This window comes from Escherichia sp. KTE96 (genome assembly GCF_000408525.1).
In the GTDB taxonomy this organism is placed as follows: domain Bacteria; phylum Pseudomonadota; class Gammaproteobacteria; order Enterobacterales; family Enterobacteriaceae; genus Escherichia; species Escherichia marmotae.
The window spans coordinates 2092277-2149947 of sequence record NZ_KE137149.1 but is presented as its reverse complement, the minus strand read 5'-3'; the positions used below and the strand labels follow the sequence as shown (position 1 = coordinate 2149947).

Sequence of the window (57671 nt, the reverse complement as noted above, 5' to 3'; positions counted from 1 at the left end):
CCGGTATCAATATGCACAAAGTTACTACGTGGGTAATATCCTACACCACCTGCGCGCATAGATAACGCGGCTTTGCGAATATTGCTTAACGCGACGCCTTCAATATGGAAATCCATCGCCTGGCCTTTGGTGTGATAGCTTTTCTTCGCTACTCCACGGCTGTGTGCGCGTAATTCATTATTGGTGTCGATAGAACGGTAACCAGAAATTAACTGTACCGGCTTGCGAGTACCTAACAGGCCTTGCAGGCGATACAACTGGTCGAATAATCCTGGATCGATGGACTTTATTTTGTTCGCGCGGAAATCGCGGAAAAAATGGTTTAGTTTTGCCAATTCTTCCTGAATATAGCCTCTGCCATCGAAAAACTCCGCTTTAATTGACTCTCCAGTATGGAGATTGTTGAGTGTCAAAATACGCGGGCGTGGGGTGGAGAGTGTCGCAAACGCAGGGGTCGGCAAGATGGCAGCACCAAGTGCAACGCCACCAAGCGCCAGTAGTTTGCGGCGATTAGCGTCGAATTTGTCCATGGTAATCAAGTCTACAGGTCAATGTTATCGTTTATATGCACTTCTGGCGCACAAGAGTGCACCTTAACCGCCCATAAAGCTAACGTCAAGGTGACTCAACCCCAGCAGTGATGGGGGCTACAAGGAATAGCCCCCAATCATGCCAATTATTACGACAACTGATTTCCCCGAACTACTTCATTTACCTGATTAATTGTTCCGCTTTCGATACAATTTGCGAGCTGGATCGCGCAGGCAGATCATAATTGTAAATATCTGTACGATATTGAGTACGCCCATCTGCGCCGACAAATGCTGTCAGGTAGTAGAGATTAACCGGGATAGACTGACGGATATTGACGTAACGGGTATCTCCCTGCTTCAGAGCATCGGAAATACGCTTGTCATTCCAGCCTGCATCCTGCAACAGCATGTTTGCCAGATCGGATGCCTTATTCACCCTCACACAGCCAGAGCTCAACGCACGCGTATCACGCTTGAACAGATTGTGATTAGGCGTGTCATGTAAGTAGATAGCGTCTGAACTCGGCATATTAAATTTATACCGTCCTAGCGAATTTCGTGGGCCTGGAGCTTGCTGAAAGCGGAACGGTAAATTCGACGCGGTAATCGTCGACCAGTCAACCTGCCACGGGTCAATTGCTTCTTTGCTGTTCCAGCCACGCATCACCGTATAGCCATGGCTTTCCAGATAGCCCGGATCATTACGCACTTTCGGCAGAATATCTTTGCGTGCCAGCGTCGGCGGTACGTTCCACGGCGGATTCACTACCACATTGTTTAAGGCACTGCTCATCATTGGTGTTTTGCGGTCAGGACGGCCGACAATCACCCGCGAGTCCAGCACCTGATTACCGTTCTGGTAATAGACCAAAGAATAGGCCGGTATATTGACCATGATGCCGGTAGAAAGCTCCGCAGGCAGCAAACGTAAACGCTGGATGTTGAGCGCCAACACACCTGCACGCTGTGCAGGTGTCACATTGAGCCAATCACGTGTGGCTGGACCAATAGCACCATCTGCCCCCAATCCTTGCCATGCCTGAAAACGTTTAACCGCTTCAACAAGCTCATTATCGTAGGCGGCACGTACAGTTGGCTTAGGTTTACTAAGAAACTTTGTTTGCTTTTCCGCAGTTTCGACGGCAACGGCAGATGGGCTAACGACTGCATCAGCGGGTGTTTCATCGCCAGGCAGCGTAATTTTCGGCCCACCATCGAGCATACCTGTGCGCTGCAATATTTCGCGCAGTGCTGGTACGTCATTACTCCACTGGCCAGGACGCAACGTTGCTTTACCGGTCAGTTGTGGCCACGGTTTGGTATCACTGAGCAAGGTCAGTAAAGATTCATGCATCGCGGCATATTGCGGATGCTGCGGTGCCAGTCCTGCAACAAACGTTGGCAATTGGCCATTATTTAGCGCCACCTGCCATTGGTTAATGACCGAGAGCGGTGGTGTTGAGAGTGCATAAGGTTTACTGCTGTATAGCCAGCGCGTGCCTTTGACCGGAATGTTAGCAACGAAATGAAGGTAACCCAGCATTGCATCCGACAACACTACGTCACGTGCCAGACCGTTAACGCCTGGGTCAGTCAGTAACTCTACCCATTTATTAAACTGCGGCTGAAAACCGGCAATCGCCACTTCCGCCAGTTGCTGCTGGAAAGCTTTAACCGCATCACGGTTTTCCCACATCGGCTGCATATCACGTGCGGCATACAGCAGTTGAAGCTGGTTAAGATAAACCGGCTTATAACCTGCGGGTAATTGAGATTCGATTTGTGTGCGAGCGTTTTCCGCCGCACCCTCTGGTAGCGGTTGGATCCCCGCCATAATTGCCGTCGCTTGCGCTTGCGGCAGTACATCTCCCTGTTCGCTGACAGCCACCGGGCTGTCGCCAGGGATTACTTCAGGCTCATCAGCCTGCACACTGAACAGTGGAGCGAATGTTACGGCCAGACAAAAACTTATTGCCGAAAGCCGACGACCACACATCATGTTAAGCAACATCCCTTGCCCCCTGTTTTTATCATACTTTGAATAGCCAGGCTGCTTTTCTCTACTTGCCTGTACAACGCCAATACTCACGAAAGTATGACGAGCAAGCCTGTTACTTATCAGGCTTACCTTCAGTATATAAACGTCGATACGTTTTTACACAACCTAATGTAAAGAAGTTTAAAGAAAAGCGCACCGTAATGCGGCATTTTTTTAGTGCAGAAACGGAGTTTTCGAAAAAAAAGGCGACATCGCTGCCGCCTTAATCTTAACTTGCCTGGGAAGACGCTTCGTCAGTTCCTGGAAGCGTTTCAGGAAGCTGCGGCGCAAAGCCACGCAAACCAACCACATGTACGTGTTCGGTATTCTGGAATACCTTACGCACCAGTTTGTAGGTGGTGCCTTTTTCCGGACTAATATTTTCTGGTGCCGCGATGATGAGCTGCATTTGCAAACGCTCACACAATTCAAACAACGTGGCGATAGAACGGGCATCCAGGCGCGCTGCTTCATCGAGGAACAGCAGACGACAAGGAGAAATATCTTTACCGCGCAGACGACGGGATTCATCTTCCCAGCTCTGTACCACCATCACCAGAATCGACATCCCTGTACCGATGGCCTCACCCGTTGACAACGCGCCTGACTCCGCACGCAGCCATCCATCGGAACCACGGTTAACTTCAACTTCCATCTCCAGGTAGTTGCGATAATCCAACAGCTCTTCACCAATGGTCTGCGGCGTGCGCTGCCCCATATCAATTTGCGGGTTAAGGCGCTGATACAGTTTCGCCAGCGCTTCCGAGAAGGTCAGACGGTTGCTGTTAAACAAATCCTGATGTTGTTCATGCTGTTCAGAAAGCACATCCAGCAACATGGCGTGCGTTTCACGCACATTCACGTTCAGACGTACGCTGTTCACCTGGCCGAACGACACGTTCTGCAAGCCCTGGTTAAGCATACGGATACGGTTCTGTTCGCGCTGAATGGTTTTGCGAATAATGTTCGACACACTGCGGGAACTGATCGCCAGTTTCTGCTCACGGGAGGTTAATTCTTCGGTCAGACGGCTAAGTTCGATCTCCATCTGCTCGATAGCTTCTACCGGATCATCGGTACGAATAATATCCTGGCGGATTCGTTCGCGCAGATGCTGGTAAACCGCCACGAAGAACTGGATTTTACGTTCCGGACGTTTTGGATCTTCCGACATACGCAGCACGTCGCGTAGATGTTCGTTATCCGCTACCGCCAGACGCAGCGCACCTAACGCCTTATCCGACATGGAACGCAAATCATCAGCAGAAAGATAAGCCAGCTCACGACGGTGCAAGCGGCGTTCGACGCCGTTGTCTTTCACCATGCGCATTACCGCGCACCAGCCCGCTTTGGCGGTCACCACCTGCTCGCGCATCTCGTGATAATCACGCTCCAGCTTGCGCAGTTTACGGGTCAGGTTGTCCATCTCCGCTTCGCAGAAGGTGAGCGCTTTTTCCAGTTGGTTGCGACGGGAACGGTTATTACTGAGTTGCGCATGTAGCTCGTCACGGCGAATACGCGCGCGCTCTTCTGCGCCGCTATCGGCACGCACACCGATATCCTGCAATTCGCGTTGCAGATCGTTAAGCAGTTCTTTTTTAGTGTCGTAAGAACTTTTCAGCGATGCCAGCACCTGATTGTACTGGTTCAACTGTGTAGCATGACCACGCAGTGCTTCACGAGCACGGGTACGCTCTGCTTCCGCATGTTCCAGACGTTCACGCAATTTTTCGTTGAGATCGCTGTTACCACTGAGCATTTCTGCCGAGTCGGAGTAGCTAAAGTGTGCGCGACGCTGCACCACTTCCGTCAGGGCAAATGCCTGCTGACGGGCATCGCGCTGCATCTGCTGGGAGTATGCGTAATCTTCTTTTAACTGTTCAAACTGTTCCGGATCGCTTTGCAACACTGAAACGATCGGCTCCAGTTTCGCCAGTTGATTACCGAACTGCTGAACAAAACGCGCCGCTTCCTGGGCTTCATCCAGACGTTCGCGGATTTCATCGACGCGATCTGCCAGCGTATCGTCAGCCAACAGGTTAAGGCGCGGCAGGATGCGGTTAAGCGCTGTCACGCCCTCTTTCGCCTGCTCAAACTGAATGCGTTGCTGCTGGTTATCATTTTCATGATTACTCAACGCCCGCTCCAGTTCGACGCGGCGGCTGTTCAGTTGACGGATTTCAGCTTCCGGATCGGACTCAAATGCCACCGCCAGATGGCTGCCGATAAAGCGACTGAAAGCCTGATGCAGGCGCTGAGTTTTCTGTACATCAAAGGAGAGCGTGGCGAAGCGTTCGGAAAGCACTTCACGTTCGGCATGAAGGCTTTCAATACGGCTTTCGCGCGCCGCACGACCAAACAACGGCACTTCAGGGAAGCGCGAATAACGCCACTGACGGTCGGCAATTTTCACCACCACCGCTTTTTCCAGTTCATCAACGCTGAACACGCTGTCATCGAATGACTGCGGATCACCTTCGATCAGATAGAGATCTTCCGGGCAATCGGTTAAACCTTCCAGTTGTTCGGCAATCTGCGACAGATCGGGCACTACGATGGCGTGACGAGAGGGGCCATACAGCGCCGAGAAGTACGGCGCGTCTTCCAGGCTAACGTCGTCATAAATTTCTGACAACAGCACGCCGCCAAAACGTTCCGCCAGCGCATTCAGGCGCTGATCTTCAGAGCCCCCCGGCTGACTTAAACGCTCGATCTCTTCGTCAACGGCGTTTTTGCGCGCGCCCACTTCGTCACGTTCAACAATCGCCTCGCGCTCGCGCTCCAGCAACTGTTGCATGTATTCAGTGACGTCCTGACTGGAGGTGAACTCTTCACCGCACTGCTCGCTCAACTGATTGAGGCTGTTTTGCGCAGCCAACCAAACCGGCGCACGCTGCATCAGACTCTGAATGCGTGATTGCAGTTGTTCCTGTTCCTGACGCAGCGCCATGCGCTCTTCACGGGCATTAGACACGCTGTCAGAAAGGGAGGCAATGCGTGCTTCCAGTTCCTGATGCAGGGCTTCCAGTTCATCGATATCAAAGTTCTTGCCCTGGCGTTTGCAGAAATCCGCCAGCAGGCGCTCGGCTTCCTGTTGCTCACGCAGGCGCTGTTCCAGTTCGCTTAAGCGCATCCGCAGCGGCTGAACCTGTTCTGCAAGGTGACGTTGTTCGACCCCTTCGCGCAGCAGTTCACGAGCAACATCCCACGCTTCGTTACGCGCCAGCGGACCGTTAATGGCTGCGACTAACTGATAAGCCTGCTCAAACTGGCTATGCGCGGTTTGTGCCATGCTCATTTTCTGCTCAAGAGAGAGCATTTTTTCGGTGGCTTCCAGCTCTTTCGCCTGGAAGGTTTCCAGCCACTCGGCGGCGCTGTCGGCAGTTAAGTCCGGCAAATGACACAGTTCTTTAGCGCGGTTAAGTGCAGTAATCGCCTGGTTGTACTGGATCGCGCGCGTTTGCTGGACGTCCAGTGCCTGCTGGTAGTCAGCAAGCTGGTTTTTCAGCTCGTCCACTTCCAGTTCGGCGGCTTCCGCGCGCGCTTCATTCTCTTCCTGACGTTCGATGGCCTCTGCCACCACTTCGTTTTGCTCTTCGAGACGGATCTGCAATTCATCGAGATCCGCTTCGTAACGTTCGATCTTTTCCTGCTGACGCAGTGCGGTTTGCACGAGGTTCAGGTGATCGCTGGCTGCCTGATAATCTGCTTCCAGATCGCCTTCCGCACCGTTGTGCTCTGCCAGTTCACGCGCCATATCGACGTGTTTGTACTGCTCCGCCGCCAGTTGCTGACGAGAAGTGTGTAGCTCACGACGAAACTCTAGTGCCTTATCCAGATGAACGCGACGTTCGTTGGCGTGACGCATATAGTCCGCCGCCACATAGTTGGTGGCTTCACTGATCAAATGCTTAAACAGGTCGCGATCGGACTGCGTTACACGAATCGCTTCCAGCGTCATGCGGTTTTCACGCAGCGCTGCTTCCATATCCTGGAACGCTTTACGCACGCCGCTGTTTTCTGGCAGCAGATAGTCACGCAGAGAACGGGTAATGGCACTGGAAATACCGCCGTACAGTGAGGCTTCGATCAGACGATAGAATTTACTACGATCAGACGCCGAGCGCAGACGACGCGCAATGATGCCCAGATCGAACATCAGTGAATGGTAATCGGTGATGGAATTGAACTGCTTAAACTGCACGCCTTCCATCGCTTCGAGCTTCTCTTTCAGCTCATTAAGCGGCAGCACGCGCGCCTGGCGTTCGTTCAGGGTTTCTGTCACCAGTTGCGTCGGCAGCACCGACATCGGTAGCCCCTGAATCGCAAACGGTTTGATATCCACTTTACGATCGCGCCCGGCAACCTGTTGCAGACGCACACCGACCACCACGCGCTGATGGCGCGAGTTGATGGTGTCGAGCATCGAATAACAGACGCCCGCTTTTAGCTTACCGTGCAAACCTTTATCGCGCGAACCACTGGTGGCCCCGGCTTCCGTGGTGTTACGGAAGTGCAGCAGGGTCAGGTCAGGAATAAGCGCCGTAACAAACGCCGCCATAGTGGTGGATTTACCTGCACCGTTACCGCCGGAAAGCGTTGTGACCAGCTCATCGAGGTCAAAGGTACGGGCAAAAAAGCCGTTCCAGTTAATCAGCGTCAGTGAGCGAAATTTACCGCGTTCAATCATTATTCTTCCTCTCCGCTATCTGGCTGATTCTCTTCGGTTTCGTCGTTGAGTTGCAGGTGATTTTCCAGCGGCATTGCTTCACCATCGCGAATCAGGCGACGTTGGGCTTCGCGCGGATCGTCACCAGCACGCACATCCGCACCAAAACGGAACACCGATTCTGTAATGCGGAACTTGCTGCTGTCGTGGCCCATAAACCACACCATGCCCAAACGACGCAGACGATTTAGCGAAGAACGTACTTTTTCCTGCAACTTCTGGCGGTCAACGTCTGAACCGGTAGAACGGTTGTTTACCAGTTTCAGCAGTTTCGCTTCGTCAGCCAGGGTGAGCAGTTCGTCATACAGTTCCTGCTGAGTAAAGATCCCCTCGTTCGCCAGCCGTTCCGGGCTGAGATAGAGATAACAGAGGATTTTCCCAACCATCATATCCAGTTCGGACAACACGGAACGAGGGATCAACGTGGTGGAACGTGGACGCAAATAGAAGAAACCTTCCGGCGCGCGAATAAGCTCAACGTTATAACGCGCGTAAAACTCTTCCAGGTATTCCTGAAAATCCATCAGGAATGCATGGTTGTCCAGTTCGTCAAGACCGATATGGCGACCTGAACGTAAGGCGCTATCCAGCGCCGGAAATAACGGATTCGCCAGCGCTTGCGCCAGCTTAACCGGCATCACTTGTTCAATATTTGTCGATGACATGCGCCTGTACCTTGGCTCCGTAATCATTAATCGGCTGCCATTTCGCTGGCAGTCCGGTGAAGTCTGCTTGCGCTACGCCGAGGCGTACCGCCTGATCAATAACAATGCGCGCAACATCAAAGTGACGCGCACGCGGATACTGCGCCAGATATTCGCGTACCACCAGACCAAGATCCAGCGGCACTTGTCTGGTTTTATAAACGGCGAGCTGCTCTTCGATGATTGCCGCCAGTTGTTCGCGGATCTCGTTAAACTCTTCGTACTCTAAATCTGGCGGAAGTTCCCCGGTCACTTCTTCGTCACGCAGTGCCATCTCTTCGTCACGCATATCCAGCAGACGATCGGCATTGGCGTAAGTCAGCGCCCACGGGTCATCAAAATAGGTTTGTACCGACTGACGTAATCGCTGGGCAAAGACACGGTTTTTATCCATATCGATCGCGGTACGGATAAATTTATGTACGTGGCGGTCATAACCGATCCATAAATCGATGGATTGCTGACCCCAACTGATAATACGGTCGAGTTTGCTTTGCAGGTCGTACACCAGACGATCGACAAAATGCAGATCGTCATGGGTCATGGTCGCATCCTGGATGCGCAACAGGTTAGCCTGTAATTTGTCGCCCGCCGCTTCCAGCGTATCTTGCAATTCACGCAGCGTACCAGAGGTTTCCGAAAGCAACATTTCACAGCTTGAGATCGCCGCCCGCCAGTCTTTATTCAGTAACTGGGCGATATCGTCTTTCACCTGTTGCTGCTGTTCGTCCATCAGACGTTGCGTCAGGTCGATACTGTCGAAAATTTCTGCTACCGAGTATTTCAGCGGCGCATAGACGTTACGGTGCCAGTGAAACTCATCGCCGCCCTCTTCTGCCGCATCCGCCGCACGCTTCAGTTCGCCTGCTACGATCGACAATTGCATAGAAAGACGCAGCGTAGAAAACTCGCGCTGACGGATGTAGTAATCAGTAATGCCGATGCCGAGCGGCGTCAGACGGTAAATGGCGTTCCCTTCCGCCTGTTCGCTTGTAAAGCGGTTCAGCAGACGTTGACGCACCATATCGTTGATCGCGTTGTTGGCGCGCACGCCGATGGTTTCGCTGGTTTGCTCAAACGCATCACTCACGTGGCGGAATGCATCCACCAGCTCACCTTCACTCATCTCGCCGTCCAGACGCTCGCCGTTCAGCGTGGCCACCGCCAGCAGAAAAGAGAGACGGTCTACCGGCAGCGAGATGGAGAAGTCATTTTTTCTGGCCCAGGCAACCAGTTCGGGGACTGTCTGGGAAAATTCACTCATACTTTATCCTTGCTCTGCGGTTTGCGCGCGGTGACATGAATATAACGCCCCAGGCTAATGTAAGGTTCCTGACGGCAATAACGCGTTTCTAATTCAAGTAATGCTTCGTAGCAATCGCGCTGTTGGTGCTTTTCACGCAGATAATCATGAAACACGCGAACGCCGGTCTTGCCGGTAATTTGCCAGCCAGCTTCTTCCAGCCACTGATATACCTGCGCCGGATCGCGCGGAGAGTCTGGCGAAAGCGTCCGTTTTTTCTTTTTCGGCATTCCCGCCTGCACGTAATCAAAATTCCCTGCAACCATGTTGTGCATCAGCAAACCGTGCGCATTGTAGAACATTAACGACAACATGCCTCCTGGGCGCAACACTGACCACAGAGTCTGTAACACGCTACGGGGGTCAGCGACCCACTCCAGCACCGCATGGAACAATATCAGATCAACGGGCGTTTCCAAATGCGAAGCAACATCCTGAGCAGCGCAATGTATAAATTGCATGTTGCCACTCACACCTTTTGCTTCTGCCGCCTGCTTTGCGCGGTCGATCATCTGCGCAGAAAGATCGCATAAAATGACCTGATGCCCACGCCCGGCCATTTTGATCGCCGTCTGCCCTTCACCACCGCCAGCATCCAGCACTCGCAATTTTTGCGAGCCTATTTCCGCCAGCACACGATCGAGATCCTGCCACAGAATAGCCTGTCGAAGCTGTCCTTTGGTGGTGCCGTAAATGTTACGGGAAAACTTTTCCGCAATATCATCAAAATTGCGATCCTGCATTGCTTTCTCCACCGGTTGGCTAAGACGTTTTCTGATAAAGGCGCTATTTTGTCACAGCCGAGGCGAGAATGAACCCGTCTGGTGTAATATCACTGCCGATCCCTCGCTATATGGTTAAAAAAGGAACCAGAAAGGATGCTTTTTACACTGAAAAAAGTGATTGGCGGTATGCTGCTGCCACTTCCGCTGATGTTGCTGATTATTGGTGCTGGCCTGGTGCTGCTGTGGTTTAGTCGTTTTCAAAAAACCGGGAAGATATTTATTAGCGTAGGATGGCTGGCACTTTTGTTATTAAGTTTGCAACCGGTAGCAGATCGTCTGCTGCGCCCCATCGAAAGCACCTATCCGACATGGAACAATGTACAAAAAGTGGACTATATAGTGGTGCTGGGCGGCGGCTATACCTGGAACCCGCAGTGGGCGCCAAGTTCAAATTTAATCAATAACAGTCTGCCACGCCTGAATGAAGGCGTGCGTTTGTGGCGTGAAAATCCGGGATCAAAGTTAATCTTCACGGGTGGTGTGGCAAAAACCAATACGGTGAGTACAGCAGAAGTGGGGGCCAGAGTGGCGCAATCGCTGGGTGTCCCACGCGAGCAGATTATTACGCTGGATTTACCGAAAGATACCGAAGAAGAAGCCACAGCAGTGAAACAGGCAATTGGTGACGCCCCTTTCCTGTTGGTGACCTCTGCGTCTCATTTGCCGCGCGCGATGATCTTTTTTCAACATGCAGGGTTAAATCCGCTACCTGCCCCCGCCAATCAACTGGCAATCGATTCACCGCTTAACCCGTGGGAACGGGCAATCCCGTCTCCGGTCTGGTTGATGCATAGCGATCGGGCCGGTTATGAAACGCTTGGCCGCATCTGGCAGTGGTTAAAAGGTTCATCAGGCGAGCCACGGCAAGAGTGATTTTGATGCCAGATCGAAGTTGCTCCGACTAAACCGTCCGGTATTGACCAGTTGCGCAACTTCATCCCATAACACATATAGCCAACGTCGCCAGATGAACGACTCCGCCACTGGCGCGCGTTGCAGGTAACTCCAGAGTAAATCTTCTGCCAGCGTATTATCCATTAGTCGGAACAGTTCATACTCTCGCGGTGCCCAAAGCATTAATCCCGGCCCGACCATCGCCAGTAGTTGATCGCTGCGCGAATCTTTCAACATGCTACGCAAACAGAAATTGCCGTGAATCAGCACACAATTGTCGTTAAATCCTTCAAATAATGCTGGAAGACATTCGCGGGTGCGGAACAGAATCCGCTTATCCTGCATGGTTAAACCGGTGTTATTGAACTGATTGAGCGTGGTCCATAACACTTCAATATGTTGCCGATACCAGGAGGGCCAGAAATTTTCCTGGGTATTATCCACTGCGCCAACGCAACCGCGACTGTCCTGTCGGTGCCAGGCCAACAGAGCTTCAACAATTTGCTCTTTCAGATGCTCCCAACGTTCCGGTGTACGTGCAGGTGCTTCCACAGAAACACCACGCATCCGCTCCAGTAACAGGACATCGGGGCCTGGGTGTTCTTCATGTGTCATCACACCATAAATAGTTGGCATACGGATAGTCCCGCTGCGCGCCAGCATGGTGGTTTTCCATGCCAACTGTCGTGCTTGCCCTGGCGTACTAAAGCTTCTTGCCAACAGCGGCATTGGGTTTCCCTGGCTGTCATACAAAGCCCACAACGCCGTATTCGCTTTTTCATTGACACACTCAATACGACTGAGTTTTTCACCCAGTAAATGGCTTAATTCGGCACGCAGCTGTTCCATTCAGATTACCCTCATAAAAGCTACTGCCTTCATAATGAGCGCCAATGTAAAAGATGTCACCTGAATGAGATCAATTGTTGAAAAGAAAAATGAGGAAAATCGTAACGGTACGACACTCCCCCGAAAATCGGGTGGAGTGTCGTGAAATTAACTTAGCGCATTTCAGCGCGAACGCGCTCGAGATCTTCAGGGGTATCCACACCTGTACCAGGAACTTCCCGGGCGACAGCAACATGGATTTTTTCGCCGTACCACAGTACGCGAAGCTGCTCTAACATTTCGATGTGTTCTAACGGGCTTGGCTGCCAGTTAACATAACGGCGGATAAAACCTGCACGGTAGCCATAAATACCGAGATGCCGCAGGAAATTATCACCAACGGTTTCCAGACTTTTTGCAAAATGGTCACGATCCCACGGAATGGTGGCACGTGAAAAGTAAAGCGCATAACCTTCAGCATCAAGAACCACTTTAACCGCATTCGGATTAAAGACTTCTTCCGCATTGTGGATAGGTACAGCCAGGGTAGCCATTCCCACTTCACGCTGGGCGAGATTATCGGCAACCTGACGAATGATTGTTGCAGGGATCATGGGTTCATCCCCCTGCACATTAACAATCACCGTATCGTCACTGAACGCGCATTTTTCGACAACTTCCGCCAGACGCTCAGTGCCTGATTGATGATCGGCGCGCGTCATGCATACTTCACCACCCGCAGCTTCAACGACGCGGGCGACATCATCATGATCGGTTGCCACGATGATGCGATCGGCACCTGATTCGCGGGCGCGCTCAAGGACATGAACGATCATGGGCTTGCCGTTAATATCGACCAGCGGTTTACCGGGCAGACGCGTAGAAGCGTAGCGCGCGGGAATAATGACCACAAAACTCATGATTTACTCTCATCGGCAGTCAGTACACGGGCTTCCGTTTCCAGCAGAACTGGAATGCCATCGCGCAGCGGGAAAGCCAGGTTATCCAGTTTGCAAATCAGTTCTTGTTTTTCCTGGTTATACCAAAGTTTGCCGTTGCAAACCGGGCAGGCAACGATTTCAAGCAGACGATGATCCATAGTTCCTCCAGATGGATCGGGTTATGAATGCATAAATCTTATCATAATCATTTATGCGTAGGGGGCTATTTCCCAGCCAGTGCGGCAATCGGTAAAAAGATCGGGTGGGCAGCGCCCTAATGTCACTCGCGTCGCCTGCTGCCAGCTAGCAAAATCGGTAATCGCCTGGCGTAACCCTTTTTGAAGAGAAGCTGTCGGTTTGATGCCATCCTGTAACCAGAGGGAGATAACTTCAAGAATGCCCGCCTGGCGATGTATTTTGGCATCCATTCGCCCGACTAATTGCCCACGATGTAGTAACGGCAGAACGAAATAGCCATACTGGCGTTTCGGCGCTGGCGTGTAGCATTCCAGCCGGTAGCTAAAATCAAAAAGTTGCTCTGCACGTTTACGATCCCAGACGACAGGGTCAAAAGGTGACAGTACAGTGCTATGCGTCGCGGTTAGTTTCCCCGCGAGAGCTGTTTCGAGAAGAGGCAACAAGTCAGCATGCAGCCAGAGTTGTCCTAATCTCTCCACATTTATGGGGATAATTTGTTGCTGTTCAGCACATAGATCACGCCAGGCCGACAGTGCAGGACGTTTCAAACGATAATAATCCGCCAGCCACTGTTCGCGGAATATTCCCAGGCAACGCGCGCTGTTATCCAGCATGGCGATTTCTGCTTCTGTTTGCGAAACGAGATCACGCTCATCATCCCAGTGAGGCATGACGCGATGGGTTAGATCATAAACTCGCTGGAAGTTGCGCCGTTCAACTACCATGACTTTTCCGGCAGTAAATAAGCCTTCCAGATGCCGTTTATGGGGCTTCCACTCCCACCAACCGCTTGCCCCTTTTCGGGGATGTTCGAAATCGGCTGAACGTACCGGTCCGTTATCTTGTATGTGCTGAATTAACTGTTCAATTTCTGCTACATGTTCCTGCATCCAGGCGTCTTTGTATTTCCAGCCCATTTTTTCAGGTGCCAGCATTCGGTGGCGAATAAGACGAAAATCGCTACGCGGCATAAAGCAGGCTTCATGCGCCCAGTACTCCATTAATTCGCCACGTGTCAGTGACTCATCCAGCCACTGCGGAGAATAATTACCAAGGCGACTAAAAAGTACCAGATAAGGGCTGCGGGCAACGATATTGATAGTGTCTATTTGTAGCAGGGAGATACGGGAGATAGTTGACAGGATATCTTCTGGCGACGCACGACGGCGGGATTTGTTTAACAGGCCTTGCGCGGCAAGGTGAAGATTACGCGCATCGGCAAGGGAAATATACGGCAGCGTCATCATGGCTCCATCTATTGAACGCTGCCGCGGCGGAATTAGTTGCCAGAAGCCAGCGAGGAAAGTTGCGCGAGCAGTTTCTCTGGTTCATCGCCCGAAAGCTGTGCGTCAACGGGCAAATACCACCAATTTTCTTCTGCAAAGGCCCGGCATTTCACCGCATCTTTTTCAGTCATGATCAGCGTTTGCCCGGCACTTAACAGTGCGCTGACATCCGCATGATTCAAAGACTGATGATCGGCCAGCGGAACACATTTTTCTGGTTGAACACCGCACATCTTCAGAGTGGCAAAAAAGCGCGGCGGGTGACCAATCCCCGCCATTGCTACCACATGTTCAAGTTGTGCAACATCACAACGCGTACCAGTACGCAAATTCACAGCCTGACCCGGCAGCAGATGCATTGGGATTTCACCATTGTGCGGTACACCGCCGTTGACGATTACCGCATCAACCGATTTTAAGCGCCCCGCTCGCTCACGCATTGGCCCCGCGGGCAACCACCAGCCATTACCAAAGCGACGCACACCATCGATGACGACAATTTCTACATCTCGCGCCAGGCGATAATGCTGTAGACCGTCGTCAGTCACGATGAGTTGTACATCAGGATGCTGCGCCAGAATCACTTTTACTGCATCAGAACGTTCGGGAGAAACCGCAACAGGCGCACCAGTGCGCTGATAAATAAGCACCGGTTCATCACCCGCCTGTGCCGTGGTGGTATCTGCCGACAGTAACAACGGATACGACTCGGCCTTACCGCCATACCCCCTTGACACCACACCAACGCGAACACCGCGTTTTTGCAGTTGTTCCACCAGCCAGACAACGACCGGGGTTTTTCCATTGCCACCTGCGGTGAGGTTACCGACCACCACAACTGGCACTGGCGCGCGCCATGCGCGTTTCAATTTTAATTTGTAGCAAAGACGGATTGCACCACTCACCAGGCCATACAGCCAGGAGAGTGGCAGCAACAGCCGCCACAAAGGCGATTCACCAGACCAGATTTTTTCAATCATTGGCCAAACTGCATTTTGTGAAGTTGCGCGTAGACACCACGGTGTTCAAGCAAATCGTTGTGCGTACCGCGTTCCACAATGACCCCGTCCTCGACGACCACAATTTCGTCTGCCTTTTCAATGGTAGACAAACGGTGGGCTATCACCAGTGAAGTACGGTTTTTCTGCAACTCATCCAGCGCCGCCTGAATTGCACGTTCAGATTCAGTATCCAGTGCCGAGGTGGCTTCGTCCAGAATCAGAATCGGGCTGTCACGCAACAAAGCACGAGCAATAGCAATACGCTGACGCTGACCGCCAGAAAGCAGTACACCGTTTTCGCCAATTACCGTATCGAGACCGTTATCCATCTTATTGATAAAGTCCATGGCATAAGCCATACGCGCCGCTTCTTCAATTTGCTCACGGCTGTACTGGTCAGTACGTGCGTAAGCAATGTTGTTGGCAACCGTATCGTTAAACAGATGGACATTCTGCGACACCAGCGCAACCTGATTACGCAATGACGCCAGGGTATACTCGCGTAGATCGTGACCATCCATCAGGATCTCGCCTTCATCGATATCGTAGAAGCGAGTGATTAAACTCGCGATGGTCGATTTACCCGAACCAGAACGTCCAACCAGAGCAACTGTTTTCCCTGCCGGGATTTTCAGGTTGATGTTACGCAAAGCGGGAACTTCACGCCCTGGATAGGTGAAGGTAACATTACGGAATTCCACATCGCCGGTAGCACGCTCAATCTCACGCTTACCTTCGTCTTTCTCCTGTTCACTATCCAGAATGGTGAACAGCGTCTGACAGGCCGCCATACCACGTTGGAACTGGGCGTTAACGTTGGTCAGCGATTTCAGCGGACGCATCAGTGCAATCATTGAAGAGAAAACAACGGTAATCGTACCGGCTGTCAGGCTATCCATCACACTTGGGAAGCTCGCCGCATACAGAACAAACGCCAGCGCCAAAGAAGCGATCAATTGAATGATCGGGTCAGAGATGGACGAGGCGGACACCATCTTCATCCCCTGCAAACGCATTTTGTTGCTGACCTTATCAAAACGCTTCGTTTCCACTTCCTGGCCACCAAAAATCAGCACTTCTTTGTGGCCTTTCAGCATCTGTTCCGCACTGGTGGTCACCTGCCCCATCGTGTTTTGCATGTTTTTACTGATGCTGCGAAAACGCTTCGATACGATACGAATTGCAATCGAGACAATGGGTGCCAGCACAATCAAAATGATCGATAACTGCCAACTGTAATAGAACATCATGGCGAACAAACCAATGATGGACGCACCTTCACGTACAACAGTAATCAGTGCGCCGGAAGATGACGAAGCAACCTGTTCAGAATCGTAAGTAATACGTGAAAGCAGAGTCCCGGTTGACTGTTTATCAAAAAATGAAACCGGCATTCCCATCATATGACCAAACAGGCGACGACGCATGGTCATTACCACTTTGCCAGATACCCAGGAGATACAGTAGCTGGAGATATAACTGGTGATACCACGTAAAATCATCAGCCCAATAACCACCAGCGGCATCCACATCAGCACGGAGCGATCTGTTTTACCAAAGCCATCATCAAGAAGTGGCTTAAGGAGCGATAACATGAAGGTATCGCTGGCCGCGTTGAGGATTAACGCTATGCCCGCCACGATCAGACCCGCTTTAAAAGGCGCAATGGTTGGCCACAGTCGGCGGAATGTCTGCCACGTAGAGAGATCTTTGTCGTTATGCATTCAAAAAACCAGCATTTGTTGAAATAGCCGCATATTCTACCCGTTATCCACTGGCACGCCAAACCACTGATGATACCAACGAGGTAAAATTTGCTCCCTTAGGCTGCGTACCAGCCAACCTTGCGCTGAAAAATCGACGGTTATTTGCCCCTGATGAGGGGTGTCAACCCATTGATATCCCTGAAGTTGATAGCGTCTTTTAACTTTACTGGAGGGTAGTCGCCACGCGTTATAGCGCGATGCCGATGCCAGTGCCACTTTTCCATTCACACGCTGAATTAATGGCAATGATGATGAGGTATTACTACCGTGATGGGGCACCTGAAGTAATGTCGCCTGCACATGCTGCCAGTAACGACTTAGCATTTTTTGTTCAGCTAGTGCTTCAATATCACCAGTTAAAAGAATGCTATACATTCCGTCATCAACCTTAACCACACAGGAATGGTTATTTCCTTTATCGTTGCTACCTTGTAAAGGCCAGTGCACACTAAAACGTAATCCTTGCCACTGCCACGCTTCGCCACGCACACAGGGCTGATGATGCTCCCCATTTAAAGGGCTTCTGACCCATAACGTCGGCCAGGTACGTAATATCGAGTCCAGTCCTCCCCGATGATCCAGATGTTCATGGCTAAGAATGACGCCTTCCGGTTCAAGGTTATGCCAGCGTAGCCAGGGGATGATAATTTGTTGCCCGCTGTCGCCCTCCGGCCAGGCAAGTCCCGTATCATAGAGAATCGCTTTGCCATTTCTCGCAATCACCATTGCCAGTCCCTGGCCGACATCAAGCATATACACCTGCCACTCGTCGGGCTGTGGTTTTTGCCACAGCGGCCAGCACATCATAATGCCTCCAGCCACACACACCACTGGCAGTGTTCGCCATACGTTTAGTCGCCATACTATCAACAATAACCAGGGAGAAAATGATAGCCATTGCCAACGTTCAGCAATGTTGATCCATCCTTCCGGCAAACTCTTTAACCCCCAGAAAAGTAAAGCCAAAGACCTGTCGGCAAGCAACCATAAACCTTGCTCCACAATTAATGGTCCGCTTAAATGCACGATCATCGCGGCAAGCGTCAACGGAACAGTAATAAATGTCACTAAAGGAATGGCAAATAGATTTGCTATAAACGAGGTCAGGCTAATGCCATGAAATATGACGATTTGTACAGGCATTAACAGGAGCGTTATTCCCAGTTGCAGATGGATGAGAGAAACCATCGCACGCACTGCAGGTGGCAGCGACCATACCGGACAGGGAAACCACTGATACCAAAAAATAAGCGCCGCCACCGCGGCGGCAGAGAGCCACAAGCTTTGCGAGAGAATGGCAACAGGGTCCATCAGCAATATTACTGCAAGGCAGCATATCCACACATCCCAGCCACTCCATTGTCGACCACTTAACTTAAGCATTCCCCACGTTGCAAGCGCCACTACGGTACGCAATGCGGGAGGTTGCATACCAGTCAACCATGCATAAAAAGCAGCACAGCAAATTCCGCCAATTAATGGTATCTGCCAATGGATCCAACGCCCAGGAAGGAAAATTTGCCCACTGCGAATAAGCCCTGCCGCCAGTAATGCCACAAAAGCAATGTGTAATCCCGATATCGCCATTAAATGCGCTGTACCGGTATTGCGCATAATATTTTTGATTTCTCTGGGTACAGATAACCGTTCACCCATACCTAAACCAAGAATGACCGTTTTCCACGGATAGGGTTGCAGAGACGTTTGTAAAGAGGCCAGATATTGCGCTCGCAGACTACAACTCGCTTCAATGACGCTTGCCTGCAGAAAGCGCCCGGTGAGCGGCTGATGCTGGGCAATGGCATAACGCTGGCTGTCAAAGCCGCCATCATTAAGCTGGCCGTGAACCGCACGAACGTTGAGTTTCATTGACCATTGTTGTCCGGCACAAACTGCTTGCGGCAGATATTCGCCATACAGCACGATGCCTGGCGCAGGGAAAAGACGTCGGCCTTGTAAGTGGGTAATTTGAGCGTAATGAGTGGTCATGCCATCAGTGGCAGTAATCTCGACGATTGCATCCTGCGTCGCACCAGCTAAGGCTTCTCCTACCCACATAACTTGCTTCGCCGCCAGTACGCCCCAAAGAAAAAACAGCAATATCAGCGTGAAATAACGAACAGCTTTAACAGGAATAAATGCCAGTACGCAGGCGAAAGTTGTAAGAACTGCAGTGGCTAACGTCCCGGGTAGTTGCGGTAATACCAGCAGTGGAAAAATCCCACAAATTACGCATACGCTGATCGTCGTTACTTTCATGCACCCCTCCCTGTTTTGGAAAGTGTGCAACTTTGTTCGGCAGTTGTCTGGTGGGTGTTTTGCTTTGCCCGAGGCGCGTTCAGAAGAATTTAACAGGAAGATGAAAACTGTACACAACTCTGCGAGACATCTTCCAGATTCAGATTACAGAAATGAAAAAAGCACCCGACAGGTGCTTTTTTCGCGTTCAAGTTTGTGTAAAAACTCAACCGTAAATATTGGCGCGATCGCGCAGTTCTTTACCTGGTTTAAAGTGAGGAACGTATTTTCCTTCCAGTTCTACTTTATCGCCAGTTTTCGGATTACGTCCGGTACGAGGTGCGCGGTAGTGCAAAGAGAAACTGCCGAAACCGCGGATTTCAATACGCTCGCCCTGCGCAAGAGTCGAGGCCATATGCTCCAGCATCTCTTTTACTGCATCTTCAACCGTCTTTGCGGGAATGTGCGATTGCTGGGTGGCAAGTCTTTCTATCAATTCTGACTTGGTCATGATTCCTCCGGTTCCTTAAAGGCAAATTTAGCGGCTGCTGTTGCTGCATTGATTAAGGGCGGCCGTAGCCGCCCTTAGTGCTTGATTACAGGACGAAACCTGCAATCTGTCAAGTAAACTCAACAAACTTCGGAATAAAAATCCCGAAGAGTCAGAGAATTACTCGCCTTTAGCTGCTTTGAAAGCTTCAGCCATTGCGTTGTTGGAGAAGTTTGCATCTTCCTGTTTGTTAACAGTTGCGATTGCATCTTTCTCGTCAGCTTCGTCTTTCGCACGAACAGACAGGCTGATTGCGCGGTTTTTACGATCAACGCCAGTGAATTTAGCTTCAACTTCGTCGCCAACGCTCAGAACCAGGGTAGCATCTTCAACGCGGTCACGGGATGCTTCAGAAGCACGCAGGTAACCTTCAACGCCGTCAGCCAGTTCTACGGTTGCGCCTTTAGCGTCAACTGCAGTTACTTTACCGGTTACGATAGAGCCTTTCTTGTTCAGAGCAACCCAGTTGTTGAACGGATCTTCTGCGAGCTGCTTAACGCCCAGGGAGATACGTTCACGTTCTGCGTCAACCTGCAGAACAACTGCAGCGATTTCGTCGCCTTTTTTGTATTCACGAACTGCTTCTTCGCCTGCAACGTTCCAGGAGATGTCAGACAGGTGAACCAGGCCATCGATGCCGCCGTCCAGGCCGATGAAGATACCGAAGTCAGTGATAGACTTGATTTTACCTTCAACACGGTCACCCTTGTTGTGGGTTTCCGCGAACTGCTGCCACGGGTTAGCTTTGCACTGTTTCAGACCCAGGGAGATACGACGACGTTCTTCGTCGATATCCAGAACCATAACTTCCACTACATCGCCAACGTTAACAACTTTGGACGGGTGGATGTTTTTGTTGGTCCAATCCATTTCGGAAACGTGTACCAGGCCTTCAACGCCTTCTTCGATTTCAACGAAGCAGCCGTAGTCGGTCAGGTTGGTTACGCGACCAGTCAGTTTAGTACCTTCCGGATAACGTTTAGCGATAGCTACCCACGGATCTTCGCCCAGTTGTTTCAGGCCCAGGGATACACGGGTACGTTCGCGGTCGAACTTCAGCACTTTAACAGTGATTTCGTCGCCCACGTTGACGATTTCGCTCGGATGCTTAACGCGTTTCCAGGCCATGTCAGTGATGTGCAGCAAGCCGTCAACGCCGCCCAGATCAACGAATGCACCGTAGTCAGTGAGGTTCTTAACGATACCTTTAACTTCCATGCCTTCCTGCAGGTTTTCCAGCAGTTGATCGCGCTCTGCGCTGTTTTCGGATTCGATAACGGCACGACGAGAAACAACAACGTTGTTGCGCTTCTGATCCAGCTTGATTACTTTGAATTCAAGCTCTTTGCCTTCCAGGTGCAGAGTGTCACGCACCGGACGAACATCTACCAGAGAACCTGGCAGGAACGCACGAATACCGTTCAGCTCAACAGTGAAGCCGCCCTTAACTTTGCCGTTGATAACACCGGTAACAGTTTCAGCATCTTCGTAAGCTTTTTCCAGCGTGATCCAGGCTTCGTGACGTTTAGCTTTCTCACGGGACAGCAGAGTTTCACCGAAGCCGTCTTCTACTGCGTCCAGAGCAACGTCAACTTCGTCACCTACCTGGATTTCCAGCTCGCCCTGGGCGTTTTTGAACTGCTCAGCCGGGATGGCAGACTCAGATTTCAGACCAGCGTCAACCAGTACTACATCTTTGTCGATAGCAACAACAACGCCACGAACGATAGAACCCGGGCGGGTTTCGATTTCTTTTAAGGACTCTTCAAAGAGTTGAGCAAAAGATTCAGTCATGTTTAATCTTCAGGTTTATATTTAACGTCCACCTGGCTCCGTGCCGGATGGGGTTGTTTAACATACCCGCTGTCATTCCATTGCAGCGGGGGTACTGCAAATTCGGTCGCTTATGCGAGAGCCAATTTTTGGCGCGCGTAGTGTAACGCTTTTTCAATCACTTGCTCAATGCTTAAGGAGGTGGAATCCAACACTAAAGCATCGGCTGCCGGAACCAACGGCGCTACCGCTCGATTACGATCGCGGTCGTCGCGTTCTTTGATCTCGGCCAAAAGGCGCTCAAAGTTAACACTAAAGCCCTTCTCCTGCAACTGTAGCATGCGGCGATGTGCACGTTCTTCTGAGGAGGCGTCAAGGAAAATTTTCACTGGTGCATCAGGGAATACCACCGTTCCCATATCGCGGCCATCGGCAATCAGGCCAGGTAATTCGCGAAATGCGCGTTGGCGACGCAATAATGCTTCGCGAACACGGGGAAATGCCGCGACTTGTGAAGCGGCATTCGCCACTTCCTGGGTGCGAATTTCACCACTGACATCTTCCCCTTCGAGGATCACTTCCAGATTGCCATTGGTCGATACAAAACGTACATCCAGGTGGGATGCCAGTGGCACCAGAGCATCTTCCGACGCCACATCAACATGGTGATGTAATGCCGCCAGTGCCAGTACGCGATAAATTGCACCCGAGTCCAGCAGATGCCATTGCAACGCTTCCGCCATAGCCTTACACAAAGTGCCTTTCCCTGCACCGCTTGGGCCATCAATGGTAATAACCGGGGCAATTGCCGTCATCTTTATCTCCTTAAAACAGGCGTACCGTTAACATAACCGCGCGCATTATACGCGCCAGCGCCACAAATCGTTAACGTTGTGTGCAAAAACCAGTTTTGTCTGTATTCAGATGGGGATTTATTGCGCAATTATAGCGGGCTGGCGAAAGACCAGCCCGAAAGATGACAATGATTTACTTACCAGAGGCGATACGGTCACGGATGTGTTGTGCACGCTCTGTTGATGGTGGATGAGAGTCAAACATAGACTGGGTACGACCGCCATCCAGGCTGGCCAGTTTTTCAAAGCTACCGACCAGTCCCTGGGTGTTGATGCCACGTTTCTTCAGCAGATCAAAGGAGAAATCATCTGCTTCGGACTCTTTATCGCGGGAGTACTTAGCATTGATAGCGCCTTCTGCGATATCGCCTAATTGTGAACGGGAAAGCTGAGAAGCCACACCGCTGGTTGCGGAAATCGCATCACGTGCGGCAACAATCGCATAAGAGGCTTTCATTTCAGCCAGCGAGTGACCCAATGCAACGTGCCCCAATTCATGGCCCAGAACGCCTTCAATTTCATTGTCGTTCATCATGTCCATCAGGCCACTGTAGACACGAACACAGCCGTTTGCCATCGCCCATGCGTTAACGTCGCTGGTCATATATACCTTATAGTTGACCGGCGTACCGTTAATATTGCTACCCAATGCTTTGGCGATTTTTGCCAGACGTTTACCGTACTTGCTGGATTTGCTAGCGACTTTGTTGCCGCTGTCCATTTCGACACAACCCTGATTGGCAATCGCTTTTGCATCGGCATCGCTTAACGTTACGGCTTTATAGGCATTTAAACCGGAGCTGATAGCCAGATCGGTATTAATACCGTGCGTATTCTGACACCCTGTCAGTAATGCTGCAGAGGTCGCAATCGCCAGCAGTAATTTAGTATTCTTCATGTGAATCATCCGTTGATTAATCATACATAAATATTATGTATCAACAACTTACATTGACAACTAACGCTACCATTAATACGAATGGCTCACAATGTCCGAAAAAAAACGCCGACAATAAACCGACGTTTTGATAAAGAAAGATCTGTCTATTTATTGCCTGATATTCGTTCAGGCTGGTTGGCTAATACGTTCCAGTTGCTCGAAGTAATCCGGGAATGTTTTAGCCGTACATTTAGGATCAAGAATCGTCACCGGCGTATCTGACAATGCTACCAGCGAGAAACACATTGCCATTCGGTGATCGTTATAAGTGGCGATCCCGGCAAATTTCAGTTTTTCTGGCGGCGTAATGCGAATGAAATCATATCCCTCTTCCACTTCTGCGCCGACCTTACGTAATTCGGTCGCCATCGCAAACAGACGATCCGTCTCTTTAACGCGCCAGTTATAAATATTGCGCAGCGTGGTAGTGCCTTTAGCAAATAGCGCCGTCGTAGCGATAGTCATCGCCGCATCGGGAATATGGTTCATATCCATGTCGATAGCGTTCAGTTCACCACGCGTGCAGGCAATATAATCATCGCCCCAGCTAATGGTCGCCCCCATTTTTTCCAGTACGTCAGCAAAGCGAATATCACCCTGCATACTGTTGCGTCCAATGCCAGTCACTTTTACCGTACCGCCTTTAATCGCTGCTGCAGCGAGAAAGTAAGACGCCGAGGATGCATCCCCTTCCACTAAATAGTGGCCCGGTGACTGATAAGATTGACCGCCTTTTACTACAAATTGTTGATATTGCTTATTTTCAATCTCAACACCAAACGTCTTCATCAGGTTGAGCGTGATATCGATATAAGGTTTAGAAACCAGATCACCTTTAATCCGAATAACCGTATCTTCCGGCGCAAGCGGTGCGGTCATTAATAGTGCGGTGAGGAACTGACTGGAAACAGAGCCATCAACTTCGACATTGCCGCCAGTAAAACCACCCTGTAAACGCAACGGTGGATAATTTTCTTGTTCCAGGTAAGCGATTTTTGCCCCGCCCTGGCGCAGCGCATCGACCAGATGACCGATCGGGCGTTCTTTCATACGCGGTTCACCGGTCAGGACAATATTATTGCTTCCCAGACAAAGTGCCGCCGCCAGAGGACGCATCGCTGTCCCCGCATTACCGAGAAATAACTCCAGCGCACTTTCTGCGTGTAATGGACCGCCGTTACCGATAATTTCGCAACGCGTACGATCAGCAGAAAGCGTATAGCTCACCCCCAACGCCTGCAGTGCATTCAGCATATGGCGAACATCGTCGCTATCCAGCAGATTGGTTAATACGGTTTTGCCGTGTGCTAATGCCGCCAGCAATAAAGCGCGGTTAGAAACGCTCTTGGAACCGGGCAGATTAATGGTGCCATCAACACGGGCGATGGGTTGTAACGTCAGGGATTCCATGAACTCAACTCTCTACAACAGAAATAAAAACCCCACAGTCTGGCTGTGGGGGATTAAGCAAAATTCGGCATTAGCCGTGACGGCGTTCGAACTCAACCATGAAGTCTGTCAGCGCTTTAACACCTTCCAGCGGCATGGCATTATAAATAGACGCGCGCATTCCGCCGACCACACGGTGACCTTTCAACGCATGAAGGCCCGCAGCGAAAGACTCTTCGAGGAACAACTTGTCAAGCGCACTGTCCGCCAACTGGAACGGCACATTCATCCGCGAACGGTTATCTTTTGCGACATCATTACGATAGAAATCGCTGTTATCTATTACGCCATACAGCAGTTCTGCTTTTTGCTGATTGATGTTGTCCATTGCAGCCACACCGCCGTTCGCTTTCAGCCATTTGAAGACCAGGCCAGATAAGTACCAGGCAAAGGTCGGCGGCGTATTAAACATGGAATCGTTATCGTTAAGGATGGAGTAATCCAGAATCGACGGGCATGCGATATTCGCTTTACCCAGTAAGTCTTCGCGAACGATGACGATCGTCAGGCCAGCCGGGCCGATATTTTTCTGCGCGCCAGCGTAAATCACGCCGTAGCGGCTGACATCAATCGGGCGGGAAAGAATCGTTGAAGAGAAATCGGCAGCGACTACCACATCTTTACCAAAGTCTGGCGTTTCATCGATGGCAATACCATCGATAGTTTCATTCGGGCAATAATGCATATAAGCAGCATTATCAGAGAGTTGCCATTCACGCATTGGCTTAACCGCGCGCAAACCATCAACAGTCACTTTGGCGTCAAACACATTTGGCGTGCAGTATTTTTTCGCTTCTTTGATGGCGCTTGCCGCCCAGTAGCCGGCATCAACATAATCTGCAGTGGTTTTATCACCGAGAATATTCAGCGGTACAGCCGCAAACTGACCCCGACCGCCACCATGGCAGAACAATACTTTATAGTTGGAGGGGACGTTAAGAAGATCGCGAAAATCCTTCTCGGCTTCCTCTGCAACCTGAATGAATTCTTTGCCGCGGTGGCTCACTTCCATCACCGACGTACCAAGACCGTTCCAGTCGCGCAGTTCCTGTTGAGCCTGTTTAAGCACCTCTGCCGGTAGCATTGCCGGACCAGAACTAAAATTGAAGATTTGAGCCATTTCCCCTCACCACGTTGCGTTGTTATTGACCCACGGTAATCGATTGCGACCCTGGGTAATACGTTATTCCTGTGACTATCGGTTTTATCATTCAGTGACGCGCGTCGCAATGGGTAAAACTGTTGCGGGTAAAAATGTGGTCCGCGTCACACAACAGAATATCTCGGATTCTAGTCAAAAAGCCGCTGTTTTTGCTGTCATGTCACCCGTTTTACCCGACTTGCCTTCGTCCATTCTGGATTTGCACAGCGGGGACATAATTGTTTTTCACCTGCTTCCATATGAATGATTTCACTGCAACGGATACAGGCGTAGTCCGCCGACTCCGGCACCACTTTATAACGCTGAGTACAATCACTGGGTAAAATAAGTAATCCCGGTTTCACCTTTTCATCTTCAAAGAAATAGACGCTGATTTGCCCGTTGGTTTCAAGAATAGCCAGACGAACCTGTCCCAGTTGTTCCACACCACGCAACCGTAGCTCCATAAAAAACTCAAATTCCGTCATGTTGGAGTTATTAAGTTTCGACCAGGCCAGCTCACCATCTTCAATAATGACAACCGGCTTACCCTCCAACAGATCTTCCAGTTTTTCACTGTGCGCCATCGACCACATCACCAAGCGATATAACAACGCCAGAGTAATAAAGACAATAAGTACCGGGATCATCGGCACATCGTCATAAAATGCCACATCCCCAGCCGCCGACCCTAGTGTCAAAATGATTAACACTTCAAACAGCGACATTTGCCGCACGCCGCGTCTTCCGGTCATTTTGAGGAACAGAAAGACCAACACAAAGGTATAGAGACTGCGTAGGGCAACTTCGCCAAGGAAATCAAAAGGCACTTTATCGAATGCCATACGGTGGAGATCGAACGCCTTCATTTTTATGCTCTTATCGTGGTTTATCCACTAAAAGCATAGTCAACAGTTCATCGGCATGGCGGCGGTGATAGCGCCTTTGCGATAAAACCCGTATTATTGCGCGCTTTCCGTACGACTAAAGTGATTTTCATGACACAAACATTTATCCCCGGCAAAGATGCCGCTCTGGAAGATTCCATCGCTCGCTTCCAGCAAAAACTCTCCGACCTCGGTTTTCAAATTGAAGAAGCTTCCTGGCTGAATCCGGTGCCTAACGTCTGGTCTGTACACATCCGCGATAAAGAGTGCGCGCTATGTTTTACCAACGGTAAAGGCGCAACCAAAAAGGCGGCGCTGGCTTCTGCCCTCGGTGAATATTTCGAGCGTCTCTCTACTAACTACTTTTTTGCTGATTTCTGGCTGGGCGAAACCATCGCCAACGGCCCGTTCGTGCATTATCCCAACGAAAAATGGTTCCCACTGACCGAAAACGACGATGTGCCGGAAGGCCTGCTTGATGACCGTCTGAGGGCATTTTACGACCCGGAGAATGAACTGACCGGCAGTATGCTGATTGATCTGCAATCCGGTAATGAAGATCGCGGTATTTGCGGCCTGCCGTTTACTCGCCAGTCCGACAATCAAACCGTTTATATTCCGATGAATATTATCGGTAACCTGTATGTTTCCAACGGTATGTCCGCTGGTAATACCCGCAACGAAGCGCGCGTCCAGGGATTATCCGAAGTTTTTGAACGCTATGTGAAAAACCGCATCATCGCTGAAAGCATCAGCCTGCCAGAGATCCCGGCTGATGTGCTGGCACGTTATCCGGCGGTGGTTGAAGCCATCGAAACGCTGGAAGCGGAAGGTTTCCCAATCTTTGCTTATGATGGTTCGCTTGGCGGTCAGTATCCGGTGATCTGCGTGGTACTGTTCAACCCGGCTAACGGCACTTGCTTTGCCTCTTTCGGCGCACATCCTGATTTTGGCGTTGCACTGGAACGTACCGTGACTGAACTGCTGCAGGGCCGCAGTTTGAAGGACCTGGATGTATTTACTCCGCCAACCTTCGACGATGAAGAAGTAGCTGAACATACCAACCTCGAAACGCACTTTATTGATTCCAGCGGTTTGATCTCCTGGGATCTGTTCAAGCAGGATGCCGATTATCCGTTTGTCGACTGGAATTTCTCCGGCACCACTGAAGAAGAGTTCGCCACGCTGATGGCTATCTTCAATAAGGAAGGTAAAGACGTTTATATTGCTGATTATGAGCATCTGGGTGTCTACGCTTGCCGTATTATCGTGCCGGGCATGTCCGATATTTATCCGGCAGAAGATTTGTGGATGGCGAATAACAGTATGGGCAGCCATTTACGAGAAACGATTCTGTCGCTGCCAGGCAGTGAATGGGAAAAAGAAGATTACCTGAACCTCATCGAGCAACTGGATGAAGAAGGTTTTGACGATTTTACCCGCGTACGTGAGCTGCTGGGTCTGGCAACGGGGTCGGACAACGGCTGGTATACCCTGCGTATCGGTGAACTGAAAGCCATGCTGGCGCTGGCTGGTGGCGACCTGGAACAGGCTCTGGTCTGGACCGAATGGACGATGGAGTTTAACTCATCGGTGTTCAGCCCGGAGCGCGCGAACTATTATCGCTGCCTGCAAACCTTACTACTGCTTGCTCAGGAAGAAGATCGTCAGCCACTGCAATATCTGAACGCGTTTGTTCGCATGTACGGTGCTGATGCGGTAGAAGCTGCCAGCGCAGCCATGAGTGGCGAAGCCGCGTTTTATGGCCTGCAACCGGTAGACAACGATCTACATGCGTTTGCCGCACATCAGTCACTGCTGAAAGCTTACGAAAAACTGCAACACGCCAAAGCGGCATTCTGGACAAAATAAAATCAAATAGCCTACGCAATGTAGGCTTAATGATTAGTCTGAGTTATATTACGGGGCGTTTTTTTAATGCCCCGCTTTACATATATTTGCATTAATAAAATAATTGTAATTATAAAGTTAAATATCGGTAATTTATATTTAATAAATACGATCGATATTGTTACTTTATTTGCCTGATGCCCCCCTTTTAATTAACTGTTTTAGCGGAGGATGCGGAAAAAATTCAACTCATTTGTTAATTTTTAAAATTTATTTTTATTTGGATAATCAAATACTTACTCCGTATTTGCATAAAAACCATGCGACTTACGGGCCTATAAGCCAGGCGAGATATGATCTATATCAATTTCTCATCTATAATGCTTTGTTAGTATCTCGTCGCCGACTTAATAAAGAGAGAGTTAGTGTGAAAGCTGACAACCCTTTTGATCTTTTACTTCCTGCAGCAATGGCCAAAGTGGCCGAAGAGGCAGGTGTCTATAAAGCAACGAAACATCCGCTTAAGACTTTCTATCTGGCGATTACCGCCGGTGTTTTCATCTCAATCGCATTCGTCTTCTATATCACAGCAACCACTGGCACAGGCACAATGCCCTTCGGCATGGCAAAACTGGTTGGCGGCATTTGCTTCTCTCTGGGGCTGATTCTTTGTGTTGTCTGCGGTGCCGATCTCTTTACTTCTACCGTGTTGATTGTTGTTGCCAAGGCGAGTGGGCGTATCACTTGGGGCCAGTTGGCGAAAAACTGGCTGAATGTCTATTTTGGCAACCTGGTCGGCGCGTTGTTATTTGTACTTTTAATGTGGCTTTCCGGCGAGTATATGACCGCCAATGGTCAATGGGGGCTGAACGTCCTACAAACCGCCGACCACAAAGTGCACCATACTTTTATTGAGGCCGTCTGCCTCGGTATCCTGGCTAACCTGATGGTATGCCTGGCGGTATGGATGAGCTATTCTGGCCGCAGCCTGATGGACAAAGCGTTTATCATGGTGCTGCCGGTCGCGATGTTTGTTGCCAGCGGTTTTGAGCACAGTATCGCAAACATGTTTATGATCCCGATGGGTATTGTAATCCGCGACTTCGCTACACCGGAATTCTGGACCGCAGTCGGTTCAGCACCGGAAAATTTTTCTCACCTGACCGTGATGAACTTCATCACTGATAACCTGATTCCGGTTACGATCGGCAATATTATCGGCGGTGGTTTGTTGGTTGGGTTGACATACTGGGTCATTTATCTGCGTGAAAACGACAACCATTAATGGCTGTCGAAGTACGCAGTAAATAAAAAATCCACTTAAGAAGGTAGGTGTTACATGTCCGAGCTTAATGAAAAGTTAGCCACAGCCTGGGAAGGTTTTACCAAAGGTGACTGGCAGAATGAAGTAAACGTCCGTGACTTCATTCAGAAAAACTACACTCCGTACGAGGGTGACGAGTCCTTCCTGGCTGGCGCTACTGAAGCGACCACTACCCTGTGGGACAAAGTAATGGAAGGCGTTAAACTGGAAAACCGCACTCACGCGCCAGTTGACTTTGACACCGCTGTTGCTTCCACCATCACCTCTCACGACGCTGGCTACATCAACAAGCAGCTTGAGAAAATCGTTGGTCTGCAGACTGAAGCTCCGCTGAAACGTGCTCTTATCCCGTTCGGTGGTATCAAAATGATCGAAGGTTCCTGCAAAGCGTACAACCGCGAACTGGATCCGATGATCAAAAAAATCTTCACTGAATACCGTAAAACTCACAACCAGGGCGTGTTCGACGTTTACACTCCGGACATCCTGCGTTGCCGTAAATCCGGTGTTCTGACCGGTCTGCCAGATGCTTATGGCCGTGGTCGTATCATCGGTGACTACCGTCGCGTTGCGCTGTACGGTATCGACTACCTGATGAAAGATAAACTGGCACAGTTCACCTCTCTGCAGGCTGATCTGGAAAACGGCGTAAACCTGGAACAGACCATTCGTCTGCGCGAAGAAATCGCTGAACAGCACCGCGCTCTGGGTCAGATGAAAGAAATGGCTGCTAAATACGGCTACGACATCTCTGGTCCGGCTACCAATGCTCAGGAAGCTATCCAGTGGACTTACTTCGGCTACCTGGCTGCTGTTAAGTCTCAGAACGGTGCTGCAATGTCCTTCGGTCGTACCTCCACCTTCCTGGACGTGTACATCGAACGTGACCTGAAAGCTGGTAAAATCACCGAACAAGAAGCGCAGGAAATGGTTGACCACCTGGTCATGAAACTGCGTATGGTTCGCTTCCTGCGTACTCCGGAGTACGATGAACTGTTCTCTGGTGACCCGATCTGGGCAACCGAATCTATCGGTGGTATGGGTCTCGACGGTCGTACGCTGGTTACCAAAAACAGCTTCCGTTTCCTGAACACCCTGTACACCATGGGTCCGTCTCCGGAACCGAACATGACCATTCTGTGGTCTGAAAAACTGCCGCTGAACTTCAAGAAATTCGCCGCTAAAGTGTCCATCGACACCTCTTCTCTGCAGTATGAGAACGATGACCTGATGCGTCCGGACTTCAACAACGATGACTATGCTATCGCTTGCTGCGTAAGCCCGATGATCGTTGGTAAACAAATGCAGTTCTTCGGTGCGCGTGCAAACCTGGCGAAAACCATGCTGTACGCAATCAACGGCGGCGTTGACGAAAAACTGAAAATGCAGGTTGGTCCGAAATCTGAACCGATCAAAGGCGACGTCCTGAACTACGATGAAGTGATGGAGCGCATGGATCACTTCATGGACTGGCTGGCTAAACAGTACATCACTGCACTGAACATCATCCACTACATGCACGACAAGTACAGCTACGAAGCCGCTCTGATGGCGCTGCACGACCGTGACGTTATCCGCACCATGGCGTGTGGTATCGCTGGTCTGTCCGTTGCTGCTGACTCCCTGTCTGCAATCAAATATGCGAAAGTTAAACCGATTCGTGACGAAGACGGTCTGGCTATCGACTTCGAAATCGAAGGCGAATACCCGCAGTTTGGTAACAACGATCCGCGTGTAGATGACCTGGCTGTTGATCTGGTAGAACGTTTCATGAAGAAAATTCAGAAACTGCACACCTACCGTGACGCTATCCCGACTCAGTCTGTTCTGACCATCACTTCTAACGTTGTGTATGGTAAGAAAACCGGTAACACCCCAGACGGTCGTCGTGCTGGCGCACCGTTCGGACCGGGTGCTAACCCGATGCACGGTCGTGACCAGAAAGGTGCTGTAGCTTCTCTGACTTCCGTTGCTAAACTGCCGTTCGCTTACGCTAAAGATGGTATCTCTTACACCTTCTCTATCGTTCCGAACGCACTGGGTAAAGACGACGAAGTTCGTAAGACCAACCTGGCTGGTCTGATGGATGGTTACTTCCACCACGAAGCGTCCATCGAAGGTGGTCAGCACCTGAACGTAAACGTGATGAACCGTGAAATGCTGCTCGACGCAATGGAAAACCCGGAAAAATATCCGCAGTTGACCATCCGTGTATCTGGCTACGCAGTACGTTTCAACTCGCTGACTAAAGAACAGCAGCAGGACGTTATTACTCGTACCTTCACTCAATCTATGTAATTAGATTTGACTGAAATCGTACTGTAAAAAGCGTACAATAAAGGCTCCACGAAAGTGGGGCCTTTTTTAGCAAGAGAGCCTTTTTTGTCAGCTATCTATACTTTAAGGTGACTGCCAAAACAGACTCGACGTAGCCTTCGAGCTGCGCACCAACACGGCCTCAGATGGGCCACATCTGGAGAAACACCGCAATGTCAGTTATTGGTCGCATTCACTCCTTTGAATCCTGTGGAACCGTAGACGGCCCGGGTATTCGCTTTATCACCTTTTTCCAGGGCTGCCTGATGCGCTGCCTGTATTGTCATAACCGCGACACCTGGGACACGCATGGCGGTAAAGAAGTTACCGTTGAAGATTTAATGAAAGAGGTGGTGACCTATCGCCACTTTATGAACGCTTCAGGTGGCGGCGTTACCGCATCTGGCGGCGAAGCAATTCTGCAAGCTGAGTTTGTTCGTGACTGGTTCCGCGCCTGCAAAAAAGAAGGCATTCATACCTGTCTGGACACCAACGGTTTTGTTCGTCGTTACGATCCGGTGATTGATGAACTGCTGGAAGTAACCGACCTGGTAATGCTTGATCTCAAACAAATGAACGACGAGATCCACCAAAATCTGGTAGGCGTTTCCAACCACCGAACGCTGGAGTTTGCCAAATATCTGGCGAACAAAAATGTGAAAGTCTGGATCCGTTATGTCGTAGTACCTGGCTGGTCTGACGACGACGATTCCGCCCACCGTCTTGGTGAATTTACCCGTGATATGGGTAACGTCGAAAAAATCGAACTCCTCCCCTACCATGAGCTGGGCAAACACAAATGGGTGGCGATGGGCGAAGAGTACAAACTCGATGGCGTGAAACCACCGAAGAAAGAGACCATGGAGCGCGTGAAAGGCATTCTTGAGCAGTATGGTCATAAAGTGATGTTCTAAAACATCACGTGCAGGTTGAATTTCGCCCTGCAATTTTGGCTCCCCTCCTGTTAGTGATAATCAGTAAGCCAGCGTTAGGAGCATTCTCAACGCTGGCTTGCTCGACTTAATTTCCGCGTCGTAATCTTCTGATTCTAGCTCGTTACCAGTCGGCGTAAGGTATCAGCGGCTGCGGCGGTAAATCCATGTCGCCCTGCCATCCGGCGGCGGAATACCGTACATAGAGCAGGAAATGGCTGGGCGCATAATCTTTCGCCTGCTGGATATCGATTGCCGTACCGACAAACCAGTTGGATGTGACGCGGCGTTCAAGTAATGCCCGCGCCGTGTAGCCAAAGCCCTGACTGCTGCCACCGTCGTTGGTCTGGCCGGCTGCATCGTCTTTCCAGTCAGTCGGGATCAGGTTCATCAGCGGATAACGCGGCATGGTTTTGGTTCGTGAATGCGACCACGAGCCAGACGCCCCCAGCTCCCACGACCAGTTTTCCGTCCGCTCGCGCCACATCACCGGTACGGCAAACGACAGGTATTCCTGCGGGCTGTAGTAACCGCCCTGACCGAGTGAGTACCCACTCAGGTCTTTGTCGTAATGCCAGATCATATTGTTCAGACCAATGGTGACGCGGCGATTGTTCTGGTTGATGACTTTATAGTAATAGCCCGTCATCCAGCGCACGCGCCAGTTATCTTCGACATTTTTGCCGGTTAACTGGTCGCCGCTAAGCGATGCCCAGACGCCGTTCGCTTCACCTTTATCGTAGCTCAGGCTTAGTCCCACGCCATCAGCACGCACGCCGCCCCATTTTTTCCCGGTGTTGCCCGGGGAGTCTTTTTGCCCGCCAAAGGCCAGCAAGGAACTGGAGATGGGGCGACGATGGGCGTTAATGGTGTAACCAAGCGGCCCCACGTCGTCGCTGTAACTGATGCCGCCAACGACATCCACCACGTTGAAGCCCATCGGCGTGGTGCCGATATCCCAGCTCCAGACGTCATTGCGCCAGCCGACAGCAACGCTGGCACCGGAATCCGACTGACTGCGATTGCCGCTACAATCCTGTAACGTACAGGTGCCCCAGTTGTTATCCCATTTACCCTCAGCGTCGGCGGAGAAACTGCCAACGTTCATATTGACGAAATCACTGCGGAAGAACATTCGCCCGTCGGAATACGGCGCATCCACCTGCAACATGGTGGTGTGCGCTTTCAGATCAGAATAGCCACCAGTACCGCTCGAACCCCAGTAATCATGTTCGAGGGTGACGTTGAGATCCTGCTGACGATAGAGGTCCGCCGCATCGCTGCGCACGCCGCGTTTCAGCCAGTCGTCCTTCTCGTCATTGCGGGTCAGACGGGTAAAGGTGTCGTTATCCTGCGGACGCGTTGTCGCCACACCGGATGCGACCATTGCGTCTTTGTAGGTTTCCAGCGCCTGCTGCGGTTCCCCCGCCTGCGCTTCAAAACTCGCGCCATCGCGCAGTACCATCGCGCTTTCCATCGACGGTGGTTGAGATTTTGCCTGTGGGATCAGCCTGTTAAACGTCTGCTGCGCCGCCGCGGTATCGCCAAGCTGTGCCTGCACCAGCGCCACACGCCGTTGCGTGTTCAGCGACGCGTTATCGGTGGCGGGCAGTTTCGCCAGTTGGCTGCGCGCTGCCGCTTTGTCGCCTGCAGCAATATCCACTTCCGTCAGGCCAAGAATGGCGTCGATGTTATTCGGCTCGCGCGTCAGGACATTCTGATACGCAGCGCGGGCGGCGGTGTAATCACGCCGTTGCTGCGCCCAGTCGGCCAGCGTGAGGTCAATGCGCGTGGAAGGTGGTTGCTGGCGCAGCATCGCTTCCGCTTCGGCCTCTTTGCCGCTTTCCCGCAGACGGTTAGCGGTTTCCAGCACCTGATCGCTTTGCAGCCGATTAACCAGCTCCTGAATATTGCTGTTCCACTGCGCGCGCGGCAGGCTGTTGATATGCGCCAGCGCCGCCCGCTCCTGATCGTGACCGGAGAGATACAGCCCGTAAGCGTAAACCTGCTCCGGATCGTCTGGTTTCTGCTGTGCCAGATTGCGCATCAGGGTATCGGCCTGGCTACGTTGCCCGGCCTGCCAGAGATCCTGCGACAGCCGGTAAGTAATCCATACACTGCCGGGATCCAGCGCCAGCCGTTGCCGCTGAAGCGCTGCCGCCTGCGCCCATTTGCCCTGATTTTCCAGTGCCTCCGCCTGCTGTGCCAGACGATCGTTTTGCAGGCTGCGTTCGATGTCATCAACGCTGCGCCGCTGGCTGGCCGGGAGCGAGGCAATAAACGCTTCGGCTTTTTCCGGTGACTGCTGGCGATAAATATTCGCCAGTCCGCGCACGGCGTTGGTGTTGCTGCTGTCCATGCGCAGCGTCTGCTGATAATAACGTTCTGCGGCGGGGTAATCTTTGCGCGCCATTGCCACATCACCCAGTCCCAGCACTGCATAGCTGTCGGCGTTATCAACACTGCGCGCCTGCCGGAACAACCGTTCGGCCTGCTCTGGATTATTGGCTTTCAGCGCAGCATCACCCTGCTGGATCGCCAGCCAGTAGCGGTTCACTTTCAACAGACTGTTCCACTTGTCATTGTTGCTGCTGTGCGGGTCCAGCGCGAGGGCTTTTTCCAGATTCACCACCGCATTCGCGCGATCGCCTTTCTGGGAATACGCCTGGCCCAGCGCCCCCAATATTGCACCAGTGTCAGGGTTATCATTATTAAGTATTCTCAACTGACTAATCGCTTCGTTGCGACGGGATGCTATTTGCGCCACTGTACTCCAGTACTCCATCGCCATTTCGACATCTGGCGGTGCCCCATTAAATAGCCTGTCGTAATTGGCAATAGCCTCTTTGTGACGCCCGGAGATAGCTTGTAAACGTGCCATTTGCAGTGCCTGACGGCCATCAGGCGAGGAAAGTCGCATAGCCGTGTGCGATGCTTGATATATTTTTGAATCCGGTGCGAGCAGGAAAAGCCTGGTAAGTTGTTTTTGTGCACCGTCAATATTTCCCCTTCGCAGCAGATAGCGAAAACGAGCCGCAACGACATCTGGATTATTGGGTTCCACCAATTCAAGACGATAAAGCGATTGCTCGACCAGATCTTCGCGGTGAGTGTCTTCGCCTAACCGAACCTGCGCCATCAACAACTGATGAGCAGTTGGCGCAGCTTCCGCCATCGACAGCATCGACAAAACAAGGGATAGTGTGAGCAAATTTAGGGTGAATTTGTACATGCCTGGCCTCAATCAGGTGTTAACTCACTTTTTATTAGAAACAGAATGAGTGCAGCTCCCCGCCCTGCCTGTTTAAGGCCAGGACAGGATTGAGCTGCAAAATAAAAATGACGATGAATTACTGTTGATGAGGATTCAGACGACGGCGGCTAATAATGCGTAGCAGACGCCAGGCCACCCATGCCAATAGCACCACACTGAGTGTTGCCAACACCGCCAACAGAACGGGATGTCTCGCTAACACGTATTGGATACGCTCAAACCAGGGAAGATCCCCCACATAATAAGTATCTCCAGCCCGTAAACTATCGACACCAGATTCACGAATAACCGCGACTGAGCCAAAGATATTGCCGCGCTTTACACTATCAACCAACGCATTGTTGAGTAACCCATCGCCGCGTGCTCCTTCGGTCATCAATGCAATTACGCTACGTTGGGTATGATACGGGGACTGAAAACCAACCACCGCAGCCATTGGCGATGGGGAAACTATGGTTGATTGTGTTTCCGAATTTTGATCGTTTTTATCTGCCTCAATTTGGACATATTTAGCGTGCCGCATTGGACTTTTTACCCAACGTGTCGTTGCCTCAATAAGCAGATTTATTTGCTGTTTGTCTTCTAATTCTTGTGGAAGTGTCCCTATCAACAGAATGTCTGCATCCCTGCTCCGAACGGAGCTTATATCATCAGTAATTGTCAGATTAATGGCTGGAAACCCGGTTTGAGCACCAATCAATCCCAGGGTATTTAGCAATATTTCAACCTGCGTTGCACCAGGCTTTTCAGGCATAACGACAACTGTTTCTGATAAATCAGCCATTCGACTAAAAGGAAAGCCTGCGCTGACAAAGGCGCGTAAATCAGGCATGGCGATAAAGTGATGATACTTTGAAAAATCGATAGTGGAATCATCTGCAATGACTGCATGATTTTTCAAAGGCCGGGAAATAATACAGCTATCAGCATCAGCGCGCGGTATCGTATTAACGTATTCAAAATTAAATCGCAATTGATTGAGCGCCCCCAGTGTCAACGCCGGAACGGTAATTTTATTATTGTCATCCAACAATTCTTGCAATAACGGTAAACGTAACAGCAGTCGATCCGTAGCAGATTGAGTATTTAGACGAAAAGATTCCAGGTACTGATTATTAAGGCTGACATCCACGCGCGAACCACTCACCATTGGTGTGGTATAGCGATAGTTAATCTTCATATCAACACCGCGGTTACGTAGCAGAAAGAGATCTGGTGGCAAATTAAATGAAATATTAATTGCCGCAGACTCCAGGGCGCTTGCCTGTAATTGCCCTTCATATGTCTTAAGCTCTGCGAAAGTTACAGGACGGTCAGTGCGTACCCAATTTGGCGCATCATAAGGTTTGCGCGGCAAAAGCGGCTCCACATCATTGACGACCACACTATCGCCGCGAAACAGTATATTTCCCTGCGCAAGGCCTTTTGCCGCCTGTAATAAATCGTTGTCATCGCGACCAAAAAGTACCAACAATTTGACGAAAGGATTTTGCGGATGGTTGATCATTTCAATAACAGGTGCATTCACCAACGGATGATCACGTAGAAAGTCTGGTCGTCTATTATTAGTGGCAAATACCACTGCATTACTTTCTGGTAACTGGTCATAGAAAACAGGGAATCGATGACCACGCCATCCCGATTGTGCACCAAACCACGAAGCGACAATTGCTGATGCCTGCTGCAACCCTTTGTCAGGAGTACCGGCAAATACCATCGGCAATGTATTGGTACGGTTATCTCGTGGATCAAAGAATGGCACCGGAAAATATGAAAGATCATTTTTCAGATTGAGTCTCTGAAACGTCAGTTCCAGTTCGCTGTTGCGCCCAATATCAAGCCACAGGCTGCTGGTCAAATTTTCACATGCACTCTGGTAGTGACTAATTAATTCGAAACGCAAGCGGTTAAAATCGGAGAAATACAATGGATTGAGAGATATTTCCGTCAACGTTTTTTTCCCCAGTTGTTCTTTGAAAATCGGTAATACCTCCATCAACTCATCATTAAGATAAACCTTAAGTTGTGACTGGACAGGGAGTAACGACGGCGATGGGGTATACTCAAGTTTTAGTTTCGCTTCTGAAACCATTTCATCACTGCGCATACCAAACTCAATATGACCCTGAGGGTTGACTCCACTCAGAACAATATTACCTGGCACTGCTGCTATTTGCGTAAATGGGAGCTTTAACTGGCGGGATGGCACTTTCTCATAAATAGAAACGTTCTCCTTCTGCACAGAAGGTAATATTATCCCGGTGGTAGGTTTATTAATCGTTGTATGTGTAGTCGATGCTGCATTTGCCTGATAAATGCATAACAACCCCAAGAAAATTATTGCAAAACCAGCCTTAAAAAACTTTCTTCCCATTTTAAAAACTCAAGAACCAAAAACAAATACACACAATAAATATTTAGTTAGCAACCAGAAACAAAACTAACCCTTAGAACGTCCTTTAATATTCTGGAGAATATAAAAAATCATATTACAGTAACCTTTCAGAGAGATGAAAGATATTTCAAAAAAGCTCTTTAGAATATTATCCTGGGATATTTTATCATTCCATTCTTGCCATATTGAATCACGAGAAAATGTCGCTCTAACATAATTAATACTTTGTTCATGGCTCATTGGCATAATCTTCAGGCCAATTTTATTATTGTAAGCATGAACTATTTGTACTGGAATATCGCATTTTCCGTAACCATCATCCAGATGAAGAGACAACTGCTGTGTTTTATCAATATCTTTTAGGTCGGAAATATTATCAATGATAACCCCTAGTCCTCCTTCGGAGAAATCAAGAACAGAACAAGGGTAGTTTCGCCCATCAGTCAGTTGGATCACACCTTTGAAAGACACGTCGATACGCGGAGAAAAACGCACCTGTTTTTGTTCAATAGAGACAGCCAGAGTTGCGCCAATAATAATTGTATTATAAAGCAACCAAACTAAACAAAAGAGATTCAGGATCGCAATATGCCCTTGCAAATTATAAAAATTAACAATACCCATTATCAATCCAAGTAAGTTTAAAATAGCAAAAATGAGGTAGGGATATGATATTCGCCAGTCAACAAACTTATTTTTTATTAATCCCCCTTTAGCCGTAACATTAAAGCGCCCTTTTGCCGGAGCAAGTAATGCAACAAGCGTCGGTAGCGTAATGTACCAGGCCAGCACCATTTCGTAAATCTCATTCCAGAAAGAATGCCTGTATTTTCCTTGTATTCTTGAGTTAGTTAAAACGATAACAAATAGATAAGGCAAAACATAAGACATAATATCCGCTATCGATGCATCTATCAGATTAACTGAAAAGAAAATGGGGCATAATGGTGCACACAAGAAAATCAGTCGTGGCACACCTGATAAAAAGTGCATCATGCTGCTGAGATAGCAAAGGCGCTGTGATAATGTCAGGCCTTTGCCTAATAATGGATTGTCAATACGCAAGATTTGGATCATTCCCCTGGCCCACCGAATCCGTTGCCCAATATGGGCTGATAATGTTTCGGTGGCAAGTCCGGCAGCCAGAGGATAGCGAAGGTACGCAGAGCTGTAACCTGCACGATGCAAACGTAACGACGTATGCGCATCTTCCGTTACTGTTTCGACTGCAATGCCACCCACCTCATCCAAAGCAGATCTACGGATAATTGCGCACGAACCACAAAAAAATGAAGCATTCCAGGTATCCGTTCCATTCTGGATTAATCCATAAAAGAGATGCCCTTCATTTGGCTTTTGCCGAAACTGTCCCAGATTTCGCTCAAAAGGATCAGGGGAGAAAAAATGATGTGGTGTTTGCAACATCGATAGTTTTTCATCAGCAATAAACCAACCCATTGTTTTCGTTAAAAAAGAAACAGAAGGTATATGATCGCAATCAAAAATAGCAACAAATTCTCCGTTAGCTATTTTAAGCGCATTATTTATGTTTCCGGCCTTAGCATGTTCATGTGTTTCTCTTGCGACATAATGAATGCCTGATTCATCTGCGAATCTTCTAAACTCTTGCCTGGCGCCATCATCAAGGATCCAGACGTGTAATTTATCTTTTGGCCAGTCTAATGCCAGTGCACCATAAACTGTATTCTTCACAACCGTCAGAGGTTCATTATAAGTGGGTATTAATATATCAACATTAGGCCATTCTTCTTTATTGTCTGGTAAGGGTATACACTCTCTGTTCAATGGAAAGCAAACCTGAAAGTAACCCAGTAATAAGACAAGCCAGGCATACGTCTCAGCAACTAATAGCGTTACTGAAAAGAAGCTGTCTGGAACCTCATCCAGGATAACTGAAGAAGAGTAACGCCACCATAGATATCTGGAAGATATGAGTACGCCAATCCCCATCAAAATAAGGGTAATTATCCTTCCCTTAACAAAATTGATGAGAAAAACAGAGATGCAAATGATAATAGAGAATAATATTTGTTGATAAAGTCCAAGAGGCTGTTCGACAATCGATATAAAAACAAAACATAGCAATATAGCAACAACCAGAAGGATTTTGTTGTATGCTTCTTTATTTTTAAAGATCATGGCATCTAGTCATTCATTAATACTATTATTCAAACTGTGTGTTTTTTTGAAACATAAGTAACCAATTCAATGAAATTTAACACATTAACACCATGTTATCTGAGCTCTACCATTTTGCTTACTTTTGTATAATCGTTCATCTGCCAACAATTTCAACCGTTCAATATTATTCATACACTCGTCAGTATTAGCTACGCCAATGCTGCAACTACAATTCAACCCACCCATCGAGAAATGAACAATTCGGTGCAAAATTCTTGTTAGTTGATTTACATCTTTATCATGATAAATGATAGCGAACTCATCGCCGCCAAACCGATAAATTTCACCTTTACTGCGAGGCAATTCATCTTTAATAAGATTAACTATTTTTATGAGTACCTCATCACCAAACAAATGGCCAAACTTATCATTAATGGTTTTAAATTTATCTATGTCAAACAGACATAAGTATCCAAATTTTTCGCTCAATATTTTGATATCTTTATCAAAACTCCGGCGACCTGAAGCCCGTGTAAGCGCATCATAAGTGCCAAAATCATATATTTCTCTAATTGCATTGATCTCTTCAGCATTAAAGAATAGATTTTCTCCACGTAAACCATAATGATGATCCGACAATATTGATTCTTTTTCCAACCTACCCTTATATATAATGTTTTGCAGCAAATTAATATAATAGTAATATATTATGACTGCAGATACCGCCGAAGCAAAAACAAATAGCAAACACATATAAATATACTTGCTTTTTTTGTAAGCCACGATAAATATCATTTCAGGGATATAAGAATATGTCAGGGTGATGGCTGAGATCTCAAATACAGCATCATTTATCAAAAAATCATCACCCGCAATTTTCTTTTCATTATCATTAATATCATAAAATGAGACATAGATATCTTCTCGTTCCCCTGACTGATTTCTTATCAGAGATAAATAACGTTCTGGATCCACTACTGATATCAAACTAGTTCTTTTTGCTATGGGATGTGCATAATAAACATAGTATTTATCTTTTAAACTAATAACACCTCTTTCAAATTCGTTAATTACCCGAACAGAGGAAACTATGTCGTCACAAAAATCATCTCCTTTTGACGTAATTTTGATACATTTATCATCACTAATCATATAAGGACCCAGATCATATAAATATCCAGGATGTTGGAAATTTGAAAAGCTATCGCGTATTTTATTTAACAGTTCATCTGGTGATATCTCTAGTTCATAAAATACATTATTAGATACTGAACGACGATACTCAGACACATTAGCAATAGCAAGCCCACTATCAATAATAGATACCTTTACCGAATTAACTCGGTCTTTAACATACATAGTGTATAAATAACAAGTGACTACAGAGACGCACAAAAAATACAAAAAACAGATTCCTGCGGCCTTTTTTTTATATTTGAACATTGCGTTATTTTCTTTTTTTCGGTTTATTGTCTATATGCCACTCTAAAAATGGTAACGGTTTCTGGTATAAGTATCCCTGGACATGAGAGAATCCTAACTTTTGTAATTCTCTGGCCTGGCTTTCGGTTTCAACACCTTCAGCTATAACCGGCATATTTTCTTCACGGGCAAGGCTGGATATGAAATAGACAATTCTGTTTGTTTCATCGAAAATTCCTGAGGTAAACTCCGAATCAATTTTAATGCTATCAGGCCTTACTTTATAAAGTTTTTTCAAATCAGCTAAACCGCTGCCGAAATCATCAAGTGAAATCTTAATACCGTTTTCTTTTAAAATATTTATATTATTGTAAAAGCTATCATTTATGTCTTTTACTGCCGATTCGGTGATCTCCAGGCAGATTTGATCAGCATTTATACTAAACGTATTAATTAATGACAAAACCCGGAAGTGGAAATCAAATTCATTTAATTGCCACGGAGATACATTAATATGCAGGAGAAAATCATTCGTAATTTCATATTCACGGCTAAATGCCCCAAATTCTCCAATAGCCGTTTCCAGTACAAAATCACCCAATTCTTTAATTAAGCCAATTTCTTCAGCAACAGGTACGAAAATTGATGGTGGTATTATGCCATTTTCAACTGACAACCAACGGCATAACGCCTCCGCACCTACAACCTTATTATTCGCCATATCAATAATAGGTTGATAGACTAAATAAAACTCACTACTCGCAATCCCCTTTTTTATATTTCCAGCGACCCAGACTTTTTGATCAAGTTCATGAGCCTTGATATCATCATAAAACATAAATTCAGATTCTTTATTTTCTCGCATAGCCGTTAATGCCAGTTTCAGCTTGCCTTCATAATTTGATACATTTTCCCCCACAAAAGTTTCGCAAATAGCAATTTTATGAACATAAATATTTCTTAGACAAATAATATGGTCAGGGAGATTTAAAATTGATAATTGCTCGATGAACTCTTCACAATGAGTATGACATAGCAACAAATATGTTTCAGTTGAGACTTTCAGTATGTCACAGTATCGAGAATATTTTTCTGATATTTTTGATTTTATATCATTTATAATCTCGTCATATTTTTTACTTCCATGTATCGCCTCAACAAACTCTAATCCATAGATACAAAGCATGCCAACTGCTAAGTAGGTTTTATTGTTGGTTTCAATAACAGATTTATTGATATAGAAGCAACTTCCTTGCTCACAAGAAACAAGATTAAGTAACCGCTCCATTCGTTCTTTGTATTTATCACTTATGTTATTAATGATTTTTTTCAGCTCAATAATCTCACTGCTGTCATTTTGCACAATTTCAATTTTGTCGTTGCGGTATACTGAATTCGCTAATTTTTTCAAATGCTCTATCAGTTTATTGGACTCTTTTTTAATTTTCTTTGTTATCTTTTCAACAACATACCATAATAAACAGAAGCAAACCAAACCACATAAAAACATCAATGTAAAATATTTATTGATGTTTGCATCCTCTGATTTCTGATAGTGAAAATAATGGAATCTGACATCAGGAAGTCTGGGGAGTGATATGACATTATCGGTATAGTTGCCACTGTCATTACTTATGTTATAACTACCTGATGAGTTACGAACAATAAGATGCAGCATTGATTTTTCATTACCTACCATAATTTTTTTATTCTGCTCCATGAATAAAATATCAGCTTCACCAGCCAATTTATTAAGATAATTACTAAAATATCTTTCATCAAGATCTAAATGCATTAACTTCAGAGCAAACGAATTTTTTTCTTCTTCGGATGGACGTAATGAAAACGAGAAACATTTTTTCCCTGCAATGCCATAGCAGTTATACCACGGTGACCATTTTGAATAAGTCCCTTTCGGCAATTTATTCCAGGGGCGAGATTCAGGATCAAAGTATTTATCGCTAATTTCACCATCAACCCCAGTAAAAGGTTTACCGGGTTCTGATTGGCCAAAAAACTTAATCACACCACCATCAGTTCGAATAAAGCTAAGATACTTCCCGTTATTCAACATTATCCCAACTAGATTAACGGAATCTATTTTTTTCATCCGATGGATGACCGCTTGTTTGATTTCATTTTCATCATGTAACAGATAAATAGCATCTTTTAACGCATCAGCTTCTTTTTCAATTTTAGAAAAAAAATTATTTAAATTATTGTTAATAAGTATAAGATTAATACGCGAAGAATTTTCTTCTATTTTTTTATGAAAATCAATCGCCGTAATAAATGACAAAATAATATAGACTGTAACGGCTAATATAAGCGCAGTGTTAAATCTTGAATTTAATTTTTCAGTAATGCTATACATATTGGAGTTCTGACTAAAGTGTTATCAATAGTTCCGATATTACATCGTATAAAATTACTTATAATTGATGGTGTTAATATCCCTCATTATGATTTTATTACTTGAAACATTTCCTCCCAACGAATATACCATGATGAGAAGATTCATTTTTCCTTAATTTACAAAAGTGATTATCATAGTTTTTACTTTAACTGAACCAACATTGTTATACTTAATATTCGTGCTTTTGTCTCTTTTGCCCACGCTACCGCCTTTCGTTAATTTTCAACGAAATAATTAAGATATGAAAATATTTATAAATGTCGACATAACTGTCACATACCGCACAGTTGCGCCATCGCCACTTTTACCACCCAAAAGAGGCATTAATATGTAATCTCAGCAATCCATTCCGTTTATTTATCTGTTCTTCAGATATGAGCAATGTGACTCTTTTAACCCAAATAAATTAATCAATAACCTTAGAGAAAGTGGTCATTATTAGTTGATTGCTAAGGCTGTAGAGCGCCCATCAACCTGAACAGATAAATACGTTGAGGAATACACGATCGATAAAACAATAAGGTGCAGTGGCAGACGACTATTTTATTTTTAAAACAATAGTCTGTGAACCATGCCTGGTATGAGTAGATTCTAGTGAGAGAAGGTTTTTGTAAGTTTAAAATCCTATAAAATATCAAATTAGCAGAATTTTAAACCAGATTAGAAATGTATTTTCTACATAACGAAACAATAGTTGCAACTATTTTCAGCAAATTTAACCAAAAGTGATAACATGCAACATTGTTGATGCAGATCAAAAAAAAACGATTTTATAGTGCTGGGCGTTGTTTAAACTTTGTCCTCAAAAATCAAACTGTTACCATAAGAAATAGTTCACTGCGGAACTCAGAATAATAACGCGCAAAATAGCCAACAATTTAAATTATCACCATATCTAAAAATAAAGCTTTCCAATAACTTAAATTCGTATTATCACGACAACATTTATCACCATTCATCTCTTAAGAAAAACTTAACTTTAGCGTTATCAGATCGACTCGTTCTTTTAATCTATTTCCTGCCCAACCCCCAATCGGTGATAAATGACATCAGCACAATGTTGTACCAGCGCAACTGTTTTTCCTGAACGCTCTCAGCATAGACCGATCTTTCGCTAATATTTAATAGATATCTCTAAACAGGGGGATTGTGTGGAAAATAAGAAATGCGAAAATGGTGGAATAAAAATTACAATCTGCTGTACATTTTATTTTTACAAATAAATTTTGCTGAAAGCTCGTGTAAAGAGGGAATAAGAAAACAGAGTGCGGACAACAAGTTCACACTCTTCACTAATTCATTTAGACGTGAGCAACGGGTTTTGGTGTGTGTCCGGCATTGCGTAGCAGCATCAGTAAGTAGATAAACGACACACTGGCGATCATGATAAACAGCAGATTATCAGAAAAATTCTGCATTAGCATGGCAGTAAAAGACGGCCCAAACAAACTACCCACGGTATAACTCAACAACAATGCTTGATTCATTGCGACCAGTTGATGATGTTCAACTTTCTCACAAGCCCAGGCCATCGCCACCGGATAGAGCGTAAAACCGGCTGCACCGAGGATGAACAATGCTGGAGCCATTGCCGCCTGACTTAACATCGCGATACTACCGAGAATGACGACAAATACCTGAACACGCAGTACCAGCAGACGACCAAATTTATCCGCCAGACGGCCAATTGGCCATTGCCCGAGGATACCGGCACTAACCAGTACCGCCATCCAGAATCCGATGCTGGCATTGCTAATCCCTTTATGATTGAGGTACAGAGGCATCAGACCATACAAAGAACCCAGAACGATTCCCGAGATAATGCAGCCATTCACGCCAAGTCGTGCCTGGCGAAGTTTTAGCATTGACGTCATGGGCGTCGAAGCATGATTTTCAGCCTGTTGATTCAGGATACGAGTAAACAGCAGCGGCAAGATCCCCGCCAGGGTCAACCCCGTAGCCCACGGCAATACGCTCATCAATTCGGTTGAAACTTTACTGAGCAGTAACTGGCCTAAAAACGTCCCCACATAATAAACCATCATATAGGCAGCAAGTAACCGCCCACGGTTACGTGACGTTCCGCTGCACATCAGCGCGCTTTCCACCACAACCCAAATCATGGCGCAACCGACGCCTGCGACGAAACGCCAGGCTAACCAGCTCCAGAATCCAATCATCAAACCAAGCCCGACACAGCCTGCCGCAAAAATGAAGGAAGCAAGGTAATAACTGCGATTAAACCCAAAGCGTTTAATGACATACCCTGTCAGTAAAGTACCGACCAGGTTGCCGGTAAAATAAGATGAACTGACGACACCGACCTGCCATGTGGGCAAATGCGCCTGGGCGAGCCATAGCGGCACCAGTGTATTTAACACCGCGATCGCCAGAGTCAACAAAAGTAAGCCAGACAGCAAAAGCATGACAGGCCGGGTATACGTGGACATGAATTAAAACCGTGAGGAAGCTCAAATTTCATGCGCATCATGCCACCACCAAAAACATTGTCAATGGGTGAAAATACGTACATAACGTAGCGGCTGTATTATCGATTTATATTACTCATTCATAACACTAATGACGAAAAGATAATCAGTTTCATCTACTTGTTTTTATTGATCTAACATAAAGTTCATGCATTTCGTTCAGTCGAAAAATTTCATGGTCACAGCAAACCTGGATTTCCCGTCTATGCTTTCAGGGCAACGCATCGCGTCTGAACGATTTCAGGCGTACCACTGACTCTCGAAAGGAGAAGAGAATGACCAAACCGTATGTTCGTCTCGATAAAAATGATGCTGCTGTTTTGTTAGTTGATCACCAGGCTGGTTTACTTTCCCTTGTGCGGGATATTGAACCTGACAAATTTAAAAATAACGTGCTGGCGCTGGGTGACTTAGCTAAATATTTCAATTTGCCTACCATTCTTACCACCAGCTTTGAAACTGGTCCTAACGGCCCACTGGTCCCTGAACTGAAAGCACAGTTTCCGGATGCACCTTATATTGCGCGTCCTGGAAATATTAACGCCTGGGATAACGAAGATTTTGTCAAAGCAGTTAAAGCGACAGGTAAAAAACAACTGATTATTGCAGGGGTGGTAACCGAGGTTTGCGTAGCATTTCCGGCACTTTCCGCAATTGAAGAAGGGTTTGATGTCTTTGTGGTGACTGACGCGTCAGGAACCTTTAACGAAATTACCCGGCATTCGGCATGGGATCGCATGTCACAAGCGGGGGCGCAATTGATGACGTGGTTTGGTGTCGCCTGCGAACTGCACCGTGACTGGCGTAACGATATCGAAGGCCTGGCGACGCTGTTCTCTAACCACATTCCTGATTATCGTAATTTGATGACCAGTTACGACACCTTAACGAAACAGAAATAAAAGAGAACCGGGGCCGAAACCCCGGTTATAACGCTTTAGCTGGCAACAGCCATACCCACGGTCATATGCAAACCGTAGAATACGCCGCGACCGATTAATTCCCCTGCAAGAAGCAGGATGAATGACACGGAAAGCAGCGGCACCGCAGGCTGAAAACCTTTTAACTGCGGAGCAATCCACAAGCACAGTGCCACAGCGATAAGCACAATCCGCCAGGCCATCAGTGCACCGTAATCCGGCACCAGCGCCGCAGCCTGTTGTACAGAAGAGTGAATCGTAGCGAGTTCAGCCCCCTGCATTACAGACATTACACCGCTCACCACCAACGCCAGCACTGAAATTGCCGGAAGTAAACGCATCACCCAGCCATTAACCCCCGCCAGACGCAGTAACAGATATCCCAGCAGCGGGCCACCCATAAACATGGTCAGGAAGAAACCCATCGGTGTCCAGATGCTGTACCAGGTCGGTACGGTATCGATGCTGTTATACACACGTACCATCATCCAGACAAATACCACACCGAGAACCATCGTCACCACCAGCCACAGCGCGCGTAATACCGGTGACAGCTTTTTCAGCATTGCCAGCAACCAGCCGATGCCACCAACGGCAAAAAAGATCGAACCGCTGGCGATTTCGTTACTCAACGCCGAAGCGCCAACCCGATTGAGTGAGTTAAAGGCGCGCATCGGTGAACCAAGGTGAAGCATTGAGGCAATAAAGCCAATGCCCATCAGTACCCACAAGCCAAACATACAGGCAATAACCCGCTGTTGGGTATCGGCCCGAAGTTCACCTTTCAACAAGGCAAATGCCAGAACGATAAAACCGCCCACGACACACTGCCCGAAGACCGTGAAGATCATCAACGGCCATTCATGCCATCCACTTCCCATCTCACACCTCCTTCGGATTTGCCAGGTAGCCAGTGGTATCCCCGGTTGGGCGGCTGTTGGCGTTAGGTTTGATCACAATATTTGGTTTGGTAAAGTGCGCTCTTGGCAACGGCGCAACGGCGGCCAGATCGCCATGTTTTTTACGCAACTCGTCGATAGGGCCGAAATCCAGCGCCCGCAGCGGGCAAGACTCGACACAGATCGGTTTTTTACCTTCCGCGACACGATCATAACAACCATCACATTTGGTCATATGTCCTTTGGTTTCGTTGTACTGTGGCGCACCATACGGGCAAGCCATATGGCAGTAACGACAGCCAATACACACATCTTCATCGACAACGACAAAACCATCTTCACGTTTATGCATCGCGCCGCTCGGGCAGACTTTGGTACACGCCGGATCTTCGCAGTGATTACATGAAATCGAGAGATAGTAGGCAAATACGTTCTGATGCCAGACGCCGTTATCTTCCTGCCAGTCGCCGCCCGCATATTCATAAATTCGACGGAAGCTGACTTCTGGTGTCAAATCTTTGTAGTCTTTACAAGCCAGTTCGCAGGTTTTGCAACCGGTGCAACGACTGGAATCAATAAAAAATCCATACTGGGTTGTCATCGGTTACTCCTTACACCTTTTCAACCTGAACGAGGTTTGTATGTGACGGATTCCCCTTGGCGAGAGGAGATGGGCGTTGAGTGGTCAGTACGTTGATACAACCGCCCTGATCAACACGTTTCGCATCGGGGTCATACCAGGCACCTTCACCCAATGCGACCACGCCCGGCATCATTCGTGGCGTTACTTTCGCCTCAATATGAACCTCACCGCGATCGTTAAAGATCCGCACCTTATCGCCATTGTTGATACCGCGTTTTTGCGCATCAATTGGGTTGATCCACATTTCCTGGCGACAAGCCGCTTTCAGCACATCAACGTTACCGTAGGTGGAGTGCACACGAGATTTGTAGTGGAAACCAGTAAGTTGCAGCGGATACTGTTTATTCAGCGGATCCTGATAACTTTCAAAGCCCGGCGTGTAGATCGGCAGTGGATCAATCACATCGCCTTCTGGCAATTCCCAGGTAGCTGCAATATCAGCCAGTGCCTGTGAATAGATCTCAATTTTGCCCGATGGCGTGGTCAATGGATTTGCCTGCGGATCTTCCCGGAAGGCTTTATAAGCAACGTGATGCCCTTGTGGATCACGCTTTTTAAAGATCCCCTGCTTACGAAACTCTTCAAAGGTCGGCAATTCAGGAATCGCTTCTCGCGACTGGGCATACAGGTGGCGCATCCACTCTTCCTGGGTACGCCCTTCAGTAAACTGTTGCTCGACGCCAAGGCGTTTTGCCAGTTCGCTGGTCATCTCATAGATGGTCTTACATTCAAAGCGCGGTTTAATCACCTGGTCATTGAAAATTACGTAGGACATATTTCCGCAGGAAGCATCCAGCGCAAAGTCCATCTGCTCAGAGGCGGTGCAATCCGGCAACAGGATGTCAGCATATTTTGCTGATGAGGTCATGTGGCAGTCGATAACTACAATCAATTCGCACTTCTTATCATCCTGAAGGATTTCATGGGTGCGGTTGATTTCCGAGTGCTGGTTAATCAGGCAGTTACCGGCATAGTTCCAGATCATCTTAATCGGAACATCCAGCTTATCTTTACCGCGCACACCATCACGCAGCGCTGTCATTTCCGGGCCGCGTTCAATCGCATCGGTCCACATAAACATGGAAATGCTGGTTTGGATCGGGTTTTCGAGGGTCGGCATACGGACAAACGGTAAGCTGTATGAGCCTTCGCGCGCCCCGGTGTTGCCACCGTTAATACCGACGTTACCGGTGAGGATCGCCAGCATTGAGATAGCACGAGTGGCGATTTCACCGTTAGCGTGGCGTTGTGGTCCCCAACCCTGGCTGATAAACGCCGGTTTAGTGCTGCCAATTTCCCGCGCCAGTTTGATGATTTTGTCCGCCGGAATACCCGTAATTTGCGAAGCCCATTCCGGCGTTTTAGCAACGCCGTCCGGCCCTTCACCCAGAATGTAGGCTTTATAGTGACCGTTTTTCGGCGCACTGGCAGGCAACGTTTTTTCGTCGTAACCGACACAATATTTATCGAGAAACTCTTGATCAACCAGGTTTTCAGTGATCATGACATATGCCAGACCATTAACCAGTGCGGCATCTGTTCCCGGACGGATCGGGATCCATTCATCTTCGCGCCCGGCACCGGTGTCTGTATAGCGCGGATCGATAATGATCATGCGAGCATTTGATTTCTGACGCGCCTGTTCGAGGTAATAAGTCACCCCGCCGCCGCTCATTCGCGTTTCGCCCGGGTTATTACCAAACAGTACCACCAGCTTACTGTTTTCAATATCTGACGGGCTGTTGCCATCAGCCCAGCCGCCGTAGGTATAGTTCAGACCTTCCGCAATTTGCGCGGAGGAGTAGTCACCATAATGGTTCAGGTAACCGCCACAGCAGTTCATTAAACGCGCCACCAGGGTATTTCCCGGTGGCCAGGAGCGGGTCATGGTGCCGCCCAGCGTACCTGTACCATAGTTCAGATAGATGGATTCGTTGCCATATTCTTTAATCAGACGCTGCATATTAGTAGCGATAATGTCGTAGGCTTCTTCCCAGCTAATGCGCTCAAATTTGCCTTCACCACGCGCCCCTACCCGTTTCATCGGATATTTCAGACGATCAGGATTATAAACGCGACGACGCATGGAACGCCCACGCAGACAGGCGCGCACCTGATGCAGGCCGTCGTAATTGTCATCACCGGTATTATCCGTTTCGACGTATTTGATCTCACCGTCCACGACATGCATACGTAGCGGGCAGCGGCTGCCACAGTTAACTGTACAGGCGCTCCAGACAACCTTCTCGTCAGAATTTGCCGCAATGGCGTTATCGACAGCGTGCGCTATTCGACTAAAAGGTAATGTTAATGCGCTGCTGGCCATCGCCAGGCCGCCGATCGCTGTCGTTTTTACCAAACCACGGCGACTCACCTCAGCAGCCAATACCGCATCAGGGATTTTCGTTTTCATAATGGCTCACTCAAGCTTGCTTACGATTGATTCCAGTAACAAACCGTATTGTGTAATTATTTTTATAGCGGCGCGCTATATAGGTTTGTATACATCGAATGATTTGAAAATCAACGAGATAGATAGATTTTCACTCGAAAGTAGTATTACGCGTAAGTGAAATGTAATTATTGTTTGGTATCAAAAGGAGACAAAAAAAGCGCCCGTAGGCGCTTTTTAGATTCGGCATATTTAGATATTAGCCAATATATTCCAGTCCGTTCATGTACGGACGCAGAACTTCTGGTACTTCAATACGGCCATCAGCCTGCTGATAGTTTTCCATTACCGCAACCAACGTACGACCAACAGCCAGACCAGAACCGTTCAGGGTATGAACCAGACGGGTTTTCTTGTCTGACTTGCTGCGGCAACGTGCCTGCATACGACGTGCCTGGAAATCCCAGACGTTAGAGCAGGAAGAGATCTCGCGGTAGGTGTTCTGTGCCGGGATCCATACTTCCAGGTCGTAAGTTTTGCAAGCGCCAAAGCCCATGTCGCCAGTGCAAAGAATGATTTTACGGTACGGCAGACCCAGTAGTTGCAGGACTTTTTCTGCATGACCGGTCATCTCTTCCAGTGCCGCCATAGAGTCTTCCGGACGCACGATCTGAACCATTTCAACTTTGTCGAACTGGTGCATACGGATCAGGCCGCGAGTGTCACGACCATAAGAACCAGCTTCAGAACGGAAGCACGGTGTATGGGCGGTCATCTTAATTGGCAGATCATCTTCATCGATGATTTCACCGCGCACCAGGTTGGTCAGCGGAACTTCCGCCGTCGGGATCAGCGCGTAGTTACTGGTGTCAGCTTCTTCTTCCAGCGGACGAGTATGGAACAGGTCACCAGCAAATTTCGGCAACTGACCAGTACCGTACAGCGTGTCCTGGTTAACCAGATACGGGACATAGTTTTCGCTATAGCCATGCTGCTCGGTGTGCAGATCCAGCATAAACTGCGACAGCGCACGGTGCATGCGAGCGATTTGCCCTTTCATCACCACAAAGCGCGAACCGGTCAGCTTAACTGCTGCTGCAAAGTCAAGACCTGAGTGCATTTCACCCAGCGTCACGTGGTCACGAACTTCAAAGTCAAACTCGCGCGGGGTGCCCCAGCGGCTAACTTCAACGTTGTCATTTTCGTCTTTACCTACCGGCACTTCATCTGCAGGCAGGTTAGGGATTGTCAGCGCGATATCGCGAATTTCAGCCTGTAAAGCATCCAGCTCGGCTTTTGCTGCATCCAGCTCTTCGCCCAGTTTGTTCACTTCCAGACGTAAAGGCTCAATATCTTCCCCGCGCGCTTTCGCCTGGCCAATGGATTTCGATCGGGAGTTACGCTCCGCTTGCAGGTTTTCCGTTTTGACCTGCAATACTTTACGACGCTCTTCAAGAGCGCCCAGCTTATCTACATCCAGCTTAAAGCCCCGGCGTGCCAGTTTTTCAGCGACTGCGTCTGGCTCATTACGCAGCAGATTGGGATCGAGCATGCTTATCCTGTGCTTATCGAATTAAATGGGAGATGTGGCCACAGCCTGCGACCACAGGGATACAGTAACAACATTACCGCAACGATAACATTAACGGTAGCGTTTTATGGGGCTATTTTGATCCTGTTCAGCCAGCCAGGCGAGCTTTTCGCCAATCTTGCCTTCAAGGCCTCTGTTGGTCGGGAAATAATAGCGTGTTTGTGCTATTTCCGGCGGGAAGTAAACCTCACCGGCGGCATAAGCGTTTGCTTCATCATGAGCGTAACGATATTCCTGCCCGTAGCCCATTTCCTTCATCAGTTTGGTCGGCGCATTGCGCAAGTGAACTGGCACGTCATAATCCGGACGTTCGCGAGCATCGGCCAGCGCGGCTTTAAACGCAGTATACACAGCGTTACTTTTTGGTGCGCAAGCCAGATAAACAATCGCCTGGGCAATGGCGCGCTCGCCCTCTGCCGGACCCACGCGGGTAAAGCAATCCCAGGCAGCTATTGCCACCTGCATCGCACGCGGATCAGCATTGCCGACATCTTCCGACGCTATTGCAAGGCAGCGACGTGCGACATATAACGGATCGCCACCGGCAGTAATAATTCGCGCATACCAGTAAAGCGCCGCATCGGGGGCGCTACCGCGCACAGATTTATGCAGCGCGGAAATCAGATCGTAAAAGCGATCGCCTTTGTTATCGAAGCGGGCACTGCGCTCACCGGCGATTTCCGTCAATAATTCTGTCTTCAGAACACGTTTACCGCTGTTATCGACTTCGGCCATATCCGCCATCATTTCCAGCGTATTTAACGCCCGGCGCGCATCGCCATTCACCAGTTCAGCAATCGCCCGACGCGTCTCATCTGGCAGAACAATATCTTGCCCACCGTAACCGCGGGTTTTGTCTTCCATCGCCTGAGTCAGTACTTGCTCAATATCCTCTGTGCTAAGGGATTTCAGCAGATAAACTCGGGCACGGGAAAGCAATGCCGAGTTAAGTTCAAATGACGGGTTTTCAGTCGTCGCGCCAATGAAAGTGATGGTGCCATCTTCAATATGCGGTAGAAAAGCATCCTGCTGACTTTTGTTGAAGCGGTGAACTTCATCAACAAACAGAATGGTGCGCCGACCGGCATTGCGGTTCTGCCGCGCTCGCTCGATTGCCTCGCGAATCTCTTTAACGCCAGAGGTGACGGCTGAAATACGTTCCACATCAGCATTCGCATAGCGGGCAATGACTTCTGCGAGGGTCGTTTTACCAGTACCGGGTGGCCCCCAGAGGATCATGGAATGCAAGTGCCCCGCTTCGATAGCACGCGGCAACGGTTTCCCCGCAGCCAGCAAATGCTGCTGGCCGATATACTGTGCTAAATTTTCTGGCCGCATACGCGCGGCCAGAGGTTGAAAAGTATTATCCGAAAAATCGAGCGACAGATTGCTCACTCAGGGCCTCTACTTACGTTGGTCATCTACCGTTACGCCTTGCGGCGGGGTGAAGGTAAATTTCGCTGCATCCACAGCACCGTTTTGCTGGGATTTCAGTTGATAACTACTGCGCTGATCGTCCTGCTCTACCGCACTAAACTGATGGATCGTACCATCGCGCCCCACATTAATGGTGAATTGCTTCAGATTGCCATTGCTGGCTTTCGGCGTCAGGATAAAGTCATCGCCATTCTGTTTGATGTTGTATTGCTGCCAGTCACTGGACTGGTTACGGGCAATCAGCATAAACGGCGTATTGCCGGTGGCATCTTTCAGCCAGGTTGCCGTGGCTTGTTCAACAAAGGGATTATAGAACCACAGTGTTTTACCGTCAGAAACCAGAACACTTTCATCCGGCTGAGTCATATGCCAGTTAAACAGATTAGGGCGTTTCACCCATAAATCCCCCTGACCTTCCTGTACAGCAGCGCCGCTACCGTCAGTGACCTTTTGCGTAAAGCTGGCATGGAAACTGCTGACTTTATCCAGGCGGCTTTTCAGATCGCTTGCGGCGTCAGCCCAAACGCTGCTCGCCACGAAGCTTGAGAGTAATGCACAGGTGATGGCAATTTTTTTCATCATTGTTCCTCAAATTACGTCACTCCCAAACGGGAGTTCTCTCTACTCTCTATTCCAGGCTAATAATCAGCTTGAGGAAAGAAGAAAATACTGAATTTTCAGTTGATGGAGTGCCGGATGCAACGTTATCACGTCTTATCCGGCCTACGATTCACCAATTAGTCAAATGGCGGTGGGGCCAGCACTTCACGATTACCGTTGTGACCCTGTTCGCTGACGATCCCCTGCGCTTCCATCTGTTCTACGATGCGTGCGGCACGGTTGTAACCGATGCGGAACTGACGCTGAACACCGGAAATAGACGCTTTGCGTTTTTCAGTGACAAACGCCACCGCCTGATCGAACAACGGATCCAGCTCTTCAGCACCGTCAAAACCACCCGCACCACCTTCACTTTCGCTGTCGGAAGTGATGCCGTCAACATACTGCGGACGACCACGGGCTTTCCAGTCCTGCACCACCGCATGTACTTCCTGATCGCGAACAAAGGCACCGTGAACACGTACTGGCATGGTGGAGTTAGGCCCGGAGTAGAGCATATCCCCCATTCCCAGTAGCGATTCTGCGCCAGCCTGATCAAGAATGGTACGTGAGTCGATCTTGCTGGATACCGTGAAGGCGATACGGGTCGGAATGTTCGCTTTAATCAGACCAGTAATAACATCAACCGAAGGACGTTGCGTTGCCAGTACGAGGTGGATACCCGCGGCACGGGCTTTTTGCGCCAGACGTGCAATCAGCTCTTCCACTTTTTTACCCACCGTCATCATCAGGTCGGCAAATTCGTCCACCAGCACCACGATATACGGCTCTTTTTTCAGCACCGGATGCTGTGCATCCATACTATCGCCCGGCTTCCAGTACGGATCTGGAATTGGCCGCATCATACGATCAGCTTCAGCAATTTTTTCGTTATAACCTGCCAGGTTACGCACACCCAGTGCCGACATCAGCTTATAACGACGTTCCATCTCGTTGACACACCAGCGCAGAGCATTCGCTGCATCTTTCATGTCGGTAACGACTTCCGTTAACAGATGCGGGATACCTTCATAAACCGAAAGCTCCAGCATTTTCGGGTCGATCATGATGAAACGCACATCTTCCGGCTGCGCTTTATAGAGCATACTCAGGATCATAGCGTTCACACCGACAGACTTACCGGAACCGGTAGTCCCCGCAACCAATAAGTGCGGCATTTTCGCCAGATCGGCAACCACCGGCTCACCGGCAATATCTTTACCCAATACAATCGTCAACGGTGATGGGTTATCACGGAACCTGGCGTTATCCAGCACTTCGCGCAAATAAACGGTCTGGCGTTTTTTATTCGGTAATTCCAGACCTACATAAGGTTTACCTGGGATTACTTCAACTACACGGACTGCCACTGTTGATAACGAACGGGCAAGGTCACGTGACAAGTTAGAAATACGCGCGGCTTTTACACCCGGTGCCAGGTTCAGTTCAAAGCGAGTGATAACTGGCCCTGGTGAGTAGTTAACAACATCGGCTTTAATGCGGAAATCAGCCAGGCGCGCCTCCACCAGACGTGCCATTTGTTCGAGCGCAAAGGTATCTACTGGCTCCACTTCGCTCGGCGGCGGCGTCAACAAATCCAGCGATGGCAACGGCGTTGTCGGCTTGTGCAACGGACGACTGTCGCCATTGCGCATTAACAGCGGATGAAGCAGGGTATCCTGCGGCTGCGGCACGACTGGTTGCTGCGGCTGTTGATACTGCGGCTGCGGCGCGACCGGTTGTTGCGGCTGCTGATATTGCGGCTGCGGCGCGACCGGTTGTTGCGGCTG

38 protein-coding genes and 2 pseudogenes (1 of these 40 cut by a window edge) are annotated in these 57671 nt (G+C 48.6%); 6 read left to right on the top strand and 34 right to left on the bottom strand.

Features of this window, described 5'->3' with window-relative positions; all coding sequences use genetic code 11:
* The 6 genes from A1WG_RS04690 to cmoM all read right to left on the bottom strand — a co-directional run.
* Positions 1-530, bottom strand: the 5' portion of a protein-coding gene (locus tag A1WG_RS04690; protein ID WP_001516120.1) for a peptidoglycan L,D-endopeptidase MepK. Its footprint begins 19 nt before the window's first position; the window shows 530 of its 549 coding nt (coding positions 1-530); its start codon is at positions 528-530; its stop codon lies beyond the left edge, outside the window.
* Positions 531-711: 181 nt separating this feature from the next.
* The gene (ldtD, locus tag A1WG_RS04695) at positions 712-2544 is read right to left on the bottom strand and encodes a L,D-transpeptidase (RefSeq protein ID WP_000925970.1); all 1833 of its coding nucleotides are present in this window, start codon (positions 2542-2544) and stop codon (positions 712-714) included.
* 256 nt (positions 2545-2800) lie between these two features.
* The gene (mukB, locus tag A1WG_RS04700; protein WP_000572625.1) at positions 2801-7261 is read right to left on the bottom strand and encodes a chromosome partition protein MukB; all 4461 of its coding nucleotides are present in this window, start codon (positions 7259-7261) and stop codon (positions 2801-2803) included.
* Entirely contained in the window at positions 7261-7965 is a 705-nt protein-coding gene (gene mukE, locus A1WG_RS04705) for a chromosome partition protein MukE (protein WP_001516119.1), read from the bottom strand. Before mukE ends, mukB begins: the two co-directional genes overlap by 1 nt.
* Positions 7946-9268, bottom strand: a complete 1323-nt coding sequence (gene mukF / locus A1WG_RS04710; protein WP_001288861.1) for a chromosome partition protein MukF — start codon at positions 9266-9268, stop codon at positions 7946-7948. Before mukF ends, mukE begins: the two co-directional genes overlap by 20 nt.
* A complete protein-coding gene (gene cmoM, locus A1WG_RS04715; RefSeq protein WP_001516118.1) occupies positions 9265-10050 on the bottom strand; it encodes a tRNA uridine 5-oxyacetic acid(34) methyltransferase CmoM in 786 nt (261 codons plus the stop codon). The genes mukF and cmoM overlap by 4 nt, the downstream gene beginning before the upstream one ends.
* Before the next feature lie 135 nt (positions 10051-10185).
* Between cmoM and elyC the strand changes: the two genes are divergently transcribed.
* Positions 10186-10965, top strand: a complete 780-nt coding sequence (gene elyC, locus A1WG_RS04720; RefSeq protein ID WP_000899544.1) for an envelope biogenesis factor ElyC — start codon at positions 10186-10188, stop codon at positions 10963-10965.
* Here elyC and A1WG_RS04725 read toward each other — a convergent pair.
* The 14 genes from A1WG_RS04725 to A1WG_RS04790 all read right to left on the bottom strand — a co-directional run bounded on the left by A1WG_RS04725 (position 10942) and on the right by A1WG_RS04790 (position 26820).
* Positions 10942-11835, bottom strand: a complete 894-nt coding sequence (locus tag A1WG_RS04725) for a YcbJ family phosphotransferase (protein WP_000436936.1) — start codon at positions 11833-11835, stop codon at positions 10942-10944. The two genes, elyC and A1WG_RS04725, sit on opposite strands and share 24 nt — an antisense overlap.
* Positions 11836-11987: 152 nt before the next feature.
* Positions 11988-12734, bottom strand: a complete 747-nt coding sequence (kdsB, locus tag A1WG_RS04730; RefSeq protein ID WP_001516117.1) for a 3-deoxy-manno-octulosonate cytidylyltransferase — start codon at positions 12732-12734, stop codon at positions 11988-11990.
* Complete coding sequence (ycaR, locus tag A1WG_RS04735) at positions 12731-12913, bottom strand: protein YcaR (protein WP_000350069.1); 183 nt, start codon at positions 12911-12913, stop codon at positions 12731-12733. Before ycaR ends, kdsB begins: the two co-directional genes overlap by 4 nt.
* A gap of 51 nt (positions 12914-12964) precedes the next feature.
* Positions 12965-14197, bottom strand: coding sequence for a crosslink repair DNA glycosylase YcaQ (ycaQ, locus tag A1WG_RS04740; RefSeq protein ID WP_001516116.1), 1233 nt, complete (start codon positions 14195-14197; stop codon positions 12965-12967).
* A 35-nt stretch (positions 14198-14232) separates the two neighbouring features.
* Complete coding sequence (gene lpxK / locus A1WG_RS04745) at positions 14233-15219, bottom strand: tetraacyldisaccharide 4'-kinase (protein ID WP_001516115.1); 987 nt, start codon at positions 15217-15219, stop codon at positions 14233-14235.
* A complete protein-coding gene (msbA, locus tag A1WG_RS04750) occupies positions 15216-16964 on the bottom strand; it encodes a lipid A ABC transporter ATP-binding protein/permease MsbA (RefSeq protein WP_000551252.1) in 1749 nt (582 codons plus the stop codon). Before msbA ends, lpxK begins: the two co-directional genes overlap by 4 nt.
* A 36-nt stretch (positions 16965-17000) precedes the next feature.
* Positions 17001-19265 carry a ComEC family protein gene (locus tag A1WG_RS04755; RefSeq protein ID WP_000869356.1) on the bottom strand — a complete coding sequence of 755 codons (2265 nt, stop codon included), beginning with the start codon at positions 19263-19265 and terminating at the stop codon, positions 17001-17003.
* A 205-nt stretch (positions 19266-19470) separates the two neighbouring features.
* Entirely contained in the window at positions 19471-19755 is a 285-nt protein-coding gene (gene ihfB, locus A1WG_RS04760; RefSeq protein WP_000167336.1) for an integration host factor subunit beta, read from the bottom strand.
* Positions 19756-19914: 159 nt separating this feature from the next.
* On the bottom strand, positions 19915-21588 hold the full coding sequence (gene rpsA / locus A1WG_RS04765; protein WP_001516114.1) for a 30S ribosomal protein S1: 1674 nt from the start codon (positions 21586-21588) through the stop codon (positions 19915-19917).
* 110 nt (positions 21589-21698) lie between these two features.
* Entirely contained in the window at positions 21699-22382 is a 684-nt protein-coding gene (gene cmk, locus A1WG_RS04770; protein ID WP_001516113.1) for a (d)CMP kinase, read from the bottom strand.
* Positions 22383-22554: 172 nt separating this feature from the next.
* Positions 22555-23319, bottom strand: coding sequence for a metallopeptidase YcaL (gene ycaL / locus A1WG_RS04775; RefSeq protein ID WP_001516112.1), 765 nt, complete (start codon positions 23317-23319; stop codon positions 22555-22557).
* Positions 23320-23487: 168 nt separating this feature from the next.
* A complete protein-coding gene (gene aroA, locus A1WG_RS04780; RefSeq protein ID WP_000445220.1) occupies positions 23488-24771 on the bottom strand; it encodes a 3-phosphoshikimate 1-carboxyvinyltransferase in 1284 nt (427 codons plus the stop codon).
* A 70-nt stretch (positions 24772-24841) separates the two neighbouring features.
* A complete protein-coding gene (gene serC, locus A1WG_RS04785; protein WP_000057146.1) occupies positions 24842-25930 on the bottom strand; it encodes a 3-phosphoserine/phosphohydroxythreonine transaminase in 1089 nt (362 codons plus the stop codon).
* A gap of 197 nt (positions 25931-26127) precedes the next feature.
* Positions 26128-26820, bottom strand: coding sequence for a DUF421 domain-containing protein (locus A1WG_RS04790; RefSeq protein ID WP_000642842.1), 693 nt, complete (start codon positions 26818-26820; stop codon positions 26128-26130).
* 129 nt (positions 26821-26949) lie between these two features.
* On the opposite strand from A1WG_RS04790, the gene ycaO reads away from it, so the two are divergent.
* From ycaO to pflA, 4 genes are all read left to right on the top strand, one after another.
* Positions 26950-28710 (top strand): 30S ribosomal protein S12 methylthiotransferase accessory factor YcaO, encoded by a 1761-nt coding sequence (ycaO, locus tag A1WG_RS04795; protein WP_001516111.1) that lies wholly within the window; start codon positions 26950-26952, stop codon positions 28708-28710.
* Positions 28711-29116: 406 nt separating this feature from the next.
* Positions 29117-29974, top strand: coding sequence for a formate transporter FocA (gene focA, locus A1WG_RS04800; RefSeq protein WP_000642551.1), 858 nt, complete (start codon positions 29117-29119; stop codon positions 29972-29974).
* Positions 29975-30028: 54 nt separating this feature from the next.
* A complete protein-coding gene (gene pflB, locus A1WG_RS04805; protein WP_001292821.1) occupies positions 30029-32311 on the top strand; it encodes a formate C-acetyltransferase in 2283 nt (760 codons plus the stop codon).
* Positions 32312-32502: 191 nt separating this feature from the next.
* Positions 32503-33243: a pyruvate formate lyase 1-activating protein gene (gene pflA, locus A1WG_RS04810; RefSeq protein WP_000111043.1), complete on the top strand. Its 741-nt coding sequence runs from the start codon at positions 32503-32505 to the stop codon at positions 33241-33243.
* 142 nt (positions 33244-33385) lie between these two features.
* Here the strand turns inward: pflA and bcsC are convergent, their stop codons facing one another.
* The 7 genes and pseudogenes from bcsC to A1WG_RS04840 form a co-directional block, all read right to left on the bottom strand.
* The gene (gene bcsC, locus A1WG_RS04815) at positions 33386-36493 is read right to left on the bottom strand and encodes a cellulose synthase complex outer membrane protein BcsC (RefSeq protein ID WP_016242621.1); all 3108 of its coding nucleotides are present in this window, start codon (positions 36491-36493) and stop codon (positions 33386-33388) included.
* 118 nt (positions 36494-36611) lie between these two features.
* Positions 36612-38909: a cellulose biosynthesis cyclic di-GMP-binding regulatory protein BcsB gene (gene bcsB / locus A1WG_RS04820; protein WP_001516108.1), complete on the bottom strand. Its 2298-nt coding sequence runs from the start codon at positions 38907-38909 to the stop codon at positions 36612-36614.
* 66 nt (positions 38910-38975) lie between these two features.
* Positions 38976-41090 carry a UDP-forming cellulose synthase catalytic subunit gene (bcsA, locus tag A1WG_RS04825; RefSeq protein ID WP_001516107.1) on the bottom strand — a complete coding sequence of 705 codons (2115 nt, stop codon included), beginning with the start codon at positions 41088-41090 and terminating at the stop codon, positions 38976-38978.
* Positions 41091-41174: 84 nt separating this feature from the next.
* The gene (locus A1WG_RS04830; RefSeq protein WP_001516106.1) at positions 41175-42515 is read right to left on the bottom strand and encodes a GGDEF domain-containing protein; all 1341 of its coding nucleotides are present in this window, start codon (positions 42513-42515) and stop codon (positions 41175-41177) included.
* Positions 42516-42519: 4 nt separating this feature from the next.
* On the bottom strand, positions 42520-44868 hold the full coding sequence (locus tag A1WG_RS04835) for an EAL domain-containing protein (protein WP_001516104.1): 2349 nt from the start codon (positions 44866-44868) through the stop codon (positions 42520-42522).
* Positions 44869-45930: 1062 nt separating this feature from the next.
* A pseudogene (locus A1WG_RS25170) lies at positions 45931-46029 on the bottom strand (hypothetical protein); the annotation flags it as partial.
* Positions 46030-46211: 182 nt separating this feature from the next.
* Positions 46212-47360, bottom strand: coding sequence for an MFS transporter (locus A1WG_RS04840; RefSeq protein WP_000109280.1), 1149 nt, complete (start codon positions 47358-47360; stop codon positions 46212-46214).
* A gap of 314 nt (positions 47361-47674) precedes the next feature.
* On the opposite strand from A1WG_RS04840, the gene ycaC reads away from it, so the two are divergent.
* A complete protein-coding gene (ycaC, locus tag A1WG_RS04845) occupies positions 47675-48301 on the top strand; it encodes an isochorismate family cysteine hydrolase YcaC (RefSeq protein WP_000165876.1) in 627 nt (208 codons plus the stop codon).
* 35 nt (positions 48302-48336) lie between these two features.
* On the opposite strand, the gene dmsC is transcribed toward ycaC, so the two are convergent.
* From dmsC to ftsK, 7 genes and pseudogenes are all read right to left on the bottom strand, one after another.
* On the bottom strand, positions 48337-49200 hold the full coding sequence (gene dmsC, locus A1WG_RS04850; RefSeq protein WP_001516103.1) for a dimethyl sulfoxide reductase anchor subunit DmsC: 864 nt from the start codon (positions 49198-49200) through the stop codon (positions 48337-48339).
* Between the two features lies 1 nt (position 49201).
* On the bottom strand, positions 49202-49819 hold the full coding sequence (gene dmsB / locus A1WG_RS04855) for a dimethylsulfoxide reductase iron-sulfur subunit DmsB (RefSeq protein WP_000213098.1): 618 nt from the start codon (positions 49817-49819) through the stop codon (positions 49202-49204).
* A gap of 10 nt (positions 49820-49829) precedes the next feature.
* Positions 49830-52274, bottom strand: a complete 2445-nt coding sequence (dmsA, locus tag A1WG_RS04860) for a dimethylsulfoxide reductase subunit A (protein ID WP_001516102.1) — start codon at positions 52272-52274, stop codon at positions 49830-49832.
* Positions 52275-52512: 238 nt separating this feature from the next.
* A complete protein-coding gene (serS, locus tag A1WG_RS04865; protein WP_000886683.1) occupies positions 52513-53805 on the bottom strand; it encodes a serine--tRNA ligase in 1293 nt (430 codons plus the stop codon).
* A gap of 90 nt (positions 53806-53895) precedes the next feature.
* Positions 53896-55239, bottom strand: coding sequence for a replication-associated recombination protein RarA (gene rarA, locus A1WG_RS04870; protein WP_000067764.1), 1344 nt, complete (start codon positions 55237-55239; stop codon positions 53896-53898).
* Positions 55240-55248: 9 nt separating this feature from the next.
* Positions 55249-55860 (bottom strand): outer membrane lipoprotein periplasmic chaperone LolA, encoded by a 612-nt coding sequence (lolA, locus tag A1WG_RS04875; RefSeq protein ID WP_001516101.1) that lies wholly within the window; start codon positions 55858-55860, stop codon positions 55249-55251.
* A gap of 158 nt (positions 55861-56018) precedes the next feature.
* Positions 56019-57671: pseudogene (gene ftsK / locus A1WG_RS25165) on the bottom strand (DNA translocase FtsK); the annotation flags it as partial.

Coding starts and splice junctions, on each gene's coding strand:
- ycaC (WP_000165876.1), top strand. CDS start 47,675: ATGACCAAACCGTATGTTCGTCTCGATAAAAATGATGCTGCTGTTTTG.
- A1WG_RS04830 (WP_001516106.1), bottom strand. CDS start 42,515: ATGTTCAAATATAAAAAAAAGGCCGCAGGAATCTGTTTTTTGTATTTT.
- serC (WP_000057146.1), bottom strand. CDS start 25,930: ATGGCTCAAATCTTCAATTTTAGTTCTGGTCCGGCAATGCTACCGGCA.
- A1WG_RS04755 (WP_000869356.1), bottom strand. CDS start 19,265: ATGAAAGTAACGACGATCAGCGTATGCGTAATTTGTGGGATTTTTCCA.
- ycaL (WP_001516112.1), bottom strand. CDS start 23,319: ATGAAGAATACTAAATTACTGCTGGCGATTGCGACCTCTGCAGCATTA.
- pflB (WP_001292821.1), top strand. CDS start 30,029: ATGTCCGAGCTTAATGAAAAGTTAGCCACAGCCTGGGAAGGTTTTACC.
- bcsB (WP_001516108.1), bottom strand. CDS start 38,909: ATGGGAAGAAAGTTTTTTAAGGCTGGTTTTGCAATAATTTTCTTGGGG.
- aroA (WP_000445220.1), bottom strand. CDS start 24,771: ATGGAATCCCTGACGTTACAACCCATCGCCCGTGTTGATGGCACCATT.
- bcsC (WP_016242621.1), bottom strand. CDS start 36,493: ATGTACAAATTCACCCTAAATTTGCTCACACTATCCCTTGTTTTGTCG.
- dmsB (WP_000213098.1), bottom strand. CDS start 49,819: ATGACAACCCAGTATGGATTTTTTATTGATTCCAGTCGTTGCACCGGT.
- kdsB (WP_001516117.1), bottom strand. CDS start 12,734: ATGAGTTTTGTGGTCATTATTCCCGCGCGCTACGCTTCTACGCGTCTG.
- cmoM (WP_001516118.1), bottom strand. CDS start 10,050: ATGCAGGATCGCAATTTTGATGATATTGCGGAAAAGTTTTCCCGTAAC.
- ldtD (WP_000925970.1), bottom strand. CDS start 2,544: ATGTTGCTTAACATGATGTGTGGTCGTCGGCTTTCGGCAATAAGTTTT.
- A1WG_RS04835 (WP_001516104.1), bottom strand. CDS start 44,868: ATGTATAGCATTACTGAAAAATTAAATTCAAGATTTAACACTGCGCTT.
- ycaQ (WP_001516116.1), bottom strand. CDS start 14,197: ATGACGCTGCCGTATATTTCCCTTGCCGATGCGCGTAATCTTCACCTT.
- mukB (WP_000572625.1), bottom strand. CDS start 7,261: ATGATTGAACGCGGTAAATTTCGCTCACTGACGCTGATTAACTGGAAC.
- mukF (WP_001288861.1), bottom strand. CDS start 9,268: ATGAGTGAATTTTCCCAGACAGTCCCCGAACTGGTTGCCTGGGCCAGA.
- pflA (WP_000111043.1), top strand. CDS start 32,503: ATGTCAGTTATTGGTCGCATTCACTCCTTTGAATCCTGTGGAACCGTA.
- elyC (WP_000899544.1), top strand. CDS start 10,186: ATGCTTTTTACACTGAAAAAAGTGATTGGCGGTATGCTGCTGCCACTT.
- A1WG_RS04725 (WP_000436936.1), bottom strand. CDS start 11,835: ATGGAACAGCTGCGTGCCGAATTAAGCCATTTACTGGGTGAAAAACTC.
- serS (WP_000886683.1), bottom strand. CDS start 53,805: ATGCTCGATCCCAATCTGCTGCGTAATGAGCCAGACGCAGTCGCTGAA.
- dmsC (WP_001516103.1), bottom strand. CDS start 49,200: ATGGGAAGTGGATGGCATGAATGGCCGTTGATGATCTTCACGGTCTTC.
- A1WG_RS04790 (WP_000642842.1), bottom strand. CDS start 26,820: ATGAAGGCGTTCGATCTCCACCGTATGGCATTCGATAAAGTGCCTTTT.
- ycaR (WP_000350069.1), bottom strand. CDS start 12,913: ATGGATCATCGTCTGCTTGAAATCGTTGCCTGCCCGGTTTGCAACGGC.
- cmk (WP_001516113.1), bottom strand. CDS start 22,382: ATGACGGCAATTGCCCCGGTTATTACCATTGATGGCCCAAGCGGTGCA.
- ihfB (WP_000167336.1), bottom strand. CDS start 19,755: ATGACCAAGTCAGAATTGATAGAAAGACTTGCCACCCAGCAATCGCAC.
- dmsA (WP_001516102.1), bottom strand. CDS start 52,274: ATGAAAACGAAAATCCCTGATGCGGTATTGGCTGCTGAGGTGAGTCGC.
- ycaO (WP_001516111.1), top strand. CDS start 26,950: ATGACACAAACATTTATCCCCGGCAAAGATGCCGCTCTGGAAGATTCC.
- lpxK (WP_001516115.1), bottom strand. CDS start 15,219: ATGATTGAAAAAATCTGGTCTGGTGAATCGCCTTTGTGGCGGCTGTTG.
- bcsA (WP_001516107.1), bottom strand. CDS start 41,090: ATGATCTTTAAAAATAAAGAAGCATACAACAAAATCCTTCTGGTTGTT.
- rpsA (WP_001516114.1), bottom strand. CDS start 21,588: ATGACTGAATCTTTTGCTCAACTCTTTGAAGAGTCCTTAAAAGAAATC.
- msbA (WP_000551252.1), bottom strand. CDS start 16,964: ATGCATAACGACAAAGATCTCTCTACGTGGCAGACATTCCGCCGACTG.
- A1WG_RS04840 (WP_000109280.1), bottom strand. CDS start 47,360: ATGTCCACGTATACCCGGCCTGTCATGCTTTTGCTGTCTGGCTTACTT.
- lolA (WP_001516101.1), bottom strand. CDS start 55,860: ATGAAAAAAATTGCCATCACCTGTGCATTACTCTCAAGCTTCGTGGCG.
- mukE (WP_001516119.1), bottom strand. CDS start 7,965: ATGTCATCGACAAATATTGAACAAGTGATGCCGGTTAAGCTGGCGCAA.